The sequence below is a fragment of the Nocardia cerradoensis NBRC 101014 genome (assembly GCF_000308535.1).
GTDB lineage: Bacteria > Actinomycetota > Actinomycetes > Mycobacteriales > Mycobacteriaceae > Nocardia > Nocardia cerradoensis.
In genome coordinates this window covers 1-57,671 of record NZ_BAFW01000002.1, presented here as the reverse complement: position 1 = coordinate 57,671, position 57,671 = coordinate 1, and the positions used below count along the sequence as shown (strand labels likewise).

The window sequence follows — 57,671 nt, the reverse complement described above, 5'->3', positions numbered from 1 at the left end:
GCGACGATCGCGGTGGAGCCGCCGGTGAGGGCATAGGCGTCGGCCGAGGCCGGCGCGTCGGTGTCCGACTTGCCCAGTCCCAGTGCGGCGATCAACGAGAAATCGTTGGTCGAGGTACCGATGAACACGCCGACCGATTCGCCCTTGAGGGTATTCGCCGGAATTCGCGCGTGCTCCAACGCTTCCCAGGTCAGCTCCATCATGAGCCGCTGCTGCGGGTCGACACGCTCGACCTCGACGGGCGACATCGCGAAGAATTCCGCGTCGAAGCCCTTGATCACGTCCTGGTCGAGGTAGCCGCCGAGCGTATTGCCGTTCTCGACGGCCGCCGCGATATCCGGATCGGCCAGGAATTCCGACCACCGCCCCTCGGGCAGGTCCCGGATGCCGTCACCCCGGTTGATCAGGAAGTCCCAGGTCGACTCCGGCGTATCGCCGGCCCCGGGCAGGCGGGTGGAGAGACCGACGATGGCGATATCGTGCGCCGCCCCCGGCTGATATCCGGCGGTGTAGAAGGCGTCGTCCGCGGCCTCTTCCGGCGTCTCCGGCTCACCGTTGATGATCCGCTCGGCGAGCGCCGCGATCGTCGGATGCTGATACACGATCGTCGCGTTCAGCAGTACGCCGGTGAGCTCTTCGATATCACCGCCCAGGGCGATGGCGTCACGGGAGGCCAGGCCGAATTCCTCCATCGGCCGGTCCACCGTGATCTGCTCCACCGGCTGGCCGGTGGCGTCGGCGACCCAGCGCTGCAGCCACTCGCGCAGTTCGGCCACCGACATATCGGTGGTGCCGCCGGATTTCGCCACACCGCCCGGCTCGGTCACACTCTGTCCGGTCGCAGTGGTCTGCTCCACCTCGGCGTTCGCGTCGCCGGTGGTCTCGGCGGCGGTGACGCCACTGGTTTCCGTCGTCTGGGTGCCCTCGTTGTCAGCCATCAATTCCTCAAGCTACCTGTGTGCGAATGTTGCGCGGGCGGGGATTGACAGCCGATTCGCCGTCATGTGGATAAGTGGCGGGTTGTGGACAACTCGCCACGCAGCGCGCGTCACCCGGTGAATTCCGCACCGCCGCCGGATGCCGGGCGGCCCGTCGAACGGGCACGTCACAGCGACCAACGAACCGGCCGGGGCGACGAGAAACCCCGATCTCGGCACGGTGGGAAATCACCGGGAGCACGACTTACTCTTCGTCCGGTGCGTCGGGGAAGGCCTGCTGCTGATAGCCACCGCGCAGCGTGCCCTCCAGATAGGCGGCCCGGCACGCCCGGCGCGCCAGTTTGCCGCTCGAGGTACGCGGAATCGAACCCGCGGGCACCAGCAGCACATCGCGCACGGTCACGCCATGCCGCTGCGACAGCGCACCGCGCACCGCGTCGGCGATCGGCTGCGGGTCGGCCTTGTGTGCGCCCGGCCCCCGCTCGGCCACGATCACCAGCTGCTCGGAGGCGTCGTCGGCGTCGTACTTCAGACCGGCGTGGCTGTCGGCGGCGAAGACCTCGGCCGGCAGCTGATTCGCCGGCACCGAGAACGCCGCGATGAAGCCCGGGCGCAGCATCTTGCTGGCCTCCTGCGCGGAGAACTCCAGGTCCTGCGGGTAGTGGTTGCGGCCGTCGACGATCACCAGGTCCTTGACGCGGCCGGTGATGTACAGCTCGCCGTCGACGTAGACGCCGTAGTCGCCGGTGCGCAGCCAGATCGCGTCGTCGGGGGTGCCCGCGGCGTGCGAGCCCTCGGCCTGGCGATTGGTCAGCAGGTTCTTGAAGGTCTTGCGAGTTTCCTCTTCGCGACCCCAGTACCCGATGCCGATGTTGTTGCCGTGCAACCAGATTTCGCCGACGCGGCCCTCGGGCAGCTCCTGCGCGCCCGCGGGGTCGTCGATCGATTCCGGGTCGACGATCGCGGCCCACTGCGACAGCGCGATGTAGCCACAGCTCACCTGCGCGATGGCGTTCGGCGCGCCCTGGTCGACCTTCACCACGCGTCCGGCGTTGAGCTCGTTGCGGTCGACGTAGATGACCTTGGCCTCGTCCTCGGCCCGCGTCGCAGAGACGAACAGCGTCGCCTCGGCCATGCCGTAGCAGGGCTTGATCGCGGTCTTCGGCAGCCCGTAAGGGGCGAACGCCTCGTTGAACTTCTTCATCGACGAGGTGGTCACCGGCTCACTGCCGTTGATCAGGCCGATCACGTTCGACAGATCCAGCGTTTCGCCGTTCTTCGGCAGACCGCGCGCCGCGGCGTGCTCGAAGGCGAAGTTCGGCGCGGCGGCGAAGGTGCCGGCGCCGTCGGATACCGCGGCGAGCTCGGAGATCCAGCGGCCCGGGCGCCGGACGAAGGCGCTCGGCGACATGATGGTGATGTACTTGCCGCCGATGGCCGGCAGGATCACGCACAGCAGGCCCATGTCGTGGTACAGCGGCAGCCAGGTGACACCGCGCGAATTCCAGTCCAGGTTGATGGCGTTGACCATCTGCAGCAGGTTGGTGCCGACCGCCCGGTGGGTGATCTCCACACCGGCCGGGGTCCGGGTCGAACCCGAGGTGTACTGCAGGTAGGCGATGTCGTCGACGGCCAGATCCGGCCGCACCCAGGACTCGCCGAGGGTGTCGGGCACAGCGTCGACGGCGATGATGCGCGGACGCTGCGCGGCCGGCAGCGGCCGGAAGAACTGGCGCACGCCGGCGGCCGAGGAGCTGGCGGTCAGAATCGCCGACGGCTTGCAGTCGCCCAGTACGGCGTGCAGCCGGTCGGTGTGGCCCGGCTCGTCCGGATCGAACAGCGGCACGGCGATGGTGCCGGCGTAGATGGCGGCGAAGAAGGAGATCACATAGTCCAGGCCCTGCGGCGCCAGAATCGCCACCCGGTCGCCCGGTTTGGTCACCTGTTGCAGGCGAGCGGCCACCGCGCGCAGCCGGACGCCGAATTCCTTCCAGGTCAGGTCCTGGTACTCCCCGTCGCGCTCGCGGGAGTAGTCGATATAGCGATACGCAAGATCGTTCGCATCGTTGCGGGTGTGCTTCTCGACGTAATCGACCAGGGTGCGGCCCTCGGGAATTCTGATGTTCCCGGTTTCGTCCAGGTAATCGTCGAAAGTCTCGTCCGTCATTCCTTCTCCTCCGAGGCACACGCAGCACGGCGACATGGCCGCTGTTACCTGTGAGGCCCCGACTCTCTTTCACCCGCGGGCGCTCTGTGGTGCGAGAGCTTGCCTGCAGCTTTTTCCGGTGGTCTGCGCGGTGACCACCTATCGGCTAGATGTACTCGAGCCAGGGACATGTTACAGAGCAGGCCCCGAAGCGGTCTCCGGAGCGAGCCGAACGATTCCCCGGCTTGCACGGTGGCGACTCGCTACGGCTCCTCTCGCAGCAAGGGGATCACCGGTGCGAAAGCATCCATCTGGGTCGGAAACACTCCGACATAGGACATCGATGTCAATCGCCGCACGTTACGGATCTGCTCGGCGATCTCCTCGAATGTGCCGATGGCCACATAGGGCGAATTCAGGATGTCTTCCACCGACAGCTGGACGTCGACCTCGAGATCCGGGTGCAAGCCCTTGTCGAGGGCGGCCAACGCCATCTCCGCGGTGCGCTCGCGATCGTCGGTGATCACGACGGCGGTGACGGTCCAGTTGAGTTCGATCTCGGGGAACCGGTCCCCGGCGGCCTCCTTGATGAGATTCACCTTCTCGATGGTCTTCTCGAGGGTGATTCCCGACAACAGGCCTTTACCGGTCTTGGTCGTGCGCGGCACCACCGAGATGATGTCGGCGTGCTTGGCGGCCAGCCGCAACATCTTGGGGCCGCCACCACCGGTCACCAGCGGCGGACGGGGACCCTGCCGCGGCCGCGGCGTTCCCTTGATGCCACGGACCTGATAGTGCTTGCCCTCGAAATGGCATTCCTGCCCGCGCAGGAGCACATCGAGAATGGTCAGCGCCTCGTCCAGCTTCTCCAATCGCACGCCCGGCGATTCGTAGGGCAGACCGGCGGCGTCGAATTCGCTCTTGATCCAGCCCGCGCCGACGCCGAGTTCGAGCCGTCCGCGCGAGAGCACATCGATCGTCGCGGCGTCCTTGGCCAGCACCACCGGATGCCGGAAACCGTTGGCCAGCACCGAGGTTCCGATCCGGATGCGGTCGGTGGCCACGGCGAGCGCGCCGAGTGCGGCGATCGGGCCGACCTGGGGGCCGAGGTGGTCCGGAATCGCGAAGGAGTCGTATCCGTATTCCTCGGCCTGCTGGGCGAGCTTGACGAATTTCCGCGCACCGCCCTCCTGCTGATTTCCCTCACCTGCAGCAGCGAATCGGAACGCGCGCGCCGGAACACCCAGCGCTGTCATCTCGACACCGCTGGTCGCGCCGGCGGCGGCGGCTTCTGTCATGAACTCTCTGCTCCTGGCTGTGCGGATGTGCGCTGTGGCGCGATCATCGCTGCACTTTACAGCCTTCACCAAAATCTGAGTGACCCTCGGGTTTACTTTTTTTCCGGGACCTCCGGCGACCGCGGTCACCGCTGGTTGTCAGCTGTGCGGCGGGTGGGGGGCGTCCTTGATCAGACCCTCGGCCCAGGCGGCCGCCCACTGGGTGGCGGTGGTGCCCTGATCGTCCACCTGGAAAGTGTTGTAGAGGCTGTGCACCGGATTGCCGACGGCATGCACCAGGGTCATCAGGCTGGGCACGATATTCAGCGGATTCAGCGCCTGCGGCGGGGCATCGCAGATCAGGTCCCCGGGAGCGCAGATGGTGTTGGTGCGCCCGGCCAGCGCACCGAATCCGCCGCGCGGCCCGGTCATCGTGATGCCCGGAACGGACAGGCCCTTCAGCGCGACCTCCGCGCCCACGCCGGGCGGGGAGACCCCGATCTCACCGGCCTGCCCGGGTCCGTTCACGCGACGGCCGTCGGCGATCAGCGTGACGCCGAGAACCCGGTCGGCGGCGACCGGCCCCTGCCCGGCGCCGATCTGAGCCGCGATATCACCGGCGATCACGGCGCCCTGGGAGAATCCGGCGATCACATAGTTGGTGAGCGGGCAGTTCTTCGACATATCGGTCAGTTCCGCCAGCGCCCGCTGGGTGCCCTCGGACCGGCTGTTGTTGTAGGACGACTGACCGTCCGGCGGAATCGCGATCGGATTCGAGAATTGCGCGACGTAGGGAACGGTGTAGACGTCGAGCCGGGACTCCGGGAACTGCTGCCGCACGGGGTTGGTCACATGCAGCATCAACGACGCCGGATTGGCCGTCGGATCGTGCGGATCGTCGTTGCTGTTCGACTCCCAGGTGCCGGGAATCGCCAGTAACTGCACATCCGGGCAGGACGCCGGCTGACTGGTGGGTTTACCCGGCTTCGACGGTCCCGGCTTCGGGACGTGCAACCGGCCCGCGAGCACGAACCACAGAACCAGCGCCAGGATCGCCACCAGGACCGCGATCAGCACGAACAGCAGACAACCCGGACGCCGGTTGCGGCCGCGACCGCCCCCGGCATATCCGGAACGACGTCGCGCGTTCACTTGTTGCAGTAGGACTGGGTCGCGACGTCGATGTAGATCTGGCCCGCCTGCTCAACCGACATCTTCTGCGGATCGAAGGACGGGTCGGTGCCCGCCATCGCGTTCACGAACGTCTTGACCTCTTGATCGGAGGCGCCGCTGGCCTTGCTCTGGCAGACGTAGTTGGCCGCGGTGATCGCGATGTCCGGGCTGGACGGATTCACCCCGCGCTTCTTCAACTCGTCCAGGTAGGCCTGATCCTTCGCCGACAGCGGGGCGCTCTCGGCCGAAGTCGGCTGCGCCGGCTCCGGACGTTCGTTCGCGGTGCTGGTGGCCGGGGCCTGCTCCGGGCTGGGCTCGGGCGCCGCCGGCGCGCTGTTCGGCGCACTCTGTGCCGCCGGGACCGTGGCGGTCGTGTGGGACGGCTTCAACGTGGGCGTGCTCGACGCCGTGGAATCGTTACCGCCGCAGGCGGCCAGTAATCCGGTGGCCGCCAGCGCGACCACGATGCCGGCGACCTTGCCACCAGCGATGTACCGTTCTCCGACCGGACGGGTCCGAAGCATGAATCGTGTCCTCGATCTAGTTCGCTAAAGGCTAGAGCTTCTTCCAAGGCCTAGCAGGTCGCGCTCCAGGTTAACGGCAACCGGCGCGGACAGGGATCCCATGGCCGGAACCCTCATCAACCACTTAAAGGTGATTTATCGCCCTAGGCCCCGTGCACCTCGGGGGGTTTGCCGTCGCGCACGACGACGAATCCGGTCTGGAAATTCTGCTGGACGCCGCCGGGCACCGGGAACTCGTCGCTGATCGGGTAGCCGAGCTTGCCGTTCTCGAAGCCCTGCTGGCCCCACGCGTCCATGATCGGGCCGTTGCGTACGGCCCACGCCCCGGAGAGCGGACTCCAGTAGATGGTGCCGCTCTCGAATTTGCTGTAGCGGCCCAGATCCTTGGTCGGCTGCTCCTCGGCCGCCGGGAAACCGAGCCAGCTGTTCTCGAAGCCCAGCTGCGCGTACTTGCCGAGGATCAGGCCCTGCACCCGATGCGCCCCCGTCTTGTCGCTGAAGTACATCGGCCCGCCCTGGAAGCCCTGCACCACGCCGTCCTTGTTCGGCGTCCTGGCCTCCGGGCCGGTGGGGTAACCGGCGGGGCCGCGTTCGAAGCCCTGCCGCTCCCATTCGGCCAGAATCGCCCCGCGGATCACCTGGGCGCCGGTCTGCGGCGACCAGTACACCGAACCACCCTGGAAAGTCTGGAAGCGGCCCTGCCCGTCCGGCAGCGGCTGTTCGGCGTAGGTGGGCAGGCCCAGCGGGCCGCCCGGTCCGCCCGTGGCCTGATAGGTCCCGCCGATCGCCCCCGCCACGGCGTGGGCGCCGGTGGCCTGCGACCAGAACATCCGGCCGCCCTTGAAGTCCTGCGCGCTGCCGTTGGTCACCTGGTACTCGCCGGTGACGCAGTCACCCAGCCACTTGTCGATCTGCACGGCCGCGGCGACCGCGCCGTTCACCGCGCACGCCGGTTTGTCGGCCTCCACGCCGAGCGCGGCCGCGGCCTGCGGCCACGACTGACGCATCTCGAAATCCCAGTACGGCCACGAATGTGTACCGGAGGGGCGGTAATTGGCCTGGACCGGAATCGACAGCTTGTTCAGCTTGTCGACGAAGTTCTGACTGGTCAACCGGGACAGCATCTCCAGGCCCATCCCGGCGTAGTTGGTGCTGATGCCCGGGATGTCGGAAGGCTTGTCGTAGGCGCCCGTGGTGCCGCTGCCGGCGGAGACGTACATGCTGATGCCCTTGAGCTTGGGCGCCAGCTGGTACGGATCATGTTCGGACCACTCCGCATTCGTCGGCGGCCCCCACATGGCGTTGGCGTCGAATCCACCGGCGTCGCGCATCGCGAACATGATCGCCTGTGGCATACCGACACTCGTGGTGGTCAGGAAACCCGAATAGGAGGCCGCGTACTTCACCCAGCCGGGATTGCGCCCGGCGAGGAACATCGCGGCGGTACCGCCCATCGAAAGACCCTCCACGCCATGCGCATCGGTGGCGCGCCACTGGTTCTCGAGCAGCGGCGGCAGCTCCTTGGTCAGGAAGGTTTCCCACTTGTAGTTCTTGCCGTTGTCCTGCTGCACCCAGTCGGAATAGAAGCTCGACTGGCCGCCGATGGGCAGCACCACGGTGACGTTCTTGTCGGCGTAGAAGTCGACGGCGCCGGCATCCTTGGTCCAGCCACTTTCGTCGTCCTGGGCACGCAGGCCGTCGAGCATGAACAGCAGCGGGAATCGCGCGTCCGGGCGGGAATTCCAGTCCCGGGCCAGCAGCAGTTGCACCTGGACCGGCGAACCCATGGACGGCGAATTCACCCACAGCGCGACGCGGCGTTCGGTCAGCCAGACGACCTTCTCGACGGTCGCCCCGGCCGGGGCCGGCACCGCGGCGGGTTCGGCGGAGGCCGGGAGCGGTGCGATGGTGATCCCGGATGCGATCGGCAGGATGACCGCAGCGGCCAGCATCGCGAGTCGCCGGCGACCCCGGCGGCCGCGACGAACCGTCCCCCGTCTACCGCATACCACACCTGCCACAGGAGTGTTGTACCGCGCCGAGACCGCTCGAGGCGGTAGGACGCGCGGACAGCAAACCTGAGAAATGCCAGCGCACAAGGCAACCTGAGGCCGCCCGCAACACATCGGCGCCGCGCAGATCGGATCTGCGCGGCGCCGATTTCAGTTGCTGTCGCGGCCCTTGATCAGGCGTTCAGTGCGGCCAGGATGCCCGTGCGAGCCTTGGCCAGCTCGTCCTGCCAGTAGAGCCAGGCGTGGGTGCCGGTGGGCGGGAAGTCGTAGGCGGCCGGAATACCCAGCGAGTCCAGTCGAGCCTTGAACGAGTGGGTGCTGACCATCGAGATCAACTCGATGCCCATGGCGTTACCGGTGTTGAACGCACCGACAAGGCCGTTCGGGTGGTCGTACTGACCCGGCAGACCACTGGCGGCCGAGATGTACATCGGCAGACCGCGCAGTTGCGGCGCGAACACCATCGGGTCCGAACGCAGCCACTGCGGGCTCCACGGCGCGGCCATCGAGTCGACGTTGAAGCGGCCGGCATCGAGCATCATCACGCGAATCGCCTCGCGCATACCCGGGGCGTTCCAGTTCAGCGGGCCGGAGAAGGAGGCCGCGTACTTGAACTGGTCACGGTGGAATGCCGCCAGGCGCAACGCCGCCGGCCCACTCATCGACAGACCGGCGACCGCGTAGTTGGTCCGCTCCACGCCGTAGTTGCTGAGGAAGTCCGGAAGTTCCTTGGTGAGGAAGGTTTCCCACTTGTAGGTGAACTTCTGGCCGTTGGTGTTGCTCGGGCCCTGCCAGTCGGCGTACCAGCTGGACTGGCCACCCACCGGCATCACCAGGGTGACGTTGTCGTTGCCGAACATCTGCTGGGCGTTGGTCTCGAACGACCACGCGTTGCGGTCGTCGCGAGCACGCAGGCCGTCCAGCAGCAGCAGTGCGGCGTTACCGCCGTTGCGCGCCCACTGCACCTGCACCTTGATGGGGCCCATGCTCGACGGAACCATCAGTTCGTCGTAGCCGCCCGCGGGTGTCTGATGCACGGGTGCGTGAACGGGAGCGGCGATGGCGGCCGGAGCCATGATGCCCGCCGCAATCGGGAGTGCCATCGCGGCACCCGCAGCGAGAAGTCGTGTGCGCCAACCACGCTGAGCGCCTCGCCGCCCTCTGGGGGCTGACTCCGGCGCGAGCGCCGAATGCGAAACCGGCGCGGCCGACCTGCCGAAACGCATGGATACTGCTCTCTTTCTGCTGCTGTCTGCTGTTGTCGCCGCGCCACGACCACTTCCGTCAGCGACGGCATGATCTGCGCCCACGTCGAACCCGACCTTTCGACATGAGCGACGCCGCGGCTACGAACGGTCACACTTGCGCTCGCTGGACGATATTCGACCGCCCAATCGTTAGCAACACGGACCCCGCCGGGTGGCTGAAATCCGCCCGTGCGCCATTCGTAATCGTGCAGTGACCCTATCGCGTCCGCACGGAAATGACAGCGTGAAATGACGAATCAACTACTGCGCCGGTGAATTTCACCAGGAAACGCCCAACATGCCACGGGCCCCGGCGGTTTCGCCGGGGCCCGAGATGTCGCGGATGTTCAGCCGATATTCGCCGAAAGGTCCGGAATCATCCGGTATGCCTCGGCTTGCCAGTTGAACCAGTCGTGCACACCGGCATTCGGGAACGAATACACCGCGTTGCTCGCGCCCAGCGTCGCCATCCGCACCTGGAAGGCCCGGGTATTCGCCAATGCCAGCACCTCCAGCGGCGCACCGCGCATGATGTGGTCGGCGGCGGCCGGCAGTGGCAGGCCCAGGTCCTCCTGCGACGGCACACCGCTGCCGGCCGCGATCCAGAGCCGGGTGTTGTTCGCGATCAGGCGCGGCGCGAAAACGAACGGGTCCATTCGCAACCACTGCGGGCCCCACGGCGGAGCCATCGAATCGACGTTGTAACCGCCCGCGTCGATCATCGCCATCCGAATCGCCTCACGCATACCGGGGGCGGAAATGTTCAGATAGCCCGAGAACGATCCGGCGAAGCTGAACTGGTCCGGGTGATACGCGGCCAGCGTCAGCGCGGCGCTACCACCCATCGACAATCCGAATGCGCCGTTGCGGCTGGCCCGGAACCCGAGCCGATCACGCAGGGCATTGCGCAACTGGCCGGTCAGGAACGTCTCCCAGTCGTAGCGATAGTCCTTCCCCGGCCCGCCCAGGAATGCCTCGGTCGCACCGGATCCGGTGTTGACCGAACCGAAATTGCTCGGCGGGGCGCCGAAGAACGAGCTGGGCGCATTCCAGTCCGCGTAGAAACTGGATTGGCCGCCGACCGGCATCACGACGTTGATATTCCAGTCGGTCAGGACCTGCGCGACATTCGTCTCGATCTCCCAGCCGTTGAGTGTCTGCGGGGCCCGCAAACCGTCGAGCGCATAGACCACACGATCGGTGTTCCCGTCCTTGGCCCGGAAAACCCGGGACTTGACCGCACCCATGACCGGGGAATCCACCCAGAAGTCGAACCCCGACGGGTCGAATGCCGCCGACGCGCTCGCGCCGTTGCCGAATACCGAAACTCCCAGTGGCAGCAGCAGTGCCAATGCCATGCCCAGAGCCGAGCGCCTGAGCCACGAACCGGACCTATCTCCGAGTGACGGCTTCCTATGCGCAAATCGCATCGACACGACCTTTCACCTGAAGCGGCAGTCGCACCCGATCCCACACCGTACGAGCCACCGCTCATTCCGGACAACACAGACACAAGCGTTCCGGCGAAGGCACTCGCCGCGGTACTGAGGGTTCTTCGATACCAATCGAGTATCGGTGATCCGGAAGCGCGACCGAATGATTCAACACGGAAATAGTCCGAAAGGTGATCTGCGGCACACTCCCGATATACGACACAGCCCCGCGGCGGAAGTCCGCCGCGGGGCTGCGAGTCGTGCTGATATCAGCCGATATTGGCCGACATATCCGGGAGCATCCGGTAGACCTCGTCCTCCCAGTTGTGCCAGTTGTGCACACCCACGTTCGGGAAGTCGTAGGTGACGTTGCCGGCGCCCAGGGTCATCATGCGCACCTGGAAGGCGCGGGTGTTGGCCAGCGCCAAGGCCTCCAGCGGTGATCCCTGGATGATGTCGAGCGGGGCGACCGCGTCCTGCGGCGACGGAATGCCGCTGCCGGCCGCGACCCACAGCCGAGTGTTGTTGGCCTTCAACCGTGGTGCGAACACGAACGGATCCATCCGCAACCACTGCGGGCCCCACGGCGGTGCCATCGCGTCGATGTTGTACCCACCGGCGCTCAGCATCGCCACGCGCATGGCCTCACGCATACCCGGCGCCGAGATGTTCAGATAACCCGAGAACGAGCCGGCGTAGCTGAACTGGTCCGGGTGGTACGCGGCCAGCGTCAGGGCGGCGCTACCACCCATCGACAGGCCGAAGACGCCGTTGCGGTGCGAACTGAAGCCCATCCGCGCGCTCAGGGCGTTGGGCAGATCCTGGGTGAGGAAGCTTTCCCACTTGTAGGTGTTGACCTTGCCCAGCGTCTCGTTGTAGTTCGAGGAACCGGTCATCGCGGAGCCGGTCGAGGCCGAACCGGACGAGCCGACCGAACCGGTATCGATGCCGAAGAAGTTGCTCGGCGCGTTCCAGTCGGCGTAGAAGCTCGACGGACCGCCGACCGGCATCACCACGTTGATGTTGGCGTTCACCAACGCCGGGATGATGTTGGTTTCCTTCTCCCAGCCGCTGATGTCGCCCTGGGCGCGCATACCGTCGAGGGCGTACACCACCCGTCCGGTATTGCCGTCGGCCGCACGGAAGATGCGCGACTTGATCGGGCCCATCGCCGAATCGACCCAGAAGTCGATACCCGTCGGATTGAACGCCGCGGCCGCATGTCCGGCCTCTGCCACCGACACCCCGAACGGCAGCAACGTCGCCAAGGCAACGCCCACCGCGGACCGCTTGAGCCATCCGGTTCGATGAGGCGCCGACGGCTGCTGCGACCGTCTCCGACGTCTCTGCTGCACCCATCGCACAGTCACGCCTCGCATACCCTGTCCGGCCTTTCCCGTAGCGCGGCCCGTCCGACCGCTGTTCTTCTCTGCGAATGATCACCCGTGCGCATGCGGAGATGCGCCCCCGACGGACGTCCGTCACCGAGCGTATCGTGAAATCGATACGTCGGCGTTATCAAACCGAGACTAATACACGACTTCTTCGTTGCCGTCGGCGGTCTAGTTCGGCACCGGAGGCGGTGTCGTCGGGTCCACCAGGCGGCAACGCTGGATCTCGTATTTGGGCACCCGGTCGATGCGGTACTTCGCGAAATGCAGCGACTGGATGACGTTGTGCTTGAACCGATCCCAGGTCAGCGGCGCTCGATAGGAGGCCAGCAGGTCCTGGGTGGCCGGGCACGACAGCGCGGTCCGCGCCTGACGTACCCACTTCTCGTCGAGGAACCACGGCATCCACGGATGCTGGTCGACCATACCGGTATCGACGATCACCCAGTCGGGATACAGGTTCTTGTCGTGTCCGATACGTCCGTCGGCCAGCCGGTCGGTATGGGCGGCCAGCGGATACGCCAGGCCCTCCTGGTCGATGACGCGCACGCTCAGCGGGACGTTCATGCTGGTCATGCCCAGATTGAGGAAGTAGACGGTGTGCCCGTACCCGCCGGGCGGAATCGGCAGCGGCGGTGGCGCGACGTACCACATCATGAACGACGGCGAGTTGATCAGCAGTCCGCCGTCCGGCGTCGCCGCGATGTCCTGCAGCATCGCCCGCATGCGCGGGTAGTCCAGATAATCCTCGGCCAGGACCGGATGGTCGTGCCCGCTGTTGAGGACGTAGTAGATCCGCTCGTCCACGATGCCCGACGCGCTGATCTGCCCGCCCGAGGTGTCGGCGGTGGTATTGGCCGCGAACAGCGCCCACCCGGCCGTCCCCAGCCAGGCGATCAGCGGCAGGGCGAACGACCACCGCAGCCATGCGGAACGGTCCCCGACCGGCAACCGGACCGGCAGCACCGACACCGGCAGCAGCAGGCAGAACAGCTGCGGCAGCAGCATGCGGCCGTGCATGAAGTCGCCGCCCACCCGCATGTTGAACAGCACGAGCAGCAGGCCGCCGCCGACCATCAGGGTCACCACCGCGGCCGGGGAGCGCAGCCACCGCCGCAGCCGGACCCAGCGCCCGGCCTCGGCGGCAACAACAGTGGCGCCGGTCGTCCGGCGTCTGCCGCGCAGCAGCACGGCGGTCACCACGACGAGGATCAGCAGCGGAATCCACAGGTAGTACGGCCCGATCAGATCCCACAGATATTTCAGGCCCTGACCCCATTTGGCGCCGCCGGCCTCCTTGGCCACCGCGGTGTTCGGATAGGGCAGGCCGTAGTAGCCCATGCGCCAGATCTGATAGCCGACCGGCACCGCGCCGCCGACCGCCACCAGCAGCGCGCGAATCAGCACCGGGCGCAACCGGGTACGCGGCACCGGCGCGCAGAACAGCATGAGCAGGGCCAGACCACCGATGACGGTCATCTCCGGCCGGACCACCCAGCACAAACCGGCCCAGAAGCCGGCCACGAGAAGTTGTGCCAGGCCGGGCTTCTCGTCCTGACTCCAGCGCAGCAGCAACCACCACAGCACGCCGAGCCAGAAGATGACCAGGCAGTTCTCCAGACCCGAGGTGGCGTAGTCGCGTGCCGGCGGAACGGCGATGTAGACCAGCGCACCGGCGGGCAGCAGCAGCGTCGGCGCGGTAGCGGTGAACGGGCGCCACAGCCGCGCCGAACCCACCATGGCGAAGACGACGGCCAGCAGCGAAAGGGTCAGCGCGACAAACAGGCTGACATATTCGAGCCGGGCGTCGCTGACCCAGCCGAAGAACCAGATCACGTAGGTCCAGGCCGCGCTGGTGTTGGTCTCCACCCGCTCGCCGGCGTTGAAGACCGGGCCGTTTCCGGCCAGCAGATTGCGCACGGTGCGCAGGACGATCAGGCCGTCGTCGGCGATCCAGCGCCGTTGCCAGGCACCGATACCGAACAACGCGACGGTGACGAGCACCCCACCGACGAATACCGTGCGGGAGAGCACCGAAAAGCGGCGCGCGGCATCGCCGTCGCGCTGTAGTGCGCGATCGGACGACTCCGCGTCTGCCCCCTCCCCGTGTTCGTCTCCCGCTACCAGCATCTCGTCAGGTGAGATAGACAGCGACACCTACCGCTCCGATCCAGGCGATGGCCAGGAGCTGCAATATGCGATCCCCCAGCGCGATCTCTTCGGGTTCCCCGGCCTCGCCGCCATCGACGTCGACCGCGTAGCGCAGGACTGCGATGGTAAACGGAATCATCGAGATTGCGAACCACTGGGTGTGCTTGTGATCGGTTTCGAAGGCCCACAACCCGTAGAAGACCACCACCGCGGTGGCCGACAGGGTCCAGATGAAGCGCAGGTAGGTGGGTGTGTAGTACTGCAGCGACTTGCGGATCTTGGCGCCGGTGTCGAGCGCGATCTTCAACTCCGCGTAGCGCTTACCCGCCGCCATGAACAGCGAGCCGAAGGCCATGATCAGCAGGAACCACTGCGAGAGCCGGATGTCGGCGGCCGCGCCACCGGCGACCGCGCGCAGCAGGAAGCCCGAGGACACGATGCAGATGTCGAGCACCGCTTGGTGTTTCAGGCCGAAGCAGTAGGCCAGCTGAATGCCGATGTAGACCGCCATCACGACGGCCAGATGCCAGGACGCCAGGAACGAACCCGCGATCGAGCCGATCAGCAGCACCGCCGAGAGCGAGTACGCCAGGTTCACCGGCACGATGCCGGCCGCGATGGGCCGGAACCGCTTGGTGGGGTGGGCGCGGTCGGCCTCGACGTCGAGCGCGTCGTTGACCAGGTAGATCCCCGAGGCCGCCATGCAGAACACGACGAACGCGATCGCGATATGGGCGACCACGGTCGCATCCGCCAGCACGTACGCACCGGAGACCGCGTCCTTACCGGCGGCCAGCGGCGCCGCCAGCACGAGGACGTTCTTCACCCACTGCCGTGGCCGCACGGCTTTGACGATTCCGCCGGCCAGCGTCTTCGGCGGACCCTTCAGGACGGCTTCGTCGAGGTCGGTGCCGGTCGGCTCTTCACTCATATCAGCGAGGGTTCTTTCCTGTGCGGTCACTGGCGAATCTCTTTTCGGCGGCTAGCACGGCTGCGGCGGATGCCGCACCCAGAGCGGATCCGGCGAGCACGTCGGAGGGATAGTGCACTCCCAGAACGACCCGGGAGAGCAGCATCGGCGGCACGAGCACCGCAGGCAAGGGTAGCCCGGTCAACTTCCCGAGCAACACGGCCGCCGCCGTCGTGGAGGTGGCGTGCGAGGACGGGAAGCTCAGTTTGCTCGGCGTCGACACGTTGACCTGCACCGATGGGTCGTGCGGGCGCGGTCGGCGGACGATGCGCTTGATGACGACCGAGGCGGCGTGCGCCCCGAAGGCGCCGACCGCGACGCCGGCCCACTGGCGCCGGCGGGATTTGTCGACCAGTGCACCGGCGGCGCCGATGGCCATCCAGCCGAGCGCGTGCTCACCGAAGTGCGACATCCCGCGCGCGGCCTTGATCACCGGCGGCGTGCCGATGGCGCCCTGCACCGCGTTGAGGATCTTGACCTCGGCGGGCTTGGACACCTCGGGGTCCGCCACCACCTGCAGATGCGGGGCGCCTGCCGGATCGGAGGAGGCTGGGGCGGTCATTTGTCCTCACTAGTGTTGATTCCGAACGCGTTCTCCCAGGCCGCCGTGCTGGTCAAGCGGGCGTGTGCGGCACGGTACCGCTCCCGCAGCTCCGGGAATCGGGCGGCCAGTTCCCGGCGCAGCCGCATCGCCTCGGCGAACAGCTCCCGGGCCTGACGCGGATCACGCTTGCGGTACACCACACCACGCCCGTCGGCTGTGGTCACGGTAACCCCGTCGACCTGCGAGAGCAGGAACCAACGCGCGTCCAGGGTCGGGACGTTCAACTGCGGGCGGTCGTGATGTTCGGTCTTGGCCTTGCGCAGATTGTGCACCACGCCCTTGCCGAGCCGGACGACCTTCGCCAGCGGATTCGACGGTTCACCGACCGCCCCCACATCGGCGCCGCTGGGCAGCGGCAGGTCCGTCGAGGAGCCGACGATCACCGCATCCGGGAATTCCTTCCGCATCGCGGCGACCTGCCCCAGGGCCGTGGGCAGCAGTTCGAACAGCTTGTCCGGCCCGGCGAGAAAATCGCGAATCGCCTGGTTCTGAATGGCGACCGTCGAATATTCCAGGCACAGCAGATGTTTCAGCGTCGCCTTGACCGTGTTCACGATCATCGGGCGGCCGTCGTTGCCGAGATGCAGGGCCGCGACCACCAGGCGGTTGCGCAGGTGGAAATAGGCCTGCCAGTCGATGGCGTCGTCCTTGTCGCTCCACGCCATGTGCCAGACCGCCGCACCCGGCAGCGTGACCGTCGGATATCCGGCCGCGCGGGCGCGCAGGCCGTATTCCACGTCGTCCCACTTCAGGAACAGCGGCAGCGGCTGACCGATCTGCTCGGCCACCACGCGCGGGATCACACAGGTCCACCAGCCGTTGAAATCGACATCGATGCGCCGGTGCAGCAGTTTGGAATTGTCGCGGTCGCGCAGCGGATACTTCGAGAAATCGTGGTCGTATTCCACATTCGGCGCCGCGGTCCACATCCAGATACCGCGGTCGACCACCTCGCCCATGGTGTGCAGATGCGAGCGCTCCTGCAGATTCAGCATCTGCCCGCCCACCAGCGTGGGGGTGCGGGAGAAACGGGCGAAGGCCAGTGCGCGCAGAATGCAGTCCGGCTCGATCTCGATATCGTCGTCCATGTAGACGATGTATTGCGCGTCCGTGGTTTTCAGCGCCTCGTACATGACGCGGCTGTAACCACCGGAACCGCCGAGATTCGGCTGATCGTGAATCGCGAGCCGATCGCCGAGAATCGCGGCCGCCTCGGCGAAACCGGGTTCGTCGACGGCCTTGCGATTGCCCTGATCGGGAATGATCACGGCCGCGATCTTCTCCAGCACGAGCGGATCCGAGCCGAGGGCCGCGAGGGTGTTCACACAGTCGGTGGGCCGGTTGAAGGTCGGCATGCCCACCGCGATGCTGCCCTCGCCGGGCGCCTCGATCGGCGCGTACCAACCACCGCTGCGCAATTCGACCGCGGAATCGGTGGTGATGTCGAACCAGATCCAGCCGCCGTCCTCGAACGGCGCCAGCTCGACCTCGAATTCGACCGTGGTCACATCGGTCGGTGCGGTGATCGATTCACGGCCCGCCGTGGTCGTCGCGAATTCGTTACCGCGCACATGGATTCGGGAGCCGTCGGCCTTGGAGCGGTAGACGTCCACCCGGCCGTGCCCGGACAGTTCCAGGCGCAGCACCACCGATTCCAGAATCGTCCAGCGCCGCCAGTAACTGGCCGGCACGGCATTGAAATAGGTGCAGAACGACACTTCGGATTCGGCGCCGATCGAGAGCGAGGTGCGCGTGGGAGCATGAGCGCGCCGAGCGTTCGTCGCCGATTCCTCCAGATACAGCGTCCGCACATCCAGCGGCTCGCCGGGGCGAGGCAGAATGATGCGCTGCAGCAGGGATTTCGCGCGGGTCTCGGTGCTCATATCCTCGAGGGTCACTTGTGCGGTCATTTCACTTCCTGCATCCGCGGTACGGGCCGGTGGCACATTACTCGGAATCGCCGGCCGTGAGCGGTGCGCCGGATTCCAGATGCGGGCGCAGCACGTTGTCGAAGGTGCTCAGCGCGCTGCCGATGGCCATATGCATGTCGAGATACTGGTATGTGCCCAGACGTCCGCCGAAAATCACCTTGGCCGTGGCCGTTTCGTTCTTCGCCCGCTCGCGGTAGGCGAGCAGTTTGGCGCGGTCCTCCGGGGTGTTGATCGGGTAGTACGGCTCGTCACCGGACTGCGCGAAGCGGGAGAATTCGCGCATGATCACGGTTTTGTCCTCCGGATAGCTGTCACGCTCCGGGTGGAAATGGCGCGGCTCGATGATGCGGGTGAACGGCACATCGGCATCGTTGTAGTTCATCACCGAGGTGCCCTGGAAGTCGCCGGTCTCGAGCACTTCGGTCTCGAAATCGATGGTGCGCCAGCCCAGTTCGCCCTCGCTGTAGTCGAAGTAGCGGTCCAGCGGGCCGGTGTAGACGACGGGCGCGTCCGGATTCTGCGCGCGGATTTCGTCGCGAACCTCGAACCAATCGGTGTTCAGGCGCACCTCGATCAGATCCGATTCGGCCATCTTCTCCAGCCAGGCGGTGTAACCGTTGGCCGGCAGACCCTCGTAGGTGTCGTTGAAATAGCGATTGTCGAAGGTGTATCGCACGGGCAGCCGGGTGATATTGCCGGCGGGCAGTTCCTTGGGGTCGGTCTGCCACTGCTTGGCGGTGTAATCGCGGACGAACGCCTCGTAGAGCGGGCGGCCGATCAGCGAAATCGCCTTTTCCTCGAGATTCGCGGCATCCTTGGTCTCGATCTCGGCGGACTGCTCCGCGATGAGCGCGCGCGCCTCCTCGGGACCGAAATAACGTCCGAAGAACTGCGAGATCAGCCCCAGACCCATCGGGAACTGGTAGGCCTGTCCCTTGTGCATCGCGAAGACCCGATGCTGGTAACCGGTGAACTCGGTGAACTGATTGACGTAATCCCACACTCGCTTGTTGGAGGTGTGGAACAGGTGGGCACCGTATTTGTGGATTTCGATTCCGGTTTCCGGGTCCGCCTCCGAATACGCGTTACCGCCCAGGTGGTAGCGGCGCTCGATCACGAGCACCCGCTTACCCAGCAGGTTGGCGGTGCGTTCGGCAACGGTCAGCCCGAAGAATCCGGAGCCGACGACGATCAGATCGTAGGGAGCTGCGACGGTCACGGGAGCCCAGCGTAGCCGTAGCGGGTCATCGCGTCTGCACGCCGTAGGTCTCGCCGGCGGGGATGGTGGTCACGGCCGTGCGCGGACCGGGACGGGTAGCGGAATATCGCCGCGAAGGCCCGGACAGTGTTTACCGCACGGTCACCGGCCGGTCGACAACCGCCGTCCGAGCCCCCCGGTGGACTCGGCCGGGAGGCATGCGGCGAACGCGACCGGGTGTCTGCGGAGACGACACCGGCGCGGTCGTCCGGTCACTCGGTAACAGGGGGGTATTCAGTAATAGGGGTATACAGGGGCCGGTGGAACGTGAGTTTTCACAGTTCGGGCGGCGATCCACCGTCCGGTCGAGCTCATCGCGGCGCACACGAGCGTGGGGAGCTCGACCGCGAAGAGGAGCGCGAGCATCACAGCGAACCCCACCACATCGGACTTCTCGACGCCGCCCCCGATCGCGGCGACGACCGGGAAAACGGGGACTACCAGCAGCACCAGTGAGGTCACAGCGACGACGATGAATCGTCCGGACTTTCGCCGGCACAGCAGAAGTATCGCGCCGACGAGAAACAGCGAGGACCGCGAGCCGAAGATGATCAAGGCGACGAGATCCTCCGTCGAGCCGTCTCCGCTCCGGCGATCCTGGCGGGTCGCGATCGCCCCGAGGACGGAGAACACGGTCAACGCGATGCCCTGCAACAGCGCCGATACCCCCGCGGTGATCGCCGTTCCGCCGCCCGGCTTCGGTGCCGGCGGGGCGTAGGCGGGCTGCATATACGGATACGCCACGTCCGCCTTCTCAGTACGGATACGGAGGCTGGCCGTAGTACGCGACGGGCGGATAGGCGGACATGCCCACGCCGCACCACCGCTTCGCCGAACCGGACAGCGTCAGGCTCAACATCAGCACCGCGAACAGCAGTCCGACGATTCCGCCGATCGACGCCGCGGGCACGCCGTTGGCCAGCGACATCACGATCCCCGCGAGACCACCGAGCAGTCCGAGCGAAGACAGTGCGACCAGCATCACCCGCCCGGCGTTCTTGTGGTTCATCAGCATGATTCCGCCGACGGCCCACAGCAGCGCGATCACGCCGTCGACCGCGGCCATGATGTAGAAGATGTCGGCCGAACCGCTGTTGTGCGAACGGTAGGAGCCGTAGGAGTGGCTCACACTACTGGCCGCGCTGAGCAATCCGATGATCCCGAACGCGGCCAGCAGCGCCAGCAGGAGTGCGAAGACTCCCGCGGTGATCGCCGCACCCCCGCTCGGGCGCGGCTCCTGATAACCGTAGGGCGCATAACCCGGCGCCGGATATCCCGCGGGCGGATACCCGGGCGGGTAGCCCGCCGGCGGATAGCCGTTCCCCCCGTAGCCGGGCCCGTACGGATAGCTCATCGGCTCCCCCTTCTCTCGGGCAGGCACTCTACCGCCTGCCGGCGCCGTCGGTACGAGGTGAACCCATGTCCGAGAACGTGTTCGGTCCGGGATTCAGTACCCGACGGTGAAGCGGGTGCGGGTGTGGCGCTGCTGTTCGGCCTCGTCGAGGAGGGCGACGGCGAGGTCTTCCATCGAGATGTGCGAGGTGCCCGTGCTGTCGGTGATCAGTTCGTCGGCGCCGACGCGGTAGGTTCCGCGGCGTTCACCGGGCTCGAGCAGGGCGGGCGGGCTGAGATAGGTCCAGTCGACATCGGTTGTCGCGCTGTGGAACACCTCTCGTTGCGCGTGGCAGGCCAGGGCGATCGGACGCCAGTCCGGCGGGAAGTCCGGCTGTTGCATGACGGTCGTGCCGGCGCCGGGCACGAGCAGATCGCCCGCGCCGCCGACGACCAGCAGGCGGATTCCGGTGCCGCGCAATCCCGCCAGCAGTGCCGCGGCCACGTCCGCCAATTCGTATTCGCGCCCGGGTCGCGGCCGAGTCGCGCTGATGACCGCGTCGCTACCGGCGGTGACATCCTTCACCTGGGCCGGATCGGTGGCGTCGGCGGTGCGGAAGCTCGCCGCGGCGGGCAGATCGTCCGAACGCTCGCCGCGTCCGACGGCGGTGACCTCGTGGCCGCGCGACAGCGCCTCGCGCACGATGCGGCTGCCCGCGATTCCCGCCGCGCCGAAAACGGTGATATGCATGGTTTTTCACTCCTCGATCGATGAAAGTTGCCGTGGGGCGGCGAGTTCGGGTGCGTCGGTGACCGACGGCGAGAGCGGCTCCGAGTGCTCGGACGGCGGCTGCGCCCGATCGCCCACCTGTCCCAGCACCGTGCCGCCCAGGGCGATCGCCATGCCCAGCACCTGCAGCGGAGTCAGCGACTGGCCGAGCGCGAGCCAGCCGATCACCGCCGCGGAGAGCGGACTGAGCAGGCCGAGGAAGGCGACGGACGTTGCCGGCACCCGAGCCAGACCGCGGAACCAGAGGGCATAGGCGGCCGCGGTGCCGAGCACCCCGAGATAGAGGTATCCGCCGATCGCCGAGGCGTCCAGCGCGGGGGGCGCACCCTCGGCGATCAGCGCCAACGGCAGCAGCACCACGCCGCCGGCGGTCAGTTGCCAGCTGGTGAACGCCAGCGGGCCGACACCTTCGGGCCGTCCCCAATGCCCGGTCAGCACGGTTCCCGCGGCCATCGATGCCGCACCCGCCAGCCCGGCCAGCACACCGATCGTGTCCAGGGAGGCATTCGCCCGCAGCACCACCAGCGCCACCCCGAGCATGCCGATCGCTCCGGCGAGCAGCTTGCGACCGCTCGGCCGCACCCGCAACAGCACCGCCGCGAAGCCGAGCGCGAACAGCGGTGCGGCCGAACCCAATACGGCCGCCACGCCGCCGGGCAGCCGGTACGCGGCGAGGAACAGCAGCGGGAAGAAGGCGCCGATGTTGAGCACGCCGAGCAGGGCGGCACGGCCGATCCAGCGGCCGCGCGGCAGCACCCGGGTGGCGCCCAGCAGCACCAATCCGGCCGGGAGGGCGCGCATCAGCGCGGTGAACATCGGCCGCTCCGGCGGCAGGAATTCGGAGGTGACGGCGTACGTCGTCCCCCACACCAGCGGCGCCAGACCGGTGATCGCGAGGATCGCGGCAGTCGAACCGCGGGCGGCGGCGGTACGTGTCATGACGGTATCTCCTCATTGATAATCTCAACGTTGAGATAATCGGACACCAGAGAGTGTCTTGATGTCAAGTATCTGAACGTTGAGATATTCTGTTTCGCATGGGAGGAGAGCGCCGTGAGCGACGCCGTGGACCGGATCGTCGCGGACTGGGGTCGCGTCCGCCCCGACCTCGATGTCTGGCCGACCCACGTCATCGGCCGGTTGAAGCGCATGGGCCGCCGGCTCGAGCGTGAGATGAAGGAGTTCTTCGCCCGCTACGGACTCGAATACTGGGAATTCGACGTGCTGTCCACGCTGCGCCGCTCCGGTGGGCCCGACGGCCTCACGGCCGGAGACTTGATCAAAGCCACCATGGTGACCTCGGGCGCGATCACCAATCGCATCGACCGCATGGCCGCCAAGGATCTGGTCCGCCGTGTTCCCGACGCGAAGGACCGGCGGACCATCCGCGTCCAGCTGACCGACCACGGCCGTGAGGTGATCGACGAGGTCATGCCACTGCACGTCGACAACGAGATCCGCCTGCTGTCGAGGATGAGCCGGACCGAACTGGACCAACTCGCCGACCTGCTCCGCCGGCTCTCCGAATCACTGGACGACACCTCGCTGGGTTGAGCGAGGGTGGGCCCACGTCGCGCCCGGCTCCGGCCGGGGACGACGGCACACCCGGCTGTGCCGGTCCGGCGAGCGAAGCGGTCCCCCCTTATTCGGGTCGGGAAGCCGCGGCGGCCGGTGCGGTTGCCGTGTGGTCGGGCGCCGCGATCCCCGCGGCGGGCGGGTCGGCGGGTGAGCCGGTCGCGGCAGCCGGAGTGCCGGCCGGGTCCGCCGGGCCGGTCCGCGCCTCCAGCCCGGTAGGAGCCGGTGGCGGGGTGGGAGTCGCCGCCGTTCCCGGAGAGTGCGTCCCGCCGGGAGCCGCGGCCTGCGCTCCGGCGTTCTCCCCCGCGCTCTGGCTCACCTGCGGCGCGATCTGCAGCAGGCGGGCGTAATCGACGATCTGGGCGCCGAGGGTCGGGGTCGCGATGATGACGCCACCCTGGTACAGCCGGAAGGTTCCGACCTTGCCGGGCAGCAACGACTCCGGGCCCATCGGATCGCCCAAAGGCCCTGCCGCGCCGCCGCTTTCGGCATACTTAACATCGATGGCGGAATTACCGCGAACCGCTTGCTCGGGTACCGCCGGCGCGGGTGCGGCCGGAGCTTCGGGCACGGCCGGCGCGGCCTCCAGCTCGGCGGGCGTCGGCCCGACCTCGAGGGTGGCGATGTCGATCGGCTGCCCGCCGCCGGGCGCCGCCGAATACTCCGTGCGCAGGATGTGGCCGTCGCGCAGGAGGACCTGGCCCGCGGTGGCGTGGACCGCGTCGGCCGTGCGCGGATCCTCCTTGTCGGTGCCGGGATACATCTGGCAGTCGGTGGTGTCGCAGGTCTGGGCATACGGGTAGCGGTGTTCGGCCAGAGCGTACGAGCGGGCCGCGATCGCCTGTGCCCGCAACGCTTCCGCACCACCCTTGTCGGCCCAGTCGGCCTCCATCTCGGCCGGGACCACACCGAGCAGATAGTCCTCGACGTCGAGCTGGTTCACCGTCGCCGGGTGACCGCCGTCCTGCGTAACCCCCAGTGCCCCACGGAAACTCGATCCGTCGCACACCTTCAGATGTTCGGCCTCGGGCCGGTCGGGACCGGCGTCGGCAGGGTAGGCCCACGGGTCGTCGGTGGAACCCTGCCACAGCACATCACCGTCACAACCGATGGTCACCACGACGTTCGCGCCGCCGTCGGGCGTCGGGGTCAGGTGCGCGGCCTGTCCCGCCACCACCCGCCGGCCGGCGACGGTCAGCCCGGAATCGGAGTACACGTCGAGCGTTTCGTTGTCGTAGACGGTGAGCCGTACCCGCACCGTGGTCGGCTCGATCGTCCCGAGCTGGGCGCCCGGATAGTAGTGCGCCAGGATGCCGTCGGCCGTCGCGCCCGCGGTGGCCTGGTCGAACGCGCCGACCTGGCTCATCCCGCGCCCGTGTCCGGGACCCGCGGCCGCCTGATAGGCGGCGTTGCGAGTGCCGGAACCGAACATCGGCACCGCGAAGGCGACGACGATCCCGCCGGTCACCGGGACCACGAGCAATCCGAGCAGCGCTGCGCGCCGGATGTGCCGACGACGCAGCAGTTCACCGTGCCGACGCCGGAGCCGGCTCCGGAATCCGGCGACCACCCCGTCCACCGGTGCGCTGTCCGAGCGATCCGGCGGCGGCGCGGCGCCGGTGGGGGCGGCTTCGGTCCGGGTCATCGAACCCTCCTGTGGTGTGCGGACAGCGGCCGTCGGGCGTCGCGGCGCGCACTCGGGCGACGGTGAGCCATCGTGCCTCCCAACGGGTTCGGCGAGCCGGGTGGTCGATCGAACGCACCGCTCGCTCGGCATGTCCCGACTGTGCGTAGCTACTGGAAAGTTACATTCGAGCTATCCTATGCCTAATCCTCAACCAAAGGTTTAGATATGTGGCATTTGGGACTAGTGTGACCATCGATCCGTCAGGAATCAACCCCGCGCGCCACCCAGTTCCACGCTGACGGTCACCGGTTCTACCTGAATGGGAGATGCTCGTGCCGTACCGCCGCCCGAAACGTTCCGTCGTCCTGCCCGTGGTCGCGACTCTCGCGGTTGCCGCCCCACTCGCGACGCTGACACTGCACGACTCTTCCGGCTATCGCCCAGCAGGTGATAGCGATCTCGCCGCGATACCCGCGCAACTCGCCGAGGTGGCCTTGGCGTCCGCCCCCGACATCGTGTTGCCGCTGCGCGAACTCACCGGGCTGAACCTGCCCGATCTGCGGCTGTCCGACCTGCGGAAGCTCCCGCTGCCGAAGTCGATTCCCGTGCCGCCCGGCCTACCCGCCCCACCGGGCGTGCAGCTACCCAGCGAGATTCCGCTACCCCAATTCGGTGATCGAACGACCACCACACCGAGTCCGACGCCGTACGCCGGACCGGTCACCCCGCAGGCTCCCGCCCCGGCCGCGACCCCCGCACACGCCGGCCCCGGCTTCATCGCCGCCCCGCTCGACCCCGCACAGATTCCGGGCACCGACCCGGCCGCTCCCGCCCTGTCCCCCGGTGCCGTACCACCGGATATGGCCGATCAGGTCGGTGCGGAAGTCAAGGAACTGACCCGGGACACGCCCTTCAGCATGGTCGCGCTGACCGCGAAGGAACTGGCCGACACCACCTCCCTGATTCGCGCCCAGCAGGCCGACGGCACCTGGGGCCCGTGGTTCCCGACCGATCGGGTCGACACCGGTCGCAGCGATCACGCGGCCGCCCCGGCCCGGACCGGTACCGAACCGATCTATGTCGGCGAGACCAAGGCTGTTCAGATACTCACCACCCACAGGGCGATCGCGCCGGACGCCGGACGCTCCGACGATCGGGCGCAGCAGGCCGCGTCGCAACTGTCCGCGGTGCTGATCGATCCCGGCCGCGGCGCGATCGACGACAATCTGACGTCGGTCGCCGCACCGCTGCCGGGCGGCGGGCCGAAGGTGATCAGCCGCGCGCAGTGGGGCGCCGACGAATCGCTGCGCTGCGAGGAACCCACCTACGACGACGGGCTGGGCGGAATCACCGTGCACCACACCGCCGGTCGCAACGACTACAGCAAGGCCGAATCCGCCGGCATCGTCCGCGCGATCTACGCGTATCACGCCAAGACGCTGGGCTGGTGCGATATCGGCTACAACGCGCTGGTCGACAAGTACGGCCAGATCTTCGAGGGCCGCTACGGCGGCCTGGACCGCCCGGTCGAGGGCGCGCACGCCGGTGGTTTCAACGAGAACACCGCGGGCGTGGCGATGATGGGCGATTTCGAGACCCAACCGCCCAGCGACGCCCAACTCCAGGCCACCGGGCAGTTCGTCGGCTGGCGGGCCAAGATCGCGGGACTGGACCCCGAGGGCCACACCACCATGTACTCCGAGGGCACCGACTACACCCCGTACGCCGAGGGTGCGGCGGTGGACCTGCCGATCGTGTTCGCACATCGCGACGTCGGCAACACCACCTGTCCCGGCGACGCCGCCTACGCGCGCATGGACCGGATCCGCGAGATCGCCGCGGGGGTCGCCGCCGGCACCGCACCCGCGGCCCCGAAAGACCAGGCTCCGAAAGATCAGGCTCCGAAAGACCAACGGGCGCACGCGGATCTGGCGGCTCTGGCGAATCTGACCACGCACCTGCTGAGCATGGTCGACAAGAACGCCATCGCCACCTACTGGGCGGGACAGGGCGGTCCGGACGGACGCCTCGGTGCCGCATCCTCCGAACCGACCCCGACCGGGGACGGCGGCCAGTCCGCCACATTCGTCAACGGGTACGTCTACGCGGCGCCCGACGGATCGATCGTCGAACTGGCCGGCCAGATCCTCGACCGCTTCGTCCAGCTCGGCGCCGAATCCGGAGCGCTCGGAACGCCGCTGCGCAACCCGTATCCGGTTCCCGGCGGCCGGCGGGCCGATTTCCGGCTCGGCTCGTTGATCCTCGACACCGCCACCGGTGTGGTCACCACCCTGCTGAAACACGGTGGGGCACAACCGGGCCCGGCCGGCGAGCCGATTCCGCAGGCACTGCCCGCCGCGGACGCCCCGGCCCCGCAGGCGGTTCCGGACGCGGGACCTTCAGATCCGCAAGCACCCCCCGCACCGGATGCGCAAGCACCGGCGGCCCCCGCACCCGAAGCGCCGAACCCGGCCGTACCCACACAAGAGGGGGCGCTGCACGGAGCAACACCCGAGTCCGCTGCGGCGGCGCCGGAGGCGCCTGCGGGCTGAGGGGTGGTGCCGAGAGGTCGCAGCACCCCGAATTTTTCGTGCAAACCTCCATCCGAATGCGCGAAACCTGCTCGAAACGGCGAGGTTTGCACGATCAGTTCAGGACCAAGCCAACCGACGGACGCCCCCTAGCTCTCCCACCAGCGCTCGAGCACTCGCGCCACGCCGTCCTCCGCATTGGAGGCGGTGATCTCGTCGGCGGCGGCCTGGGCTTCGGGGTGGGCGTTGCCCATCGCCACGCCGTGGCCGGCCATGCGGAGCATCGGCACATCGTTGGGCATATCGCCGAAGGCGAGGATCGCCGCCGGGTCGACCCCGAGCCGCTCGGCGACCACGCTCAAGCCGGCGGCCTTGGTGATACCGGGCGCGGACAGTTCGATGAGCCCGTTGTTGGTGGAATAGGTGATGTCGGCGCGTCCGGCCAGGTGGGGTTCCAGGGCCGACTGCATCTGCGCGCTGGGCGTCCCGCGCAGCCGGATCAGCATCTTGATCGCCGGCGCCGAGATGACCTCCTGCCGCGACACCTGGGTGTCGTCGGGATTCAGCCAGGCGTGTTCGTACTCGGGGGAGCTGACGAATTGCGGCGTCGCGGCATCGTGCGCGCTGGAACCGACGCGCTCGGCGGCCAGTCCGCAGCCGGGCAGCACCCGCTCGGCGAGGTCGGCGATCCACGCCAGACTCTCCACATCCAGCGTGCTGGTGTGCAGGATGCGGTCGGCGGCACTGTCGTAGATCACCGCGCCGTTGCCGCAGACGCACAGCGGAGGAAAGCCGAGCCCCTCGATCACCGGATCGATCCAACGCGGCGGACGGCCCGTGGCCAGCACGAACGGCACGCCGTCGGCGATCAGCGCGGCCACTGCGGTACGGGTGCGCGGCGTCACCCGTTCCCATTCGTCGAGCAGCGTGCCATCGACATCGGTGGCCACCATCTTCGGCTTCGGCAGACGCGTCACCTATTCCATCCTGCCCGAAATTGCGGCCCGGCTGTAATCGTTTGCCCGCGCCCCGCCTGCGAGCGGGCCGGAAGTGGTGCACGATGTCACCGGTGGACTCGAGACCATTCCCTATGATCAGGGGCTAGTAACCGACCCGAGGGGACCGATGACCGGCTTTCTGCTACGACGTGCGCTCAACTATGTCGTGCTGCTGGCGCTGGCGTCGTTCCTGGCCTTCAGTCTGGCGTCGCTGACATTTCGCCCGCTGGACAGCCTCGAACAGCGCAATCCGCGACCGCCGCAGTCGGTGATCGATGCCAAAGCCCACGAACTGCATCTCGACCAGCCCATCCCGCAGCGCTACCTCACCTGGGTCGGCGGCGTGGTGCACGGCGACTTCGGCACGACGCTGACGGGGCAGCCGGTCAGTCAGGAACTGCCGCGCCGGATCGGGGTCAGTCTGCGGTTGCTGATCGTGGGCTCGGTCGTCGGAACGGTCCTCGGTGTGCTGATCGGCGCGGCCGGGGCGATCCGGCAATATCGCTTCACCGATTACTTCACGACGATTATTTCCCTGCTGGTGCTCAGCACGCCCGTATTCCTGTTGGCCACGCTACTGAAATACGGTGCGCTGGAAATCAATTCGGCCACCGGTCAGCAGATATTCCTGTATACCGGCGAAACGTCGGCCAATGCCGTGCACGGGGTGTGGAATCAGTTCGTCGACCGGTTACAGCACATGATCGTCCCGACCCTCGGCCTCGCCCTGGGCGCGATGGCCGGTTACAGCCGCTATCAGCGCAACGCCATGCTGGATGTGCTGCAGAGCGATTTCATCCGCACCGCGCGGGCGAAGGGACTCACCCGGCGCCGCGCACTCTACAAACACGGTCTGCGCACCGCGCTGATTCCGATGGCGACCCTGTTCGCCTACAGTCTCGGCGCGCTGATCACCGGCGCCACCTTCACCGAGAAGATCTTCGGATGGCACGGCGTCGGTGAATGGCTGGTCGACGCGATCAATGCGCAGGACATCTACATCGTGGTGACCGTCACGGTGTTCGCGGGATTCGTGGTGCTGGTATCGGGCCTGCTGTCCGACATCGTGTATGCGATTCTGGATCCGCGGGTGCGGGTCGGATGATCGGGGCTGGACTGTGACCGAAACCGAGATCATCGCGCAGGGTGCGCCGGAGCCCGCGGCGGCCGGGCGCCGAAAGCTGGTGTGGCGCAGGTTCCTCCGCAACAAGCCGGCCCTGGTCGGTGCGGCCGTGCTGATCATCATGCTGATCGGCGCCTTCGCGATACCACCGTTGCTGTCCTACGACTATCAGGAGCGCGACCCGTACGCGCTGTTGCAGCCACCCTCGCCGCAACATTTGTTCGGCACCAACGAGATCGGCCAGGACATGCTGGCCCAGACCCTGCACGGGTTGCAGAAATCGCTGATCATCGGCATCTGCGTGGCGGTGCTGACCTCGCTGATCGCGGTCACCGCGGGGTCGATCGCGGGTCTGCTCGGTGGCTGGACCGACCGGGCGATCATGTGGCTGGTCGATCTGCTGCTGGTGGTGCCCAGTTTCATCATCATCGCGATCTTCGCGCCGCGCACCAAGGGCAGCAGTTCGATCCTGTTGCTGATCGTGCTGCTGGCCGGATTCAGCTGGATGATCAGCGCCCGCATCGTGCGCGGATTGACGATGAGCCTGCGGGAACGCGAATTCGTCCGAGCGGCACGGTACATGGGCGCGTCGACGCGTTCGGTGATCGTGACCCATATCGTGCCGAATATCGCGTCCATCCTGATCATCGACACCACCCTCGCGGTCGGCGCGGCGATCATGTCCGAAACCGGTTTGAGCTTCCTCGGATTCGGCGTGCAACCGCCGGACGTGTCACTGGGCTCGCTGATCGCCTTCGGCACCAAGTCGGCGCTGACCTTCCCGTGGTTGTTCCTGTTCCCGGGTGGTTTCCTGATCGCGATCGTGCTGTGCGCCAACCTCGTCGGCGACGGCCTGCGGGATGCCTTCGACCCGAGTTCCAAGAGGGCGCGGGCGGGCCGCAAGGCCGGCAAGCGGGACAAGGCGCCGCGCGGAAAGTCGGCGCGGACCTCCGGTGCCGGTCCGGATGAGCAGTCGGACAAGAGGATTGAAGCGGCATGACCGATCGCACCACCGAATCCGCCGACCGCGCGGACTCGCGCCGCGCTACGACCGCGCCCCTGCTGGAAGTGTCGGACCTGCATGTGTCCTTCCCCGGCGAGGAGGGCCGCATCGACGCCGTGCGCGGCGTCAACTACACCGTCGCCGACGGTGAGGTGCTGGCCATCGTCGGCGAGTCGGGTTCCGGTAAATCGGTGTCCTCGCTGGCCGTGATGGGGTTGCTGCCCGATCAGGCCCGCATTCGCGGCTCGATTCGCCTGCGCGGCAGGGAATTACTCGGCATGGGCGACAAACAGCTCTCGGCGCTGCGGGGCACGCGGGTCAGCATGGTCTTCCAGGACCCGCTCTCGGCGCTCACCCCGGTCTACCGGGTCGGCGATCAGATCGCCGAAGCGCTGGTCGCGCACAAGAAGATGAGCAAGTCGCAGGCCGCGGACCGGGCGGTGGAACTGCTCGATCTGGTCGGCATCCCCGAACCGGCGGTGCGTGCCAAGGCTTTTCCGCACGAATTCTCCGGCGGTATGCGCCAGCGCGTGGTGATCGCGATGGCGATCGCCAACGATCCGGAACTGATCATCTGCGACGAACCGACCACCGCCCTGGATGTGACGGTGCAGGCGCAGATCCTCGACCTGCTGCGCAAGGCCCGCGACATCACCGGCGCCGGCGTCATCATGATCACCCACGACATGGGGATCGCGGCCACACTGGCCGACCGCGTGGCCGTGATGTACGCGGGGCGAATCGTCGAGAACGCCCCGGCCGCAGAGCTGTTCAACTCACCGCGGATGCCCTACACCGTCGGCCTGCTCGGTTCCATCCCGCGGATGGACGGTCCGGCCCGCGCGCCGCTCATCCCGATCGTCGGCGCTCCCCCGCCCATGCACGCGCTGCCGCCGGGCTGTCCCTTCGCGCCGCGCTGCCCGGTCTCGATCGACGACTGCCTGGCCGCGGAGCCGCCGCTGCAGGAAACCGCGCCCGCGCACCGGGCCGCCTGCATCCGCACCGCCGAAGTGGGGACCGCGGAACTGTTCGCCGCCTACCGCCACGACACCGACAGCGTGGCCGCGGCGGAACCCGTCGATTCCGATGTGGTGCTGCGGGTTTCGGGTCTGACCAAGACCTTCCCGGTCACCTCCGGTGTCGTCTTCAAACGGCGCACCGGTGAGGTGCGCGCGGTCGACGGTATCGATTTCGCGGTGCGTAAGGGACGCACGCTCGCACTCGTCGGCGAATCCGGATCCGGGAAATCGACGACGCTGAGCCAGATCATGGACCTCGCCCAACCCGAGGCGGGCACGATCGAGGTCTTCGGGGCAGATGTCGCGACGCTGAGCAAGCAGCGCAAACGCGATATCCGCCGCAGGTTGCAGATCGTCTTCCAGGATCCGTCCTCCTCGCTGGATCCGCGCCTGCCGATCTTCGACGCCCTGGCCGAACCGTTGCGGGTCGACGGCCGGTCCCGCGACGAGATCCGCAAGCGGGTACCGGAATTGCTGAAGCAGGTCGGACTGCGCGCCGAACACGCCGACCGCTATCCGGCCGATTTCTCCGGTGGGCAGAAGCAGCGCATCAATATCGCGCGGGCGATGGCGCTGGATCCGGACATGCTGGTGCTCGACGAGCCGGTGTCCTCGCTCGACGTGTCCATTCAGGCCGGAGTGCTGAACCTCCTGCGGGATCTGCAGGCCGAACGCGGTCTGTCGTATCTGTTCGTCTCCCACGACCTTTCGGTGGTCCGCAATCTCGCGCACGATATCGCGGTCATGTATCGCGGCAAGATCGTCGAATCCGGGCCGGCCGAGCAGATCTTCGCGGCGCCGCAGCACGAGTACACCCGCGCGCTGATCGACGCGGTGCCCCTTCCGGTCGTCGCACGCTAGGAGTTCGTCGTGAGGATACGTTCGCGGGCACTACGTATGACCGCCGTCGTGGTGGCGGCTGGGCTGGCTGTCGCGCTCGCCGCCTGCGCATCCGTGGACACCACGAACGGTCCCGCCGCACTCGGATCCGCCAACGACATCAATCCGCAGCCGCGCGACGCGGTGCGCGAAGGCGGCAACCTACGGTTGGCGATCAGCGGATATCCGGCCAATTGGAACACCCTGTCCATCGACGGCAACGAGTTGGAGACCGGCGAGGTGGTGTGGCCGTTGATGCCGCGGTCATACCTGATCGACGCGACCGGCCAATTGACGATCAACAAAGACTATTTCACCGACATCCAGCTCACCGGCACCGATCCGCAGCAGGTCACCTACACCATCAACCCCAAGGCGGTGTGGAGTGACGGATCACCGATCACCTGGGAGGACATCGCCTCCGAAGCCCATGCGCTGTCGAGTGTGGACAAACGCTATCTGATCGCGATCAACAACGGGTTCGATCGGGTCGAGAAGGTGGAACGCGGGATCGACGACCGGCAGGCCGTGCTCACCTTCAAGCAGCATTACGCGGATTGGCGCGGTCAGTTCGCCGGAAACGCGATGCTGTATCCGAAGTCGGTCACCGCCGATCCGGATACGTTCAATCGCGCGCTCGCCGAGGGCATCACGCTGACCTCCGGGCCGTTCGTGATCCGCTCCACCGACCGCACGCAGGGCCGAATCGTGCTGAGCCGCAATCCCAAATGGTGGGGTGACACTCCGAAACTGGACACCATCACCTTCAGTGTGATGGATCAGGCCGCATATGCGGCGGCTCTGCAGAACAACGAACTCGACGCCGCGCGCCTGAACTCCATCGAGGATCTGGCGACCGTGCGCAGCAGTGCCGAACTGGTCGTACGCCACGCCCCGGGAAATCTGTGGCGGCACATCACCTTCAACGGCTCGCCCGGTTCGATACTGGCCGATCCCGCGCTGCGCGTGGCTGTTTCGAAGGCCGTCGACCGGCAGGGCATCGCGAATGCGATCGAAAACGGCCTGGTGTCGAACCCGAAGCCGTTGAACAATCACATTTTCGTCCAGGGCCAAGAGGGCTATCAGGACAACAGCCTGCCCTTCGATCCCGCGGCCGCCGCGCGCGAGCTCGATGCATTGGGCTGGAAACAGCAGGGCGATGTGCGGGTCAAGGACGGCCGCCGCCTCGAGATTCGCGATGTGATGTACAACGACCCCACCTGGGTCCGGGTCGCGCAGATCGTCCAGGGTGATCTCGCGAAGGTCGGCGTGAAGCTGATCATCGCCACCCGGCAACGCCAGGGATTCTTCAGCGATGCGATGATCCCCGGTGATTTCGACATCGCCCAGTTCCAGTTCTCGGGTGACGCATTCCCGTTCGGCAGCATTCCGCAGATCTACGCGTACCACCCCGACGACGAGCAGAGCAATTTCGGCCGCATCGGTTCCGACGAACTGAATGCGCTGATCGAGCAGACTCTCAACGAGTTGGACCCGAAGAAGGCGATCGACCTGGCGAATCAGGTGGACCGCAAGGTTTTCGAAGAGGGTTTCTCGCTGCCGCTCACCCAGGACCCCGGCAACTACGGCGTGCGCACCACCGTCGCCAACTACGGCGCTCCGGGCCTGGCCTCCTACGACTACACCAAGATCGGCTTCGTAAGTTAGCCGCCCGTCCCGACGAAAGGAGAACGAGACCATGCGGATTCGTTCGACAATAACCCGGCTCGCGATCCCGGCGGTCGCGTGCGGACTGCTGCTGTCGGGGTGTTCGGGCTCCACGACCGGGACCGGGAGCTCCGCTCTCGGCACGACCAACGACATCAATCCGCACGACGTCGCCGACCTTCGCGACGGCGGCAGCCTGCGGTTGGCGATCTCGGAATTCCCGCCGAACTGGAACACTCTCCAGATCGACGGCAACAACTACGACATCACCGCGGTGGAGCGGCCGATGCTGCCGCAGGCATTCACCATCGATGCCGCCGGTGGCACCCACCTCAACACCGACTACTTCACCAATGTCGAGTTGACCGGCACCGATCCGCAGACCGTCACCTACACCATCAACCCGAAGGCGGTGTGGACGGACGGGACGCCGATCACCTGGGAGGACATCGCCTCGCAGGCCGAGGCGCTGAGTGGCCGCAACCCGGAGTACCTGATCGCCAACAACATGGGCTTCGATCGGGTCGCGAAGGTCGAGCGCGGCGTCGACGATCGCCAGGCGGTGCTGACCTTCAGCAAGCACTTCGGTGAATGGCAGGGCCAATTCTCCGGCAACAGCATGCTGTACCCGAAGTCGGTGACCTCGAATCCGGAGGCGTTCAACAAGAGCCTCGTCGACGGCATCAAGGTGACGGCCGGACCGTTCGCCGTCCAATCCACCGACCGGACTCAGGGGCGGATCACGCTGGGACGCAACCCGAAATGGTGGGGGGCGACGCCGAAACTCGATACCGTCAATTTCAGCGTGCTCGATTCGGCCGCACTGGTGCCCGCACTGCAGAACGATGAACTCGACGCGATCGGAATCGGTAGCCGTGGCGATTTGGTGACGGCTCAGGGGGTTCCGAATGTGTCCATCCGCCGGGCACCGGCGCTGCAGTGGTCGCATCTGACCTTCAACGGCGCTCCCGGCTCGATTCTCGAGGATCCCAAGGTTCGGGTAGCCGTTTCGAAGGCCATCGATCGGCAGGGCATCGCGAACGCGATTCAGAACGGTCTGGTCGCCGAACCCAAACCGCTGAACAATCACATCTACCTGGAGGGGCAGAAGGGTTATCAGGACAACGCCCTGCCCTACGACCCCGATGCCGCCGCCCGCGAACTCGACGCCCTGGGCTGGAAATTGCAGGGCGACGTGCGCGTGAAGGACGGCCGCAGACTCGAGATCCGCGATGTGATGTACAACGATCCGTCCTGGGTGCAGCTGGCGCAGATCATGCAGCAGAACCTCGCCAAGATCGGGGTGAAACTCACCATCGACACACGGCCGGGACAGGGCTTGTTCACCAATGTGTTCCAGAAGGGCGATTTCGATCTGGCGCAGTTCTCCTGGGTGGGTGACCCGTTCCCCCTGGGCAGCATCAACCAGATCTGGGGATACGACCCGAACAATTGGCAGGGCAACTACGGCCATATCGGTTCCCCGGAACTCAACGATCTGATCGAGAAGACCGTCTCGGAACTGGATCCGGGCAAGGCCATCGATCTGGCCAATCAGGTCGACCGCCAGATCTTCGCCGAGGGGCATTCCCTCCCGCTGCTGCAGTCGCCCGGCATCGTCGCGGCCCGGTCCAACCTCGCCAACTACGGGGCGCGCGGCCTGGCCACTCTGGATTGGACGAAAGTCGGCTACCTGAAGTGATTTCCGGTACCGGCCATCCCCTGGCCTATCCGGTTCTCACCACGATCGGCGCCCTGGTGATCTGCATCGCCTGGGCGCCGTTCGCCGATTCGGAACAGCTGGCCATGCTGGCGGCGGTGGGGTTGATTGTGCTGCTGTACAGCGGGTTTCGTCTCGCGGTGGGGTTCGGGGTGGTTCCGTGGCGCACGATTCCGGCCGGGACGTTCCGGGTGAAGCGGGTACGCCAGCAGAACCGGTTGGTCAGCCGATCGTGGCTGGAACTGAGCTCCGGCGGCCGAACCCATTGGCTGCCGGTCTATTTCGATCCGTCACTGGTCGTCCTCACGGAATCCGAGGCCGACTGTGACGCCGCCGTCGTCGTACACGGCCACCGCCTGTTCGCCTCCGGCGCGGCCCGCGACTCCGAACCGCAGGGCCGCCTGATCGACAACCCGACCCGCCCCGACCCCGACGGCCCGGCCCACGCCGCCGCGGCCACCCGCCTCGGCCGACGCCTCCTCCTCGACGCCCAATTCGCCGTCGTAGCCCCCTTCGCCGGCCTGTTCTGGATATACGTCGCCGGCGGCGGCCTCCCCGCCTTCGCCGGCGCCACCGTGGTAGCGGCCGCCACCGCCACCTGGTTCGCCGCCATCCGGGGGTCGGATCCGAGTTGAGAGATCACCACAGTCGCATCGTCTGGACCACCGATAGGCCCTGGCATACCATCGGGAAGTGAGCGACAGTGGGGGAAATTCGTCGAGTCCTGGGCATAGCTTCTCGGTCGTGCCCGAACAGGTGCGCGATGTGGGCGTCTACATCTACGGCTTGGCCGAAACACTGCACAATGCATTGGATTCCGCAGCGAAAGACGTCGAGGACATGCTGACCGACAGCTGGACGGGCGACTACGCCGACGAGTTCTCCCAAGGCTGGACAGAGGTCCACGCGGGTGGGCGCCAGATCTTCCGAGCCCTCGCCTCGTTGGCCGAAAAACTCGGCGTTACCGCGGAGATGTTCCAGTCGGTCGACGCGAACAGTGCTGCGGCTCTGAACATCCCGAGACTGGATTGGACCTGACTGTGGCGTCGCGATTCTCGGAGACCTCGAACAGCTGGACCACATCGTCTCCCGCCTGTCCGGACTGGCCGGTTTCATCGAGGACCACTTGTCGGATATCGAACAGCGAGTGGCGAGTTTGCAGGGCACCGGCTGGGAGGGCGTGGCCGCCCGCGCCTACGACGATGCACACCGTGAATGGATCAGCGGAGCGAAGGAACTCGTGGAAGGCGTCAAGGATATGAGCGACGCCGCCAGACAGGCGCATTCTGCTTACTCGCGCGCGCTCGAGCTCAACTGGCGAATGCTGCAGAGCGGGCAGCGGTGATCGTCGACTGGGAGACGTACTACACGGCGGGAACCAAGTGCCGGGAGTTGGCCGTAAGTCTCCGCGCCGCAGACAAACCGGTCCACGAAGCGGCCGAAGCGCAGTGGTCCGGAATGGCCGGAGATGCTCCCGGCTGCATGCAATGGGGACAGGCATACGACGAGGCGGCCCGCGGTACGTTGCAGGCCTGCGCCAGTCTTGCCAACGCGCTGACCAACTACGGAGCTGTCTTGTACGCCCAAGGGTACAACTGGGGCATCACCAACAAGTCGAGCCCGCCCCCACCACAACCGGATATCAGTCAGGTCGGTGAATACAAGGTGGCCTTGCCGAATTCGACCCACGGTACTGGGATAGGATTCGGCGACAATGGGGGGGCGAAAGAGTTCTTCGATGACCTTTTCCGGAAGGTCGTCAAATCCTTCGGCAGAATCCCCAACGGCGACGCAGATAAATTGCAGAAGGCTTACAATACGTGGACGGCCTTTGCCGATAATAGTGCGATATCCGAAACCCTCTACCGGATCATGCTGATCTCGGACCTCTTTATCGATATGGACGACAGTTCTCACAGATACGAGATACAGCATCGCTTGAACGATTTACACACAGCACTCAAACTGTCTCACTGGCCGCCGGACGCCTGGCTTCGCCGATCAACGACTATTACGAAGCAACTACGACATTGGCCACAGCCTGCGCCGACGAGATCAATCTGAGCGAAGGGAATGTAGGCGTCGAAGCCCGTGCGCAATATGGCAGGTCAGGACGTCTGTTCGACGTCGGCCTCGCAGTAAGCGTAGCGGCGCGCGGCAACCGTGTTCCCGTCGAGGGCACCATCAACGCAATCCAAAGAGCCTACCGGGCGAGCACCATGCCGATTGTTCTCGGCTTGCCGGCCCTCGACGCCAATTCGAAGGGGTTCGTCGACGCGTTCAACAGCGTTCCGACCGACGGGCTCAATCAGGCCGTCGACAGGCTCTCGGTCATTATCGCAACACGCGCCGAGATTGCCTTCGGTGACAAACCGGGTGCGCTAACTTATGAAAAGTCGCCGAAGCATGGAAAAAACCAGCGCGGCAACGCCGCACCAGAACCGACTCACGGTCAGGAAACATTGGAAGAGTCGGTGCTTATCAAGCCCACAACGAGCCGGCGAGTCGGATTCGACCCCGACACCGGAGAATTCGATGTCTTCGACGAAACATATCCCGAATCGGGCATTTATCACGGACATCAGCGAAGCTGGGATCAGCTCAGCCCAGACATGCAGAACGCTCTCGTGAACGCAGGTATCGTCGACAGAAAAGGCAGACCGCGATGACCATTTACCAACGGCTGGACCCTATCGACCGAGCTACCGCACTGGACATGATCAACTCGGGTGTATCGGAGCGGGCCGGTGAAGCCATCCTCCGGTTGGCACTGCACGACTCCGACTCCGCATGGGTGACCGACCGAGCACTGGAGCTGCTTGCCAACTCGGACTGGCGAATCCGCGCCGTCGCCGCGACAGCGCTCGGACATCTCGCCCGTTTACACGGCTCAATAGACAAAGAGCGTGTCGTTCCTGCCCTGCGAGTTCTCCTGGACGACCGTGCGACGGCGGGGCGAGCGGAGGATGCGCTGGACGACATCACGATGTTTGCATCCTGAGCCCATAGCCCCGGAAGCGAACATGGATGTTCACAGCACTGTCGAAGCGTCGGATCGCTTCGCGTCGCGGCGTCTTCACCCTTGTGCGCGTTTGGCTTTCGCGGCGGCGCGGCGTTCCATCTCCTCGCGTTCCAGGACCTTCGCCTGCTCCAATGTCGGTGCGGTACCGCCCAGACGGGCCGGGACCCAGCGGGCGCCCGGGGGCATGTCGTAGTCCCGTTGCGCTGCGTCGAGCAGTTTCTCCATGCTGGAGCGCAGGGCGGCGGTGAGGTCGTCGGCGTGGTCGACGGGGGCTATGGGGTCGCCTACCTGGATGTGGATCGGGAAGTTGTGGCGGCCCAGTTGTTTCGGGATGTCTTTGGTCCAGACGCGTTGGGCGCCCCAGATCGTCATGGGGACGATGGGGACGGCGGCTTCGATCGCCATGCGGGCGGCGCCGGATTTGAATTCCTTCAGTTCGAAGCTGCGGCTGATGGTGGCTTCGGGGTAGACGACGACGATTTCGCCCTCGCGCAGCGCGGTGACGGCGCGGGCGTAGGACTCGGCGCCGGCGGTGCGGTCGACGCCGATCGCCTTGCACTGCTTCATGAGCCAGCCGACGATGCCGTGTTCGAGTTCGGCCTTCATCATGTAGCGGACGTTGCGGCCCGATTCGCGGCCGACCAGTCCGACCTCCATGAAGTCCAGGTAGGCCGTGTGATTGACGGCCAGGACCGCACCGCCGGTACGCGGGATGTGCTCGCCGCCGACGATGTGGATCTTCAGTCCCTGTGCCCAGAAGATGGCGCGGACCAATCCGGTGAGGACGTCGAAAACGGGTTCTCGCGTCATCGGTGACACTCCTGGTACTGCCGGGCCGACCCTGCCGTCAGGCGTCGGCATCTCCCGTTTCGGCGGCGCGACGTGCCGCGCGCGCCTCCGCCTTCGCCTTGGCCTCGGCCGCGTCCATCGCGTCGGCTTCCTCCCGTGTCGGTGCGCCGCCGCCCAAGCGGGCCGGAACCCAGTATGCGCCGGGCTCGTGCGGGTAGTCCTTCTGCAGGCCGAGCAGCATGTCCTGCATGGTCGCGCGCACGGTCTCGGTGAGTTCGGCGACCGCCTTCTCGTCCGCCTCCGCGGGCGGGAAGATGGGTTTGCCGACGGCGATCGAAATGGGGGTGTTGGTGCGGCCCAGGCGTTTCGGATGGCCCTTGGTCCAGACTCGCTGCGCACCCCAGATCGTCATCGGGATGATCGGGACCCCGGCCTCGACGGCCATCCGGGCGGCACCCGATTTGAATTCCTTGATCTCGAAGCTGCGGCTGATGGTCGCCTCGGGATACACCCCGACCAGTTCGCCGCGGCGCAGATAGTCGACGGCCGCCTTGTAGGAGTCCGCGCCGGCCCCGCGGTCGACCGGGATGTGCCGCAGCACGCGCATGATCGGCCCGGAGATCGGGTTGTCGAAGACTTCCTTCTTCGCCATGAACCGGATGTAGCGCTTCGGCGTCCGCGCGGGCAGGCCCGCGTAGGTGAAGTCCATATAGCCGGTGTGGTTGATCGTGATGACCGCGCCGCCCTGCGCGGGGATGTTCTCAGCCCCCGTGACGTCGAATTTCAGTCCCTGTACGAAGAAGACGGTCCGGGCCAGGCCGATGATCGTCCGGTATACGGGTTCCACAATTCCGCTAGCGTAGTCGCTGTCACATTTTCGCGACCGACCGCCGCACAGGAAACGAGGTTCAGCGCAGTGGAAAGCCCCAATCCAGCATCGCGTGCAGGCGGCCGGAAGCCACGAGGGGGTATGGGCGTGGCGCTGCATACCGGACGGGCAGCGCGACGCGGCAGGCGGCTCTCGGCGGTGCAGGCAGGTGGTCTGGCGGTCGTGGTCGCGGGCATCCTCGCCGGATGTGATTCGCAGGTCGGCATCGAGGGCACCGACTATCACAAGTCCGAGAATTCCTCCGCGGCAACGCAATCCGCCGCACCGTCGTCGTCGCGGATCGCCGCTCCCGCTCCGGCAGCGCCCGAATCGGCCGTCGCGGTGGCCCTCGTGACGGCCGATCCGCAGGCCACCGAGGCCATGACTCGCTGGGTGTCCGATCTGCGGCGACTCACTCCGGCGGACATGGCAGCCAAGTGCTGGACGATGGCTCCCCGCAACGTCGAGACGATGTACTCCGACAAGCCGGCCATCGAGTCGGCGCTGGCCGAGCCGGGCAGTGACAACGGAACAGCCCTCGTGTGGAAGTCGGCCAGCGGAGCCGCCGACGCGGTGACCGTCGTCGCCGAGCGAGCCGATATCGCCACCGGCTATGCCTGCCCACGGGTCTACCCCGCCGGTACCGAGATCGGTTTCGGCACCGGCAGCGAGGCCCAGACCGCCGACGCCCGCCACATCGTCCGGCGCTATCTGTCACGCCAGACCGGACATCCGATCGACGCGGCGGACCAGGAGAACACCCATCCCCTGGTGTGCACCGCCGCCACGGCCTGGGATCCGAACGGCACCGGACGCGCATCGCGTCCACCGCTGGCCACGAATGCGGCCAAGCTCACGACGCCGACCGCGTTCGCCGATCAGTCGCTCAGTTCCACCGCTCTGAACAGCGCCTACCTGTCCATATCCGCGACGGTCACGGCCGGCGGCAGCCAGCAGGAACGGACATACACCGTGAAAGCGACGGACAACGGATACTGCATCGGCGACGTTTCGGCGTGATGTGCGGGAGCGGGCCGGCCTCGTTTCGATAGCCCGACGGTAACCGCGACATCGCGAGATGACAGCGGGCGCGACGACGATCCGCGTGGCGCTCAGACCAGTTCGGGGACGCGCAGATGCGCGAGAGCGACCTCGAAATCGCCGACCTCGAGCACGTGCACACCGGCTCGGCGGGTTCCTTCGCGGCGCAGGGTGGCGAGTTGTTCGCGATTGCGTTCCACCGCGTCGGCGCTCTCGAAGGTCTCGCACGCGACACCGCGCCCGCCCGCCCGATCGACCAGCAGACTCGTGCTGCAGAAGCCCGGCATCTGTTCCAGCTGCGGGGCCACCATGGACTTGTAGGTATCGATCGCCCCCTCGAACCGGCTCGTATCGTCGGACTTGGCCCACGTGAGCTGGGCACATGCGCCTTCGGGCAGGCGATGGTCTCGGTGCATGGCCGCGACCTCCCACTGCTCGACCCGCGCCGAATCGGCACCGAGCAGCCGGACGGCGCGATCACGCAGCGAACGCACCCGATCGACGCTCTCGCGCATCATCTCCTCGGATTCCCAGGAGGTCGTCGCGATGCACCGACCGGACTTCCGGTCGACCAGCAACGACATCCCGACACAGCCGGGCATGTTCTCCAGGGCAGGCATCACCTCGTCGCGCATATGCGCGATTCCGGTGTCGATCGCAGAGGTCTTCGCTTGGATAGTCGTAGAACGTGCGTACACGGGTCCATGTCCTCTGTACTCGGGGCAGCGCCCCGGTGGCGCCACCGTGCACCTCTACACTGCGCCGGTCCGACGGCCAAGGCAATAGCTCAGAAATAACCGGTATCGAGGCCGTCGAAAACGCCCCTCAGGCTGCGCAAGCCCGTTCAACCGCTACCCTGGGTGGCTGGTAGCCGGGTTCAGGAGGGACTTCTTCGTGCAGATCACCAGCGTCGGACATGCCGGATTCCACATCCGCACCGCGGCCGGGACGATCCTCTGTGATCCGTGGGTGAACCCGGCCTATTTCGCGTCGTGGATCCCGTTTCCGGACAACACCGGGCTGGACTGGGACGAACTGGGCAACTGCGATTTCCTCTACGTCTCGCACCTGCATCGCGACCACTTCGACGCGAAGAATCTGCTCGACCACGTGAACAAGGACGCCACCGTCCTGCTGCCGGACTATCCGGTGCCGGATCTGCAGCGCGAACTGGAGAAACTGGGCTTCCACACCTTCTTCGAAACCCAGGACTCGGTCAAGCACACGATCACCGGCCGGGACGGGCACGAACTCGACATCATGATCATCGCGCTGCGCGCGCCGGCCGACGGGCCGATCGGTGATTCGGGTCTGGTCGTCTCCGATCGCGAGACCGTGTGTTTCAACATGAACGACGCCCGGCCGGTGGATATGGACGTCCTGCACGAGCAGTTCGGCCATATCGACATCCACCTGCTGCAGTATTCGGGCGCCATCTGGTACCCGATGGTCTACGACATCCCGAGTAAGACCAAGGCCAACTTCGGCAAGCAGAAGCGTCAGCGCGGCATGGACCGCGCGCGCAGCTATATCGAGCAGGTCGGCGCGACCTGGGTGGTGCCCTCGGCCGGTCCGCCGGTGTTCCTCGACGACGAACTGCGCTACCTCAACGACGACGGCGAGAACCGCTACTCCGCCGACAACGGCAATATCTTCCCGGACCAGATGGTGTTCCTCGAGCAGATGCGCATCCACGGGAATTCCGGTGGGGTGCTGATGATTCCGGGTTCGGTCGCGGATGTGCGCGGAAAGGAACTGGATCTGACCCATCCGTTCGATCCGGCCGAGATCTACGACGACAAGGCCGGCTACATCGAGCGGATGGCGCAGCGCATGGCGCCGGTGCTGGAACGCGAGAAGGCTTCCTGGGCAACCGAAGACGGCACGCCGCTGCTGCCCCGGCTCAAGGAGCTGTTCGAACCGATCATGGCGCAGAGCGATCTGATCTGCGACGGAATCGGCTATCCGGTCGGGCTGGTGATGGGCGACGAAACCGTGGTCCTCGACTTCCCGAAGCGGCTGGTGCGCGGACCGATCGAGGGAGAAGGCAAGTACCGCTACGGGTTCCGCATCGCCCCGCAACTGGTACGCACCGTGCTGCGCGACAACGAACCCGACTGGGTGAACACCATCTTCCTGTCCACCCGCTTCCAGGCGTGGCGGATCGGCGGCTACAACGAATTCCTCTACACGTTCTTCAAATGCCTCACCGACGAGCGCATCGCCTATGCCGACGGCTGGTTCGCCGAGGCACACGACGATTCCGCCTCGACCGAGCTCGCCGGCTGGGAAGTGCAGCGACGCTGCCCGCACCTGAAGGCCGATCTGTCGAAATTCGGTGTGGTGGAAGGCAATACGCTCACCTGCAATCTGCACGGCTGGCAGTGGGATCTGGAGAGCGGGCGGTGCAAGACGTCCAAGGGGCACGAACTTCGTTCACGCAAGTTGTGAACAGGGGTGAACTATTCGTGCAAACTCGGCCCGAATGAGCGGATTTCCGCGCAGAAGGCTCAGGTTTGCACGAATAGTTCACCACCCTCAGCCGGGCGCCAACCGGCTCAGCGACTCCCAGGCTCGATACCCCTCGGCGCGCGCCGCGAAGAGTTCGGCGACCTGATCGAAGGAATTGCCGCCCACGATCAGACGACGCGGCGGATCCTCGAGTTCGACCAATTTCATGATCACCGGTGCGGCCGAACTCGGCGCCGGGCCGGATTCGTCGCCCCACATGCGGGCCAGCTCCTCGCGTAGTGGTTCGTACTGCGGCAGGGCCTCGGTCGCGGTCGTTCCCGCGGTGAACAGGCCGGTGTCGTAGCCGCCCATCTCGAGATTGGTGACCTTGATGCCGAAGGGTTCGGCCTCCATCGCCAGGGCTTCGGTGAGCGAGGCCAGTGCCGACTTCCCGGCTCCGTAGTAGCCGACCGCGGCCATACCGCCGGCGGTTCCCATCGAGGTGACCTGCAGGATGCGGCCGTGTCCCTGTGCGCGCAGCTGCGGCAGCACGGCCTGCACGACCCACACCGCGCCGAAGAAGTTCACATCCAGATGCGCGCGAATCTGGTCCTCGCTCGCCTCCTCGACCATGCCGTAGAGCATGCCGCCCGCGTTGTTCACCACGACGTCGAGCTCACCGACCAGCGTGACGGCCCGAGCGACGACCTCGAACACGGCCCGGCGATCCGACACATCCAGGTGAAGCGGGATCAGCCGATCCGGATGTGCGGCGCCCAGATCCCGTAGCGGTTCGACATCGCGGGCGGTCGCGACCACTCGATCACCGGCTTGCAGGGCGGCTTCGGTGAACGCACGCCCCAGCCCACGGGAAGCGCCGGTGATGAACCAGGTCTTACCGGTGGTCATATCCCACATCCTCTCTTCATGAGACGGTCCGTCTCGTCTCGACATAGTGTGCTGATCGCTTCCGGAATTGTCAAGACGATCCGTCTCGTCTCGCGCGAACTGCTATGGTCGACCGCGTGTCCGACAGCGCGAAATCCGAACCGGCCGGCTCCCGGCGCAGCGAGAAGTCGCGGCAGGCGATTCTGACGGCCACCCGCGACCTGCTCTCCGAGGTCGGATATCGGAAGGTCTCGATCGAGGCGATCGCCGCACGCGCGGGCGTCGGTAAACAGACGATCTATCGCTGGTGGCCCTCCAAGGGGGCGGTGATCTTCGAATCGTTCCTGGACCTGAGCGACACCGACGGGGAGGGCATCTCGCTGCCGGACACCGGGGATATCGAGGCGGATCTGAAGCTGGTGATGCGGGCGACGGTCGCGGAATTCGCCGATGCGGAATTCGAGAAGCCGGTGCGGGCGCTCAACACCGAGATCATCAACGATCCGGAACTGGCCGCGCAGTACGACCGGCAGTTGCGGCGTCCCGTCGACGACGCCAAGAAGGCACGGTTACGCAGCGCGCAGGCGGCCGGGCAGGTGCGCGCCGACGCCGACCTCGACCTGATGCTCGAAATGCTGTACGCGCCGGTGTATCAGCGGTGGCTGCTGCGGTACGGGCCGCTCGACGACGCGTATGCCGATGCGCTGGTGGAGCACACGCTGCGCGCATTCCGGCCCTGAACCACGAAAGCCGTTCAGGCCCGTTCGGTCGTACGGCCCTGCGCGAGAACGCCGATGGCGGCGGCGAGCAGCGTCAAGACACAGCCGGCGATGGTCAGCACCGACAGCCGGGTGCCCGTCGGCGCGACGACATCCAGGACCACCGAACCGATGAGCTGGCCCGACACCGAGGTCAGGCCGAACAGGAGCACCCCGATCCAGCGCACGATCAGCGCCGCCACCGCGATGAAGAAGACCCCGATCGCGCCGCCGAGGTAGAGCCACGGTTCGGTGGGAAAGCCGGTGGGCCAACCGATCCGCGCGAGCTGCGCCGCCTCCACCACCAGCAGACCCGCGGTCCCGGTCGCGAAATTGATCGTGGTGGCCGGCACCGGCCCGCCGACGGTCGCCAGCCGGCCGTTGACCGCCTGCTGCCACGCCAAACCGAGTCCCGCCAGGGCGGGCAACGCGATCAGCAGATAGGCCGCGCCCCCGCCGGAACCGGATTCGCCGCCCGAGCGCCCCAGGGCGGCAACACCGACCGCAGCGACCGCGAGTGCCGCCGCACCGAGCCGCACCGGCGTCACGGGCGTGATTCCGGCCGGGCTCACACCCAGACGGTCCACGACGAGACCGCTGGTCAACTGGCCGGCGACTACCGCGATCGTGAAGGCGGTGACGCCGATCGTGGCCACGGACAACCCTTGACAGGCAACGAAGAACGCGCCGCACAACCCACCCAGCAGATGCCACCACCGCAGCCGGCCGGCGTGCACCGAGCGGCGTATCGCGGCCAGACCGGTGCGCATCCGCCCGCTGAAACCGCTGACGACGAGGAGCAGGATCAGACCGGAGCCGAAACTGATGACCGCCGCGGCGATTCCGTCGTTCAGCCGATCGCCGAGATCACCGTTGATGCGCGCCTGGACCGCCACACCGGCGCCACAGCACAGGCCCAGCAGCACACCGATCCAGCGCCGCACGTCGGTTCGTTCACGGGCTGCGGTCATATCCGCCACGGTAGTTGTTACGAACCGGCCGATGCCGCACCCCTGATCGGGTCAGCTCCGACGGATGGAGCCCTCCGGATCGAAACCATTGTTGTCCACCGGGATCCACCCCTTGGCGGCGAGCTCCCGATCGGTCGCACCGGCACCGACGAGCCCGCGGTTGGAGTTCATATCGCTGATCAGCTCGGAGACCGGATGCGAATCGCTGTAGTGATAGCCCTGGGCGAGTGCGAAGCCGAGTTCGGTCAGCACGGCCGCCTGATATTCGGTTTCCACACCCTCGGCGATGACCTGGAGATCCAGCGACTTGCTCAGCGCCGCAATCACTCCCAGCAGCGGCGGGGCGGGCGAATCGGACCGGATCGCGGCGACGAACGACTGGTCGACCTTGAGAATGTCGCTGGGGATGGTGGCCAATCGGCTCAGCGAGGAGTAGCCGGTACCGAAATCGTCGATGGCGATCCGAACGCCGCTGTCGCGCAATTGGTGCAGATTCGCGATGGCGGTCTGGGATTCGGCGGCCAATTCGCTCTCGGTGACCTCCAGGACGAGCTGATCGGCCGGCCAGCCGGTATCGGCGAGGATGCCGGAGACCCGGTCGGCGTAGTTGCTCTCGGCCAATTCGAGACCGCTGACGTTGACGTTCAGGGTCAGATCGAGCTGGGCGAAGGTCTGTTGCAGCCGGGCCGCGTCGGCACACGCGCGCCGCAGGACCAGCTCGTCGAGGTCGGAGATCAGGTCGTATTCCTCGGCGACCCGGATCAGCCCCTCGGTGGTCACGTCGGGCTGTGCGTTGGACGACCAGCGCAGCAGCGCCTCCACGCCGACCGCCTGGGCGCCGTCCTCACCGAGGCTCACGATCGGCTGGTAGTGCACGTCCAGCGCACCGGTGTCGATGGCCTCGCGCAGTTCGACCGCCAGCGGCAACTGCCGCGACGACTCCAGCACCGTGCGGTTGCGCCCGGCCTGCTTGGCCCGGTACAGACCCACATCGGCGCGACTGACCAGCAGCGATCCGGATTCGCCGGGCTGCCAGGAGGTGACACCCGCGGAACATCCCGTGGTGACCGCGGCCCGCAGCTGTTCGGTCAGCAGGATCGCGGCCTGTTCGGTGGTGTTGGGCAACAACAGCGCGAACGCGTCGCCGCCGTATCGGGCCAGCAGCTGATCCGGGCCCAGCAGTTTCGACCAGGTGTCGCCGACGCGCTGTAGCACGGCATCGCCGGCGCGATGGCCGAGATGATCGTTGATCTTCTGGAACCGGTCCAGGTCGACCAGGACCAGCGCCAGACCCTGCCCGGTCCGTCCGGCGTGTCCGATGGCGCTGCTGAGCGCGCGATCGAAACCGCGGCGGTTCAACAACCCGGTGAGCGTATCGATATCGGCGTCCGAGGCCATCCGGGTGAGGATGCCGACCACGATGCCGACGCCGACCGTGATACCGGCCGGGATAATGCCCGACCACCAGGGCAGACCCCGGGACGGCACCACCCACAGACAGAGCACGACCGCGAACGCCACATGCGCCCCGGCGAGCCGCCAGGCGAAGAAGATCGCGGCATCGGCGGCGACGAAGACGTAGAAGGCGGCGAGCGTGATCGCGCCGACGGTGTTCGGGAACCAGTGCACGGCGATGGTGACCAGCACCGTCGCCACCGCGACGTACCCGTGGTGCACCCAGTGCGGCTGGCGAGGACCCCAGATCAGCAGGCTCACGCCGAGCAACAGCGCGACCAGAGCGGCCGAGCCGACCAGCGGACGGTTGCCCTCGTCTCCCGGTGCGATGGCAGTGATCAGCAGGCCCAGGACCCCACCCATGACGTAGAACGCCCCGGTGGTCCGAGCCATGACCATTGCCGTCGCCAGCGCCGATGCCGCCCGAACCTGCGTGCGGGTATCGCCGCGAGACCCGAGTCCTCGCACGCCGTCCAGCCTAGACAACGCGGTGCATAGCAGTAGTGACAACCGCCGGATTCGAGGCCGAAGTCACCGCGCCCGGGCCGCGAACATCACCGCGACCGGGCCGCAACCGTCAGCGCGGCGGCTCGAGCACCTCGCGGCCCACGAACGGAACCAGTGCGGCGGGCACCCGGACCGAGCCGTCGGCCTGCTGGTGATTTTCCAGCAACGCGACGATCCACCGCGTGGTCGCGAGGGTGCCGTTGAGGGTCGCGGCGATCTGCGGCTTGCCGTTCTCGTCCCGGTAGCGCACCGACAGGCGGCGCGCCTGGAAGGTGGTGCAGTTCGAGGTCGAGGTGAGTTCGCGATAGGTCTGCTGGGTCGGCACCCAGGCCTCGCAGTCGAACTTGCGGGCGGCCGAGCTGCCGAGATCGCCACCGGCCACATCGATGACCCGGTACGGGACCTCGATCGCGGCGAGCATCTCCTTCTCCCAGTTCAGCAGGCGGCGATGTTCGGCATCGGCGTCCTCGGGACGGCAGTAGACGAACATCTCGACCTTGTCGAACTGATGCACGCGGATGATGCCGCGGGTGTCCTTGCCGTAGCTGCCGGCCTCGCGACGGAAGCACGACGACCAGCCGGCATAGCGCTTCGGACCGTCGCTCAGATCGAGGATTTCGCCCGAGTGGTAACCGGCCAGCGGGACCTCCGAGGTGCCGACCAGGTACAGATCGTCGTCGCCGAGGTGGTAGACCTCGGCCGAATGCTGCCCCAGGAAGCCCGTTCCGGCCATGATCTCCGGGCGGACGAGTACCGGCGGGATCATCATGGTGAAACCGTTGGCGACCGCGCGCTGGGCGGCCAGCTGCAGCAGACCGAGTTGCAGCAGGGCGCCGTAGCCGGTCAGGAAGTAGAACCGGGCGCCCGAGACCTTGGCGCCGCGTTCCATATCGATCAGTCCGAGCGACTCGCCCAGGTCGAGATGATCGCGCGGGGGGAAGTCGAATTCGGTGGGAGCGCCCACGGTTTCGAGCAGAACGAAATCGTCCTCACCACCCGCGGGTGCGCCCTCCTGCACGACGTTCGAGATCGCGCGGTGGGCGCTGTCGAGTTCGGCGTCGGCGGCGTTCTCCGCGGACTCGGCCTCCTTCACCTTCGCCGACAACTCCTGCGCGTGGGCCAGCAGCGTCGCGCGCTCGTCCGGGGACGCCTTGCCGACCTTCTTACCCAGCGCCTTCTGCTCGGCGCGCAGGTTGTCCGCCGTCGCGACCGCGGCGCGGCGGGCGGCATCCGCCTCGAGCAGGGCATCCACCAGCGCCGGGTCCTCACCGCGGGCACGCTGCGAGGCACGGACCGCTTCGGGATTCTCGCGCAGGAATCGGAGGTCGATCATGGGCAATCAGCCTAGTGGGAGGTGTCCACCGCATTTTCTGTGGATCCGGTGAAATCCGAACCGATCGTGGCAGGCCCCGCGCGGCGCCTGCCATGATGGACGGCGATGTCCTCCGACGATGGGGCGCCAGCGGCGCCGGAACCGGGAAACGAAGAATCCGACATGCCTCACCGCAGGCGTGCCGGGGCGAACCGTCGCCGCCCGTTGCCGGGCGCCGGGAAACGCTTCGGTCAGGACGGCAAGGCGCTGCATCCCCATCGGCTGCGGTGGGGATTACTCGCGGTCGCCGTCGGTGCCGTGGTGGCGGCGCTGGTGACGCTGTCCATCTCGGGATTTCGCAGTTCACACGGACTGGAGGTGCACGATCCCGGCTCGGGCAAGGCGCCCGCCGGCCGCGCCGACGCCGCCTTCGGCTCCGCCAAGTCGGGTGACTGCCTCACCTGGACCAGCGCCAAAACCCTGGATCTGACCAAGGTCAACTGCGCCGACAAACATCTGTTCGAAGTGACCGCGGACATCGATCTGAGCAAATATCCGGGCCGCGAATTCGGGCCTGGCTCGGCCTTCCCCGATTCGCTGCGCTTCGGCGAACTGCGCGACGAACACTGCGCCTCGGCCGCGGCCGCGTACCTCGGTGGCCGGCTGGACCCGCGGGGGCGGTTCGTGGTCGGCATGGTCAACCCGGGTGAACCCGGTTGGCGCAACGGCGACCGGACCATCCGTTGCGGATTGCAGTTGGTGAGCGCCACGGGTAGCGCGACGCAGCAGACCGTGGGCCGGGTGCGCGACAGCGACCAGTCCCGCGTCTTCGATCCGGGCACCTGCATCGGCATCAATCAGAATCTGCCGACCAACGAACCGGTCCCCTGCGGTCAGCCGCACGCCTACGAGGTGATGTCGACGGTGGATCTCGGCACCCACTTCAACGGCGGCCCGCCGGCGAACGCCGATCAGGACAAGTTCATGCAGGACGAATGCGCCCGTGCCGCAGGCGATTACCTCGGCGGTCAGGACGCGCTGATCAACAAGACGCTGACCATCTTCTGGGACAACCTCGACGCCCGCAGCTGGCTGGTCGGCAGTCACAAGCTGAATTGCCTGGTGGGCAAGGGCTCTCAGGACGGGTTCGCGACGATCACCGGATCGGCCAAGGGCGATGTGCTGATCGACGGCCAGGCCCCGGTGCCGCCGCCGAGTTCCGGGCGGTCCACCCCGGCGCCGCTGCCGGGCGCGGCGCCCGCGCCGATTCCACCGCAGCGCTGACACCATGCCGGTGTCAATGTCGGAGAGCCGGTTCGAGGAACTGGTCGGCGATGCGCTGGATACGATTCCGCCCGCACTCGCCGGGGCGATCGAGAACGTGGTGGTGCTGATCGAGGCCCGCAATCCCGAGGATCCGCATCTGCTCGGGCTGTATCACGGCATCGCCCTGACCGACCGGGTGGACAGTCAGTACGGCGGTGCGCTACCGGACACCGTCACCATCTATCGCGACACGATTCTGGAAATGTGCGACGACGAACGGCAGGTCGTCGAGGAAGTGGCCATCACGGTGATCCATGAGATAGCTCACTATTTCGGGATCGACGAAGAACGGCTGCATCAGCTCGGTTGGGGCTAGTCTTTACGCGCGTAGCGGGTAAAGTCGAATCGATTCGTGACTCGAGGGAACCGAACCGGGGGCCGTCGCGTCCAATCATCTCGTAGGGGGAATTCTCGTGGTTCCACCGACGGGTCTGCCGGATCCTCTGTGCCGGAACAGCACTGGGCTCGGGCAGTCTCGACACTTGCACAGCCGCCACAAGAAGGAGTTCGAGTCATGGTTGGTTTGCTCGGTGTACAGCCCGAAGTCGTGCTCGCGGCCTCGGCGGAACTCGATCTGCTCGCCGAACGTCTCACGGCTGCCGCCGCTTTGAGCGGCCCGGCCACCCACGTCGTCCCCGCCGGCGCCGAAGAGGTATCGGTCGCGGCGGCAACCCATCTGAACGAGGGCGCGCTCAGCCACGACCGCGCGGCCGCGCAGGCCATTCTCGAATTGCACCACGCGGCAGCGATCCTGCGTCAGCAACTGGCCTCGTACCTCGCCGAGGACGCGATCAACGCGGCCGGCACCGCAGCGATTCAGTTCTGACCGGCGCCGATCCTTCACCACACCATTCGTTCAGGGGAGAGACAATGACTGCAGGGATCACCGGAATCTATTGGCTGCCCCGGCTCGCCGAGGGCAACTCGAGTCTGCTGACCGCGGGTCCGCACGCCGTTCCGGCCGCTGCCGCGGCCACGGCATGGGGTGGTCTCACGGCGGCGTGGGTCGACGCGACCGCCACCGTCACCCGGGTCATGGCCGAATTGGGTGTCGGCATGGTCGGTCTCAACGGCGCCGTCGCACTGACCAAACTCGCCGGCTTCACCGGCTGGGCCGAACAGCAGGGCATGCAGGCGGCGGCGATGGCGGCCAAGGCGTCCGCTCACGCCACCGCCAATACCGTTGCCACCCTTGCCATGCCGAGCCTGCCGGAGATCGCCGCGGTGGACGCCGCGCGCGTCGCGGCACATGCTCACGGCGGCGATCTGGACGGCAGCGCCGAGGTGGCGGAAGCCGCCAAGGCCGCACTGGATGTGCAGGCCGCACTGGTCATGGACACCTACGAATCGACCGTCGAGGCCATGACGGCGACTCCGGCCGAGTTCCTGACGCCGCCGCCGATCGCCGCGGGCGCCGGTGTGGCCGACAGCGGCGCCGAGGCGGCGTCGCAGAACACCACCAGCGACCCGGTGCAGACGGCCATCGGCGTGGCGCAGGCGCTCGCGACCGATCCGGGCGTGATCAGCGCTGCCACCCAGGCGGCCAATGTCGCCGGATCGGTGGCGACGACGGGCGTGTCCACGGTGGGCAATGTGGCCGGTACCGCGATCGCCGCGGCGACCAGCCATGCCGCACCCGCCGCGAGCATGTCGCCGATGATGATGGGCGGCATCGGTGGTGTCGCCGCCGCCGGTGGCGCCGCGGCCGCCACGCGTGCCGTGTCCTTCGGTGGCAGCTCCGTCGGCATCGGCAACGGCGCCGGCACGCTGCAACTCCCCGAGGGCTGGGGGGCCGGCAATGTGATCGGCGCTCCGGCCGCGACCGCTCCGGTGGCGGAGACGGCACCCATCGCGCAGATGGGCGCACCGGCTCCGGCCCGCGCGAACAACGCCGCCGGTAACCCGCTGCTGGGCCGCCAGGTGGACAGCGACGACGACGAAGGCGAGCACCAGGGCAACGACTATCTGCGGGGCGAGCACTTCGCCGACGGCCGGGTCATCGCACCCGGCGTCATCGGCGCAGACCCGGCCGTGGGAGCGCGCTAAGTGACCGTGCTCGGCGCCGGCCGCGGGCCGTCGATGCTCGAGTCCGTGGTGTTGTCGCTCGACGAGATGCAGTTTCTGCTCGAGGAACTGGAGATCGACGAGGTGCCTGTCGTGCTGGATGCGAGGGGCCGATACGACAACGTCGTCGACCACGACCGGGCGATGACCGCGGCCGCCGAATCGCTCACCGCGCGTGAGCTGCTCGTCGACGGAGTCGTGCATCACGACCTCGAAGACCGGCTGCGCGGGCTGTACCGCCCGCACTGGGTGATCTCGATGCGCTGGTACGTCGGCGATCGTGTGAACCGATTCTGCCTCGCCAAGGGCGACAACCTCGATGTCGTCGCCCTGCGCGGGCCGAATTCCTACAGCATCGACGAGGCCGGACACGATCTGCCGGGCACGATCATGGCGGCGCTGGGTCCGGCGGAGGCGCTCGAGCTCAGCGGAATGAACGTTCTGACCGAGGAACTCAAGCCGATTCTCGGTGATGCCGGGGATGCCGCGACCACCGCGCAGCGCCTGGATCGAGTGGGGCGGCCGCCCCGCGACGCGCAGGCGCTGGCCTCGGCGCTGGTCGAAATCCATTCGCACGCTTCGATCGTCGGCGTGGTGTACAACGACGCCAGCCGCGACATCTCCGACGGGATGATCGCGGTGTACAACACCCGCAACGGGCGATTCATCGGCGTCACCACCCGCTCCGACGACGAGGTCATGTGGACCTCGCTGGCCAGCGGGACACCGGGCCGATTGCGCACCGCGATCAAGGACCTCATCGACAAGCTCCCACTACGTGAGGATTTCAAGCCGGCGACGCCCGGAATCGGCTAACCCATCGGGTCGTCGGCCTTCGGTTCGACCTTGTATCCGAACGGCGGGGTGTAGCGGCCCCAGCGGACACAGGTCCAACCGCCGCCGGCGGTCGGCGCCAGCTCGATGGTCTCGGTGTTGTCCAGATGGTTGTTGGTCGTGAACGGCGGTGCGACGCCGGTGAGTTCACGGGCCGCCAGTCGCATCGCGGCGCCGTGGCTGACCAGCAGCACGTCGCGCGATTCCGAGCCGGGAAGCAGGTAGGAATCCCGAAGTTGTTCCAGCACGGGCAGATACCGCTCGAGGACCTCCTCGCCGGATTCGCCGCCGGGCAGCCGCGTATGCAGTTCACCCAGATGCCAGGAACGGTAGACCCGCTGGAATTCCCGATGCGCCGCGTCGGAATTCTGGCCCTCCAGTTCGCCGACCTGCACTTCGTACACACCGTCGGCCACCTCGGCCGCCACACCGGTCACCGATTCGATCTGGCTCGCGGTCTGCTGGGCACGCAGCGCCACCGAGGAGTACAACCGCACCGGCGGCACCGCGAGCCGCGCGGCGAACGACTTCGCCTGCGCCACACCGCGTTCGGTCAGCGGTAGACCCGGCACCCGGGTATCCAGAAGTTTCGCGACATTCCCCTCGGTCTCGCCGTGACGGACCAGCACCAATCTGCCGGAACCGCGGACGGGATCGCGGTTCACACCGGTTTCGGTCATGAGGCGTCCACCCCCTTTTTCACATCGTCCAACCAGGCCGCCGCCGGCTCGTCGGCGGGCGGCGGCGAACCACTCGGTGAACTGGCCGGCCAGGAGCCCAGATAGCGAATCCGCCCGGCGGTCCGGTGCAGCGCCTTGAGGGCCTCGGCGACGGCGGTGTCGTCGATATGGCCGACACAGTCCAGATAGAAGCGATAGGTACCCATCCCGGTGCGCGTCGGACGGGATTCGATGCGAGTCAGATCCACACCGCGCGTGGCGAATTCGGCGAACACCCGCATCAGCGAACCGGGTTCGTTCGCCAGTTCGAGCACCACCAGCGAGGTGCGGTCGGCGCCGGTGCGGGCGGGCGCCTCACGTGGCGGGGTCACCAGCACGAAACGGGTGATGGCCTGCTCGTGGTCGGCGACGCCGGTGGCCAGTTCGACGAGGTTCAGCCGCTGTCCGGCCAGGGTGGTCGAGACCGCGGCGTCGGCATGGCCGGCCACCACATCCTCGGCCGCGGCCGCGTTGGAGGCCGAGGTGTACAGCGTTGCCTGCGGCATCCGATCCGCCAGCCACAACCGCACCTGCGCGGCCGCCACGGGATAGGCCGCGACGGTGCGCACGCGCGACAGCTCCATTCCGGGTTTCGCCACGATCGTGAACGCCACGTCGAGCTCGGTTTCGGCGATGATCTGCAGCCGCGGGCCCACCGCGAGCGCGTCCAGGGTCGCCGAGATGGAACCCTCGACCGAGCTCTCGATCGGCACCACCGCGCCGTCGGCCGCACCGGACCGGATCATCTCGAGTGCCGCGCCCTGACTGGGTGCGGCGATCCGCTCGACCGGCTCGTCGAAGGCCCCATCCGATTCGAGTCGGGCCAGGGCCATCTCGGTGAAAGTTCCCGACGGTCCGAAATAGGCGATACGCGGCACGGATACGACATTACTGGCAGTTGGCTGCGCGCTCGCCGTTTGTGCGTACCCAGCGGTAACAGCCCAGGTCGGGGCCGGCCCGATCAGGCGGTCAGCACCCGCAGCGCCGCGGTCACCGACTCCACCTGTTCGGTCTCGACGGCCAGCAGCACCTCGCGCAGCGCCTGGACGGCCGGAGCGGACAGCCCACGCAGGAATTCGGTATCGGGGCTGGTCAGTGCGGTCCGGATATTCTCGCCGCACAGCGCGGCCACCGTGGCCGCGACGATCGCCACCGCCCGTTCACCCGAGCCGGTCGCGGCGACGAATCCGGTATCGGAATGTGCCACGCCGACCAGGAATTCGGCGATGCGCTCATCGGGCAGGGTCAGGTCGAGCACCGGCGCCTGCGGATTCGCCGACGGCGGCCGGACCAGGCCGTCCACCAGATCGGACGGGCCCGCGCTGGGCACGCTCAACGACAGCAGGACGGGTTCGGAGGCGGGCGTCGAATCGTGCGGCACATTTCCACCGTAGCGAGCGCAATGCTTGCGTAACCACGGGCCGTGACTTAGCTTAGGTTTACCTAATTATCGGTATCCGTCCCGGGTTCGTCACTGGAGGTCTGTATGCGCCGCACGATCACGTCCGCCGCTCCATCCGCCGCGGAGCGGATCCGCAGTGCGTGCGCCCATGCCGAGAGTGCCGTCCTGGCCCTGCCCGGCACCGATCCGATTCCCACGACCGTGCACCACCTGCGGGCCTGCGGTGATGTGGTCGTCGCCGTCGCGCGCAATTCGGCGGCGGTCGCCGCCGCCGCGGCCGAGGTCGGTTCGCCGGGTGTGCTGGAACTGACCGACCACGCGCCCTTGGCGTTGCGCGAACCCGTGCGTGCGCTGGTCTGGTTGCGCGGGCGGGTCCGGGCGGTACCCGGACATGCCCAGCGCGCCTTGGCATCTCAGGTCGCGGGCGAATATCCGCATCCCGGCCTGCTCGATGTCGGCCACACCAGCACCCTGCTGCGAGTGGTGCTGGAATCGGCCGTCGTCGCCGACTCCGCCGGCGCCGAATCGGTCTGCCCGCACGATCTGCGCAGCGCCGACGCCGATCCGTTCTGGGAACTGGAAGCGGCCTGGTTGCAACATATGGACTCCGATCACGCGGATGTGATCGCCCGGCTGGCCCGCCATCTGCCGGTCCGCCTGCGCGGCGGCTCGGTGCGGCCGCTGGCCATCGACCGCTACGGCGTCACGTTGCGGGTCGAGGGGCCCGACACCGATCACGACGTGCGACTGCCCTTCCACGCGCCGGTGGACGACGTGCAGCAGTTGAGCCGCGCGGTGCGCATCCTCGCCGGCTGCCCGTTCTTCGATCGCATGCACGGCTCGGATCGCTCCGCCTGAGAGCACATCCGACCCGGCCGGATACGCGGCGGCCGGCGGACCACCCCTAGATTGTTCCTATGGTTCCGGCCGATCGTTTCGCAGCTGCCTGGCCCGATCCCGCTGCGGAGCGCGACCGGTTCGCGATCCGGGTGGAGATCGCGATCGTCCTGGTCGTCACCTTCGGGACGAGCGGGGCCGGTGCGGCACTGTCACTGCTGGAAAGCGCGCTGGCACCGGGCGGAATCGGTGGTCAGCAGGTCGCGCTGAATCCCTCCCGGGCCGCACAGTCGACGATCGATCTGCTGTTCCAGCTGTTGAGCGTCGCCCGCCTGATCGGCTGGGGTGCGCTGGGACTGTATCTGTTGTGGCGCAGCGGAATCGGGCCGCGACTGGTCGGGCTGGCGCGGCTCCGGTGGCGTGGTGATGTGATCCCCGGCGTCGTCCTCGCCGCGGTGATCGGACTGCCGGGACTGGGTCTGTACCTGGCCGCCCACGCGCTGGGCGTGAGCGTGACGATCGTGCCCAGTTCACTGCACGACCACTGGTGGCGGTTGCCGGTGCTGGTGCTCTCGGCCGTGGCGAATGCCGTGGCCGAGGAGATCATCGTCGTCGGCTATCTGATCAGCCGGTTGCGCACGCTGGGCTGGTCGGAGAACCGATCACTGGCCGCGTCGGCGCTGCTGCGTGGCAGTTATCACCTGTATCAGGGTCTGGGCGGGGGCCTCGGCAACCTGGTGATGGGGGTGATCTTCGGCCGGTACTGGCAGCGGACCGGGCGGCTGTGGCCGCTGATCCTGGCGCACGCGACGATCGATTCGGTGGCCTACATCGGCTACACCGCCCTGCACGGCCACGTCTCCTGGCTGCCGTAGTACCGCGCCGACCTGCGGGAATCGGCCACGTTCAGCCCTCAGGACGCATTGTGCCGACCGGCACAACGCCCCGGTCAGTACCATCTCGGTGGTGAACGGCGACGACCCCCAGCAGTATCCGCGGACCCGCCGGGTGCCGCCGCCGGCGGGCCCGGACGGTCGACGCGTGCCGCCGCCGGACCGGCTCGGGCACGATCCGCGCGTCCCGCCCGGTTCCGGGCGGCCGATACCA

At 67.0% G+C, this 57,671-nt stretch carries 53 protein-coding genes (1 of these 53 running past the window's edge); 23 read left to right on the top strand and 30 right to left on the bottom strand.

The genetic code is table 11. The features are described from left to right. The 18 genes from pks13 to ON23_RS00425 form a co-directional block, all read right to left on the bottom strand. Positions 1 to 938 carry the 5' portion of a polyketide synthase Pks13 gene (pks13, locus tag ON23_RS00510; protein WP_083903588.1) on the bottom strand. 4,456 nt of this gene lie to the left of the window's left edge, so only the first 938 of its 5,394 coding nucleotides appear in the window; its start codon is at positions 936 to 938; the stop codon falls past the left edge of the window. 244 nt (positions 939 to 1,182) lie between these two features. Next, entirely contained in the window at positions 1,183 to 3,105 is a 1,923-nt protein-coding gene (fadD32, locus tag ON23_RS00505; RefSeq protein WP_039775186.1) for a long-chain-fatty-acid--AMP ligase FadD32, read from the bottom strand. Between the two features lie 242 nt (positions 3,106 to 3,347). Beyond that, a complete protein-coding gene (locus tag ON23_RS00500; protein WP_036497022.1) occupies positions 3,348 to 4,382 on the bottom strand; it encodes an LLM class F420-dependent oxidoreductase in 1,035 nt (344 codons plus the stop codon). Positions 4,383 to 4,520: 138 nt separating this feature from the next. Next, positions 4,521 to 5,513 carry a cutinase family protein gene (locus ON23_RS00495; protein ID WP_051041747.1) on the bottom strand — a complete coding sequence of 331 codons (993 nt, stop codon included), beginning with the start codon at positions 5,511 to 5,513 and terminating at the stop codon, positions 4,521 to 4,523. Further along, positions 5,510 to 6,058, bottom strand: coding sequence for a DUF732 domain-containing protein (locus ON23_RS00490; RefSeq protein ID WP_051041746.1), 549 nt, complete (start codon positions 6,056 to 6,058; stop codon positions 5,510 to 5,512). Before ON23_RS00490 ends, ON23_RS00495 begins: the two co-directional genes overlap by 4 nt. A 143-nt stretch (positions 6,059 to 6,201) precedes the next feature. Further along, on the bottom strand, positions 6,202 to 8,010 hold the full coding sequence (locus tag ON23_RS00485; protein ID WP_039775184.1) for an alpha/beta hydrolase-fold protein: 1,809 nt from the start codon (positions 8,008 to 8,010) through the stop codon (positions 6,202 to 6,204). Between the two features lie 233 nt (positions 8,011 to 8,243). Beyond that, positions 8,244 to 9,173 (bottom strand): alpha/beta hydrolase, encoded by a 930-nt coding sequence (locus tag ON23_RS00480; RefSeq protein WP_036497019.1) that lies wholly within the window; start codon positions 9,171 to 9,173, stop codon positions 8,244 to 8,246. Between the two features lie 491 nt (positions 9,174 to 9,664). Further along, positions 9,665 to 10,747, bottom strand: coding sequence for an alpha/beta hydrolase (locus ON23_RS00475; protein ID WP_051041756.1), 1,083 nt, complete (start codon positions 10,745 to 10,747; stop codon positions 9,665 to 9,667). Positions 10,748 to 11,019: 272 nt separating this feature from the next. Then, on the bottom strand, positions 11,020 to 12,030 hold the full coding sequence (locus ON23_RS00470) for an alpha/beta hydrolase (protein WP_039775182.1): 1,011 nt from the start codon (positions 12,028 to 12,030) through the stop codon (positions 11,020 to 11,022). A gap of 282 nt (positions 12,031 to 12,312) precedes the next feature. Continuing rightward, the gene (locus ON23_RS00465; RefSeq protein WP_051041745.1) at positions 12,313 to 14,271 is read right to left on the bottom strand and encodes an arabinofuranosyltransferase AftB family protein; all 1,959 of its coding nucleotides are present in this window, start codon (positions 14,269 to 14,271) and stop codon (positions 12,313 to 12,315) included. 4 nt (positions 14,272 to 14,275) lie between these two features. Continuing rightward, positions 14,276 to 15,223: a decaprenyl-phosphate phosphoribosyltransferase gene (locus ON23_RS00460; protein WP_039775180.1), complete on the bottom strand. Its 948-nt coding sequence runs from the start codon at positions 15,221 to 15,223 to the stop codon at positions 14,276 to 14,278. Position 15,224: 1 nt separating this feature from the next. After that, positions 15,225 to 15,758: a phosphatase PAP2 family protein gene (locus ON23_RS00455; protein WP_036497096.1), complete on the bottom strand. Its 534-nt coding sequence runs from the start codon at positions 15,756 to 15,758 to the stop codon at positions 15,225 to 15,227. Positions 15,759 to 15,820: 62 nt separating this feature from the next. Next, entirely contained in the window at positions 15,821 to 17,776 is a 1,956-nt protein-coding gene (locus ON23_RS00450; RefSeq protein WP_039775178.1) for a glycosyltransferase, read from the bottom strand. 37 nt (positions 17,777 to 17,813) lie between these two features. Continuing rightward, complete coding sequence (glf, locus tag ON23_RS00445; RefSeq protein ID WP_039775177.1) at positions 17,814 to 19,016, bottom strand: UDP-galactopyranose mutase; 1,203 nt, start codon at positions 19,014 to 19,016, stop codon at positions 17,814 to 17,816. Positions 19,017 to 19,289: 273 nt separating this feature from the next. Then, on the bottom strand, positions 19,290 to 19,799 hold the full coding sequence (locus tag ON23_RS35660) for a hypothetical protein (RefSeq protein WP_051041744.1): 510 nt from the start codon (positions 19,797 to 19,799) through the stop codon (positions 19,290 to 19,292). Positions 19,800 to 19,809: 10 nt separating this feature from the next. Further along, a complete protein-coding gene (locus ON23_RS00435) occupies positions 19,810 to 20,409 on the bottom strand; it encodes a hypothetical protein (RefSeq protein ID WP_051041743.1) in 600 nt (199 codons plus the stop codon). A 93-nt stretch (positions 20,410 to 20,502) separates the two neighbouring features. After that, positions 20,503 to 21,138, bottom strand: a complete 636-nt coding sequence (locus ON23_RS00430; protein WP_039775172.1) for an NAD(P)-dependent oxidoreductase — start codon at positions 21,136 to 21,138, stop codon at positions 20,503 to 20,505. 6 nt (positions 21,139 to 21,144) lie between these two features. Next, positions 21,145 to 22,116, bottom strand: coding sequence for an EamA family transporter (locus tag ON23_RS00425; RefSeq protein ID WP_083903586.1), 972 nt, complete (start codon positions 22,114 to 22,116; stop codon positions 21,145 to 21,147). A 114-nt stretch (positions 22,117 to 22,230) separates the two neighbouring features. Here ON23_RS00425 and ON23_RS00420 point away from each other — a divergent pair, with 114 nt between their 5' ends. Next, entirely contained in the window at positions 22,231 to 22,731 is a 501-nt protein-coding gene (locus ON23_RS00420; RefSeq protein ID WP_039775170.1) for a MarR family winged helix-turn-helix transcriptional regulator, read from the top strand. Between the two features lie 88 nt (positions 22,732 to 22,819). On the opposite strand, the gene ON23_RS00415 is transcribed toward ON23_RS00420, so the two are convergent. After that, a complete protein-coding gene (locus tag ON23_RS00415; protein WP_051041742.1) occupies positions 22,820 to 24,397 on the bottom strand; it encodes a SpoIID/LytB domain-containing protein in 1,578 nt (525 codons plus the stop codon). Positions 24,398 to 24,705: 308 nt separating this feature from the next. On the opposite strand from ON23_RS00415, the gene ON23_RS00410 reads away from it, so the two are divergent. Beyond that, on the top strand, positions 24,706 to 26,931 hold the full coding sequence (locus tag ON23_RS00410) for an N-acetylmuramoyl-L-alanine amidase (protein ID WP_051041741.1): 2,226 nt from the start codon (positions 24,706 to 24,708) through the stop codon (positions 26,929 to 26,931). A 128-nt stretch (positions 26,932 to 27,059) separates the two neighbouring features. Here ON23_RS00410 and ON23_RS00405 read toward each other — a convergent pair whose 3' ends face one another. Then, complete coding sequence (locus ON23_RS00405) at positions 27,060 to 27,863, bottom strand: Cof-type HAD-IIB family hydrolase (RefSeq protein WP_051041755.1); 804 nt, start codon at positions 27,861 to 27,863, stop codon at positions 27,060 to 27,062. A gap of 172 nt (positions 27,864 to 28,035) precedes the next feature. Here ON23_RS00405 and ON23_RS00400 point away from each other — a divergent pair, with 172 nt between their 5' ends. The 11 genes from ON23_RS00400 (at position 28,036) to ON23_RS00350 (ending at position 38,321) form a co-directional block, all read left to right on the top strand. Continuing rightward, complete coding sequence (locus ON23_RS00400) at positions 28,036 to 29,013, top strand: ABC transporter permease (protein ID WP_036497008.1); 978 nt, start codon at positions 28,036 to 28,038, stop codon at positions 29,011 to 29,013. 13 nt (positions 29,014 to 29,026) lie between these two features. Continuing rightward, positions 29,027 to 30,031 carry an ABC transporter permease gene (locus ON23_RS00395; RefSeq protein WP_051041754.1) on the top strand — a complete coding sequence of 335 codons (1,005 nt, stop codon included), beginning with the start codon at positions 29,027 to 29,029 and terminating at the stop codon, positions 30,029 to 30,031. Then, positions 30,028 to 31,914 (top strand): ABC transporter ATP-binding protein, encoded by a 1,887-nt coding sequence (locus ON23_RS00390; protein WP_083903585.1) that lies wholly within the window; start codon positions 30,028 to 30,030, stop codon positions 31,912 to 31,914. The genes ON23_RS00395 and ON23_RS00390 overlap by 4 nt, the downstream gene beginning before the upstream one ends. Positions 31,915 to 31,923: 9 nt before the next feature. Continuing rightward, on the top strand, positions 31,924 to 33,600 hold the full coding sequence (locus tag ON23_RS00385) for an ABC transporter family substrate-binding protein (protein WP_039775161.1): 1,677 nt from the start codon (positions 31,924 to 31,926) through the stop codon (positions 33,598 to 33,600). A 31-nt stretch (positions 33,601 to 33,631) separates the two neighbouring features. Continuing rightward, positions 33,632 to 35,302 carry an ABC transporter family substrate-binding protein gene (locus ON23_RS00380; protein ID WP_039775159.1) on the top strand — a complete coding sequence of 557 codons (1,671 nt, stop codon included), beginning with the start codon at positions 33,632 to 33,634 and terminating at the stop codon, positions 35,300 to 35,302. 56 nt (positions 35,303 to 35,358) lie between these two features. Further along, positions 35,359 to 35,955: a hypothetical protein gene (locus tag ON23_RS00375; RefSeq protein ID WP_039775258.1), complete on the top strand. Its 597-nt coding sequence runs from the start codon at positions 35,359 to 35,361 to the stop codon at positions 35,953 to 35,955. A gap of 109 nt (positions 35,956 to 36,064) precedes the next feature. Continuing rightward, complete coding sequence (locus tag ON23_RS00370) at positions 36,065 to 36,358, top strand: WXG100 family type VII secretion target (protein ID WP_083903584.1); 294 nt, start codon at positions 36,065 to 36,067, stop codon at positions 36,356 to 36,358. Further along, positions 36,348 to 36,665, top strand: coding sequence for a WXG100 family type VII secretion target (locus ON23_RS00365; RefSeq protein ID WP_039775155.1), 318 nt, complete (start codon positions 36,348 to 36,350; stop codon positions 36,663 to 36,665). Before ON23_RS00370 ends, ON23_RS00365 begins: the two co-directional genes overlap by 11 nt. Next, positions 36,662 to 37,384 (top strand): hypothetical protein, encoded by a 723-nt coding sequence (locus tag ON23_RS00360; RefSeq protein ID WP_039775154.1) that lies wholly within the window; start codon positions 36,662 to 36,664, stop codon positions 37,382 to 37,384. Before ON23_RS00365 ends, ON23_RS00360 begins: the two co-directional genes overlap by 4 nt. After that, entirely contained in the window at positions 37,351 to 37,989 is a 639-nt protein-coding gene (locus tag ON23_RS00355; protein ID WP_143859912.1) for a hypothetical protein, read from the top strand. The genes ON23_RS00360 and ON23_RS00355 overlap by 34 nt, the downstream gene beginning before the upstream one ends. Continuing rightward, positions 37,986 to 38,321: a hypothetical protein gene (locus ON23_RS00350; protein WP_051041738.1), complete on the top strand. Its 336-nt coding sequence runs from the start codon at positions 37,986 to 37,988 to the stop codon at positions 38,319 to 38,321. The genes ON23_RS00355 and ON23_RS00350 overlap by 4 nt, the downstream gene beginning before the upstream one ends. Positions 38,322 to 38,396: 75 nt before the next feature. Here ON23_RS00350 and ON23_RS00345 read toward each other — a convergent pair whose 3' ends face one another. Together ON23_RS00345 and ON23_RS00340 are read right to left on the bottom strand one after the other, a co-directional pair. Continuing rightward, positions 38,397 to 39,152, bottom strand: coding sequence for a lysophospholipid acyltransferase family protein (locus tag ON23_RS00345; protein ID WP_039775152.1), 756 nt, complete (start codon positions 39,150 to 39,152; stop codon positions 38,397 to 38,399). Positions 39,153 to 39,189: 37 nt separating this feature from the next. Further along, the gene (locus ON23_RS00340) at positions 39,190 to 39,978 is read right to left on the bottom strand and encodes a lysophospholipid acyltransferase family protein (protein ID WP_039775151.1); all 789 of its coding nucleotides are present in this window, start codon (positions 39,976 to 39,978) and stop codon (positions 39,190 to 39,192) included. Between the two features lie 123 nt (positions 39,979 to 40,101). On the opposite strand from ON23_RS00340, the gene ON23_RS00335 reads away from it, so the two are divergent. Continuing rightward, complete coding sequence (locus ON23_RS00335) at positions 40,102 to 41,019, top strand: hypothetical protein (RefSeq protein WP_039775149.1); 918 nt, start codon at positions 40,102 to 40,104, stop codon at positions 41,017 to 41,019. Positions 41,020 to 41,111: 92 nt separating this feature from the next. Here ON23_RS00335 and ON23_RS00330 read toward each other — a convergent pair whose 3' ends face one another. Continuing rightward, on the bottom strand, positions 41,112 to 41,738 hold the full coding sequence (locus tag ON23_RS00330; RefSeq protein WP_039775147.1) for a hypothetical protein: 627 nt from the start codon (positions 41,736 to 41,738) through the stop codon (positions 41,112 to 41,114). Positions 41,739 to 41,934: 196 nt separating this feature from the next. On the opposite strand from ON23_RS00330, the gene ON23_RS00325 reads away from it, so the two are divergent. Further along, entirely contained in the window at positions 41,935 to 43,491 is a 1,557-nt protein-coding gene (locus ON23_RS00325) for a Rieske 2Fe-2S domain-containing protein (RefSeq protein ID WP_039775146.1), read from the top strand. Between the two features lie 87 nt (positions 43,492 to 43,578). On the opposite strand, the gene ON23_RS00320 is transcribed toward ON23_RS00325, so the two are convergent. Beyond that, entirely contained in the window at positions 43,579 to 44,400 is an 822-nt protein-coding gene (locus tag ON23_RS00320) for an SDR family NAD(P)-dependent oxidoreductase (RefSeq protein WP_039775251.1), read from the bottom strand. 116 nt (positions 44,401 to 44,516) lie between these two features. On the opposite strand from ON23_RS00320, the gene ON23_RS00315 reads away from it, so the two are divergent. Next, the gene (locus tag ON23_RS00315; protein ID WP_245555884.1) at positions 44,517 to 45,119 is read left to right on the top strand and encodes a TetR/AcrR family transcriptional regulator; all 603 of its coding nucleotides are present in this window, start codon (positions 44,517 to 44,519) and stop codon (positions 45,117 to 45,119) included. 14 nt (positions 45,120 to 45,133) lie between these two features. Here the strand turns inward: ON23_RS00315 and ON23_RS00310 are convergent, their stop codons facing one another. The 3 genes from ON23_RS00310 to serS all read right to left on the bottom strand — a co-directional run bounded on the left by ON23_RS00310 (position 45,134) and on the right by serS (position 49,403). Next, on the bottom strand, positions 45,134 to 46,108 hold the full coding sequence (locus ON23_RS00310) for a DMT family transporter (protein WP_039775143.1): 975 nt from the start codon (positions 46,106 to 46,108) through the stop codon (positions 45,134 to 45,136). Between the two features lie 51 nt (positions 46,109 to 46,159). Then, complete coding sequence (locus ON23_RS00305) at positions 46,160 to 48,031, bottom strand: putative bifunctional diguanylate cyclase/phosphodiesterase (protein WP_223273301.1); 1,872 nt, start codon at positions 48,029 to 48,031, stop codon at positions 46,160 to 46,162. Between the two features lie 109 nt (positions 48,032 to 48,140). Next, on the bottom strand, positions 48,141 to 49,403 hold the full coding sequence (gene serS, locus ON23_RS00300) for a serine--tRNA ligase (protein WP_039775142.1): 1,263 nt from the start codon (positions 49,401 to 49,403) through the stop codon (positions 48,141 to 48,143). A 105-nt stretch (positions 49,404 to 49,508) separates the two neighbouring features. On the opposite strand from serS, the gene ON23_RS00295 reads away from it, so the two are divergent. The 5 genes from ON23_RS00295 (at position 49,509) to ON23_RS00275 (ending at position 53,588) form a co-directional block, all read left to right on the top strand. Next, positions 49,509 to 50,666, top strand: coding sequence for a septum formation family protein (locus tag ON23_RS00295; RefSeq protein ID WP_373282140.1), 1,158 nt, complete (start codon positions 49,509 to 49,511; stop codon positions 50,664 to 50,666). Between the two features lie 4 nt (positions 50,667 to 50,670). After that, positions 50,671 to 51,024 carry a metallopeptidase family protein gene (locus ON23_RS00290; RefSeq protein ID WP_039775140.1) on the top strand — a complete coding sequence of 118 codons (354 nt, stop codon included), beginning with the start codon at positions 50,671 to 50,673 and terminating at the stop codon, positions 51,022 to 51,024. Between the two features lie 198 nt (positions 51,025 to 51,222). Then, entirely contained in the window at positions 51,223 to 51,534 is a 312-nt protein-coding gene (locus ON23_RS00285) for a PE family protein (protein ID WP_039775138.1), read from the top strand. Positions 51,535 to 51,578: 44 nt separating this feature from the next. Beyond that, a complete protein-coding gene (locus ON23_RS00280) occupies positions 51,579 to 52,754 on the top strand; it encodes a PPE domain-containing protein (RefSeq protein ID WP_039775136.1) in 1,176 nt (391 codons plus the stop codon). Beyond that, positions 52,755 to 53,588 (top strand): ESX secretion-associated protein EspG, encoded by an 834-nt coding sequence (locus ON23_RS00275; RefSeq protein WP_051041735.1) that lies wholly within the window; start codon positions 52,755 to 52,757, stop codon positions 53,586 to 53,588. It abuts the gene before it with no gap. Here the strand turns inward: ON23_RS00275 and ON23_RS00270 are convergent. From ON23_RS00270 to ON23_RS00260, 3 genes are all read right to left on the bottom strand, one after another. Then, positions 53,585 to 54,286 carry a histidine phosphatase family protein gene (locus tag ON23_RS00270; protein ID WP_051041734.1) on the bottom strand — a complete coding sequence of 234 codons (702 nt, stop codon included), beginning with the start codon at positions 54,284 to 54,286 and terminating at the stop codon, positions 53,585 to 53,587. The genes ON23_RS00275 and ON23_RS00270 overlap by 4 nt on opposite strands. After that, the gene (pheA, locus tag ON23_RS00265; protein WP_039775134.1) at positions 54,283 to 55,203 is read right to left on the bottom strand and encodes a prephenate dehydratase; all 921 of its coding nucleotides are present in this window, start codon (positions 55,201 to 55,203) and stop codon (positions 54,283 to 54,285) included. The genes ON23_RS00270 and pheA overlap by 4 nt, the downstream gene beginning before the upstream one ends. An 83-nt stretch (positions 55,204 to 55,286) precedes the next feature. Next, the gene (locus ON23_RS00260; protein WP_039775133.1) at positions 55,287 to 55,706 is read right to left on the bottom strand and encodes a hypothetical protein; all 420 of its coding nucleotides are present in this window, start codon (positions 55,704 to 55,706) and stop codon (positions 55,287 to 55,289) included. 105 nt (positions 55,707 to 55,811) lie between these two features. On the opposite strand from ON23_RS00260, the gene ON23_RS00255 reads away from it, so the two are divergent. Together ON23_RS00255 and ON23_RS00250 are read left to right on the top strand one after the other, a co-directional pair. Beyond that, positions 55,812 to 56,585 (top strand): DUF2470 domain-containing protein, encoded by a 774-nt coding sequence (locus tag ON23_RS00255; protein ID WP_039775131.1) that lies wholly within the window; start codon positions 55,812 to 55,814, stop codon positions 56,583 to 56,585. A gap of 59 nt (positions 56,586 to 56,644) precedes the next feature. After that, positions 56,645 to 57,439 carry a CPBP family intramembrane glutamic endopeptidase gene (locus tag ON23_RS00250; RefSeq protein WP_039775129.1) on the top strand — a complete coding sequence of 265 codons (795 nt, stop codon included), beginning with the start codon at positions 56,645 to 56,647 and terminating at the stop codon, positions 57,437 to 57,439. Positions 57,440 to 57,671: the final 232 nt, after the last annotated feature.

What these genes read in the sequence shown, in the direction of transcription:
- ON23_RS00390 (WP_083903585.1), top strand. Translation starts at nt 30,028, where the DNA reads ATGACCGATCGCACCACCGAATCCGCCGACCGCGCGGACTCGCGCCGC.
- ON23_RS00430 (WP_039775172.1), bottom strand. Translation starts at nt 21,138, where the DNA reads ATGCATATCACCGTTTTCGGCGCGGCGGGAATCGCGGGCAGCCGCATC.
- ON23_RS00250 (WP_039775129.1), top strand. Translation starts at nt 56,645, where the DNA reads ATGGTTCCGGCCGATCGTTTCGCAGCTGCCTGGCCCGATCCCGCTGCG.
- ON23_RS00485 (WP_039775184.1), bottom strand. Translation starts at nt 8,010, where the DNA reads ATGCTGGCCGCTGCGGTCATCCTGCCGATCGCATCCGGGATCACCATC.
- ON23_RS00435 (WP_051041743.1), bottom strand. Translation starts at nt 20,409, where the DNA reads ATGAGCTATCCGTACGGGCCCGGCTACGGGGGGAACGGCTATCCGCCG.
- ON23_RS00410 (WP_051041741.1), top strand. Translation starts at nt 24,706, where the DNA reads ATGCTCGTGCCGTACCGCCGCCCGAAACGTTCCGTCGTCCTGCCCGTG.
- ON23_RS00400 (WP_036497008.1), top strand. Translation starts at nt 28,036, where the DNA reads ATGACCGGCTTTCTGCTACGACGTGCGCTCAACTATGTCGTGCTGCTG.
- ON23_RS00465 (WP_051041745.1), bottom strand. Translation starts at nt 14,271, where the DNA reads ATGCTGGTAGCGGGAGACGAACACGGGGAGGGGGCAGACGCGGAGTCG.
- ON23_RS00320 (WP_039775251.1), bottom strand. Translation starts at nt 44,400, where the DNA reads ATGACCACCGGTAAGACCTGGTTCATCACCGGCGCTTCCCGTGGGCTG.
- ON23_RS00480 (WP_036497019.1), bottom strand. Translation starts at nt 9,173, where the DNA reads ATGGCACTCCCGATTGCGGCGGGCATCATGGCTCCGGCCGCCATCGCC.
- ON23_RS00450 (WP_039775178.1), bottom strand. Translation starts at nt 17,776, where the DNA reads ATGACCGCACAAGTGACCCTCGAGGATATGAGCACCGAGACCCGCGCG.
- ON23_RS00350 (WP_051041738.1), top strand. Translation starts at nt 37,986, where the DNA reads ATGACCATTTACCAACGGCTGGACCCTATCGACCGAGCTACCGCACTG.
- ON23_RS00405 (WP_051041755.1), bottom strand. Translation starts at nt 27,863, where the DNA reads ATGGTGGCCACCGATGTCGATGGCACGCTGCTCGACGAATGGGAACGG.
- ON23_RS00460 (WP_039775180.1), bottom strand. Translation starts at nt 15,223, where the DNA reads ATGAGTGAAGAGCCGACCGGCACCGACCTCGACGAAGCCGTCCTGAAG.
- ON23_RS00380 (WP_039775159.1), top strand. Translation starts at nt 33,632, where the DNA reads ATGCGGATTCGTTCGACAATAACCCGGCTCGCGATCCCGGCGGTCGCG.
- ON23_RS00255 (WP_039775131.1), top strand. Translation starts at nt 55,812, where the DNA reads ATGCGCCGCACGATCACGTCCGCCGCTCCATCCGCCGCGGAGCGGATC.
- ON23_RS00335 (WP_039775149.1), top strand. Translation starts at nt 40,102, where the DNA reads ATGGGCGTGGCGCTGCATACCGGACGGGCAGCGCGACGCGGCAGGCGG.
- ON23_RS00345 (WP_039775152.1), bottom strand. Translation starts at nt 39,152, where the DNA reads ATGACGCGAGAACCCGTTTTCGACGTCCTCACCGGATTGGTCCGCGCC.
- ON23_RS00415 (WP_051041742.1), bottom strand. Translation starts at nt 24,397, where the DNA reads ATGACCCGGACCGAAGCCGCCCCCACCGGCGCCGCGCCGCCGCCGGAT.
- ON23_RS00475 (WP_051041756.1), bottom strand. Translation starts at nt 10,747, where the DNA reads ATGCGATTTGCGCATAGGAAGCCGTCACTCGGAGATAGGTCCGGTTCG.
- ON23_RS00280 (WP_039775136.1), top strand. Translation starts at nt 51,579, where the DNA reads ATGACTGCAGGGATCACCGGAATCTATTGGCTGCCCCGGCTCGCCGAG.
- ON23_RS00285 (WP_039775138.1), top strand. Translation starts at nt 51,223, where the DNA reads ATGGTTGGTTTGCTCGGTGTACAGCCCGAAGTCGTGCTCGCGGCCTCG.
- ON23_RS00500 (WP_036497022.1), bottom strand. Translation starts at nt 4,382, where the DNA reads ATGACAGAAGCCGCCGCCGCCGGCGCGACCAGCGGTGTCGAGATGACA.
- ON23_RS00270 (WP_051041734.1), bottom strand. Translation starts at nt 54,286, where the DNA reads ATGACCGAAACCGGTGTGAACCGCGATCCCGTCCGCGGTTCCGGCAGA.
- ON23_RS00295 (WP_373282140.1), top strand. Translation starts at nt 49,509, where the DNA reads ATGTCCTCCGACGATGGGGCGCCAGCGGCGCCGGAACCGGGAAACGAA.
- ON23_RS00490 (WP_051041746.1), bottom strand. Translation starts at nt 6,058, where the DNA reads ATGCTTCGGACCCGTCCGGTCGGAGAACGGTACATCGCTGGTGGCAAG.
- ON23_RS00425 (WP_083903586.1), bottom strand. Translation starts at nt 22,116, where the DNA reads ATGACACGTACCGCCGCCGCCCGCGGTTCGACTGCCGCGATCCTCGCG.
- fadD32 (WP_039775186.1), bottom strand. Translation starts at nt 3,105, where the DNA reads ATGACGGACGAGACTTTCGACGATTACCTGGACGAAACCGGGAACATC.
- ON23_RS00290 (WP_039775140.1), top strand. Translation starts at nt 50,671, where the DNA reads ATGCCGGTGTCAATGTCGGAGAGCCGGTTCGAGGAACTGGTCGGCGAT.
- ON23_RS00310 (WP_039775143.1), bottom strand. Translation starts at nt 46,108, where the DNA reads ATGACCGCAGCCCGTGAACGAACCGACGTGCGGCGCTGGATCGGTGTG.
- serS (WP_039775142.1), bottom strand. Translation starts at nt 49,403, where the DNA reads ATGATCGACCTCCGATTCCTGCGCGAGAATCCCGAAGCGGTCCGTGCC.